Origin of the sequence: Arthrobacter sp. RT-1, assembly GCF_003367205.1 — a bacterium.
GTDB lineage: Bacteria > Actinomycetota > Actinomycetes > Actinomycetales > Micrococcaceae > Arthrobacter.
On record NZ_QRGQ01000007.1, the window covers coordinates 1 to 57,671 of the forward strand.

Here is a 57,671-nt window from a genome sequence, read left to right on the forward strand (position 1 = left end):
ACGTTCGACGAGGATGCGCCTACCGGTCGGGGTCAGACGGGCATTACGGTGGATCATGAAGACCTCTTAGTCGTTGGCTGTGTGTGGTAACCACCAACCTAAGAGGTCTTCACCTATTCACGCCTGTAACCAACGTCCTGACTCAGTACACCTAGGAAGGCGGCAAAGCCCATCGCGGCAACCAGGTACGGGCCAGCGGACGCGGTTGCCACCGCTCTAATGGCGACCGGATCCGCGTCGGCACCCGCACTGGTCGCGGATGCGACATTAACGAGCGCCATGCCGATGCCCGCGATGCCAACGAGAGCCCCCCCGAACGCCGCGTAACCTAATGTCCCGGACGAGCGAACGGTCGGCTCCGCGCTCCCCAGTGTGCTTCGAATGGTCGCCACGAAGTGCAAGAACGCGACGCCTCCAAAAAGGATGAGGCACGCACCGATGCCGCTCCTGGGCCCAACTTCGCCCGCCCAGGTCCTCCAGTCCTCGTCGGTGGCCGTGTAGTCCGGCGTGTTGCCACCGCTCAGGAACCAACCGAGGAGGAGGAGTACTGCAAACGCGAAACCGGACAGAGCGAGCAGCTGTTGCCACCGCCTGGGGAGGGCATCGGTCGACCGGGCCGACGGGCGGCGTGGACCCGGTGTGGGCTCGGGAGTCATGGCTCGCGGGCAAGGATCGGACTATCCCGCCTGAACCCCCGGAAAGCGCAGTAGAAGCCGACGAATAGCTCCCAGATGGCCTCCGGCACGACAAGAACGCGCGCCACGCTTCCTGCCTCCCACAAGTCGAAGAGCACGCCAAGCTGCCCAATCAGGAGCAGTGGCCCTCCGATGAGACCGAACCAGGCCATGCGCCGCGGGACGAGGCCGGAGCGGTACATCAGGTAGCCGAGTATCAGGCCGTTCCCGATGGGGACGACAAGTCCTGGGCCGAATAAGAAGGACAAGTCCTTCAGCGCTGCTAATGAGACAGCGACGTCGGCTGCCGCGGGAGCCTCGTGGCGCAGGGCGACGATCGCGAGCACGAACATGATCCCAGATGCAATGAAAACACTCTCCATGATTCGAGCGGCGACAAAGGATATCGCGAGCGTCTGGTAGCGGCGCCTCACGATCGGGTAGAGCACGACGGCTGTTCCGACGTTTGAGATGATCAGCAGAAACTCCAGAAAGGCGGCCAGATAGATCTGCGTGTCACTCCCGCCACCCGCGAGGTAGCCAGCAGGGTCTTCGAGAACCGGCACAAACAGAAGCGCCGCAGGAATCGAGGTGAGGAACGTGATGATGAACAGCACTCCGAAGATCCGCGCGGTCCTCTGGTCGTCAGTCATTCCGCCCTCCGCTGCCATCCCTGTCAGTGGAGTCTAGGGAAACATTCGCCCACAGGCAACGGACACGGAGCCTTCTCTCTGATCGGGCGCCGGTGCCTCCTGAGCCCGACTTCGCACGTAAGCCGCGCGACGCGCGGGTCCCCTCGCAGGGTGTGCCGGTCGGCCGGGTTTAACGCGGCGGCATGCACTCCAACCAGCAAGCCCACGGGGACGTCCCTGACCTTCCCCCGGCTTTCCACGCTGCGGCCACGGGCTCGAGGCCAGGCTCGGACGAGTGAGGGGGCGTCGAGGACTCCCAGAGACCTCCTCATCATGCGGTAGCGATGCGAAGGGTGGCCCGCCTATCCAGCCTTGCCTGCGGTCAGGTATTCGCTCCATCGCGTCAACACGGTTTTGATCTCGGGCTGCATGAGTCGGTGGTGTTCCGCGAACCGGTTCGCGGGACCGGTTGGGTACCTCTGTGGTGAGAGGAAGCTCAACGTCTCAGGGTCTGCTTTGCTGATGGCGCGGGGTAGCAGCTTCACGATGCTTATCGGGATGCGGAGACGTGGGGGTTTCACCCCATGGTGCCGGGCAATCAGGTGCAGCAGTTCCGGTAGTGCGGGGGTGTTGTCGTCCAGGATCCAGTAGGACTTCCCATGAGTTTCGTCCTGCGGGGGAAGCAGCACCATGAACCGGGCCAGGTAGTCCACGGTGACAACCGGCACGAAAGTACGGGAATTGCCGGGCAGGGCGGGCAGTTTGCCTCGAGGACAGTTGTGCCAAGGCCTAGGGTCTGGTCGGACTCGCCCGTGTTGGAGTGCCCGATAACGGAGGCCGGGTTGGCGATCGTCAGCGACACGCCAAGTTCCCCTGCTCTGGATTTCACTACGGCGTCACTTTCGACTTTTGATGCCTCGTAGGCGCCCAAGCGCTTGTACTGTTGCTTGCGCTTCTGTTCGGACCAGGGGACGGATGCGGGGTCTTGTCCCCCGACCCGGTATCCGGATAGGTGGATGAGCCGCACGTTGGGCATTGTGGCGGCGAATTCAACGACGCGTCGTGATGTCTCAACGTTTGCGGCGTGGGCGGTGTCCGGGCTCATCCCAAAGGCGTAGGCGCCGGCGACGTTGTATATTTCGCTGACATGGCTGAAGTCGAGGCCGGTCAGCCCTATGTCTTTGGATGCCAGATCGGCGTGTTCAACGTCCAGCAAGTCAACGTTGGTGCTCCGGTCGGTCAGCCACTCGCGAAGTGACGGGAGGCGGTTGATGTTGCGGAGTGCGGCGGTTGTGGGAATGCCCTGGTCGAGCAACTCCTTGGTGAGCCATCTGCCGATGAAGCCGGTTGCACCGAAGACGAGAGCGTGGCGGTTGGTCTTCATAGTTGGCTCCTCGTGGTTCTCGTCCGGCTCTCGATCAGCTCGCATTAGCGTCTGCCACTGGATTTCGTTCGGCAGCTTCACTTTCCGTTTCCTTGGGAATGTTCCGAAGCATCCATATGGTGAGCCAGGAGATGGCTGCGGCCAGCGCGATCAGCCCGATTTGAAGGACAGTTTCGGGGAACAATGCACGCAAGGCGATGGGTATGGTGCCGGCGGTGTAGAGGAGAATTGCGCCTCTTGGCGCGGTTGAGGTTCGCCAGAGCGTGAGCATGAAGATCACCGTGCCGACCAGGAAAAGTAGTGAGACTGCGGTTAGGGCTATTGCAAGCGGGCCCTGTCGCAGCACGGCAATGATGTCTTGGTCAAGGTAGGGAAAGACAAGATTGAGGACAAATTCTACGCCGACGAGGCCTGCGAGGGCGGCGACGGACAGTGTGGCCCCGACAATTCCAAGAATGTCGGCCTTCGGTGAAATGACGAGATAGATTCCGATGACCAGGCCAATGGCGGCAAGTTGGGCGACCGGTGCCGCCAGCTGGGTGAAGGGTGTTGTGGGAATGATCCCGGAACGCTTGGCTGCGTTCAATACAAGGATGGTCGCGGAGAGGAAACCGGCAACTGCGAAGACCTTGATCAGTGCTGCTGGTAGCAGCACCTGGAAATTCGAGGACATTTGAGGCTCTTGTCTGTTGGCTATCAACAACAACGAGTCTTAGGAGAATCGTTGTGCCCCAATGGTGTCGGGACGCTTTGAAGCTACCGAGTGGCTTGGTGACGGGCCATCACCACATGTGATGACTCACATGGTGAATCTGGCCGTTGTTGGGGTCCTTGACATGCCCATGCATGACTCAGGGGCACCGATGCGGCGCGGGGTTGATGCTTCGCATCGGAAGTGAGAGCACCCCGCACTTTCCTACCCTTGCTCCGGTGTCAGCCCGGCGCGGACAGGCAGGGCGGTGAGTGCAACCCTTCCGGCCAATCCGCTGTACGTGGAGGTAGCGAAGCCTCCGTCTCATTCCCGAGTGACCCCGTCCAAAATCTTGTGTAGTCCCCAGGTGTATTGCCGGGTCGAGACGTACTCGGCCATGATTCCTGCTGCTCCGGCGGAGAGAGGATAACTGCTGACAGGTATCGCCGAGAACCCCGCCAGGCGGGAGGCAATCCTTTCGTCCTCCGGCGTTTCCCTGGGCCTATCACCCTGTTCGGCCGTCTCAAGGGCTATTGCGCCGAAGACGTAGACGATCAGCAGGTAGGACGCCTTCGCAGCCTCGCCGGCGTCGAGCCCGGAATCCCGAAGAGTTTCCATCAGGTGCTCGTTCAGGGCAAGAGCCCGCGGGCCGTCCATAGGTCCCCCGATCATCAGGTTCACCGCTCCCGGGTGGGCGGTCAGCCGATCCCGCAGTTCCAGCGCAAGGGATTCAATGCGCTGGCGCCACGGAACGTTGCGGTTCGAGAATACTGCCAGGTCCACCTGGCCCAGCAGGTGCTCAACAATGGCCTTCACCACGGCCGCCTTGTCGGGGAAGTACGTATAGACGGCGTTCGGGGCGACGCCAACCCGGGCAGCGATCCCCCGCACCGAAGCTGCACTAACACCCCCTTCGTCAAGGAGATCAAGGGCCGCTTCCATGATGGCGCCCTCTGTCAGGGTTCTGCGTGGCCCCGGTTTAGATGTGCGTGCCTGCGTCATTAATTCCTCTCTTGACTTCCTTCTGTACAGCGTACACTATTTGTACAGCGTCCAATTTGTACGCCGTACAGAATAGGCAGGGAGACCGCCATGAAGACCAGCGCCAGCACACAACTCCGTATCGCTACCGGCGGGCTTTTTGCCCTCAGTGCCCTGGCGTTCGCGGCAGCGGCGACAGCCCTGTCGATGATGTTCGACTGGCCGGACGTTCTCCGGGAGCCGGCGGAGGTGGTGCTGCCTGCCTTTACCGCCGGCGGCCCCGCCCTCATCTGGGCCTGGTTCGCCGCGGCCTGGACCTACGGGCTCCTTGCCATACCGGTCCTGCTCCTGCCGGCAGCACTCGGCCTGCAAGGGAACCCGGCGTTGAAGGTGGCCACCTATGCCGGAGCTGCCTCTGTGCTCCTGTCCCTCATTGGGTTCCTGCGCTGGGTGTTCGTCGTCCCGGCACTGGCAAGCACCTACCCGACAGGTGACGGGCAAACACGGGCGGCGGTGTCCGCTGCCTGGACGGCGCAGCACCAGTTTGGCGGGGCGCTGCTGGGTGAGCACCTGGGCCAACTGCTGATGATCGGCTGGTCGGTCGTTGTCAGCATCATGATCCTGCGCAGCGGCATTCTTCCCCGGTGGATCGGCGCCGCCGGCCTGGCCACCAGCAGCATCTATCTGCTTAACCAGGGCGACATCCTTGCCACCGCCGTGCCCGGATTTCCCGTTTGGGACCTCGCCGGCCTGCTCGGCAGCACCGGCTGGGGCCTCTGGATCGCCGCCCTGGGCATCACCATCTTGATCAAGCGATCAGCGGCGGGAAGCCCCGCTACCGCCGCGCGGTCTTCCCGGCCCTTCACGGCGTTGCCTAAGGAACTGACACCATGACCCGCATGAAGACTCCACGGGCAATCGCTGTCCGGGCCTGGCTGTTATGGACGACGAGCTTCCTGGCACTGCCGGTGGGAGGCTACGCCGGCACCCTCATCACCGGCCGCATCGATGACCCGCTCTCCGCGGTCATCGGCGGGGCCATCGCCGGACTCATCATCGGCTCGGGGCAGGCACTGACCAGCAGCCACAGGGTCCGGCCAGTCAGCTGGATCACGGCGAGCGTCCTGGGCATGAGTGCGGGGCTGGCCCTGGGCTCCGCGACAATCGGCTACCGCACCGCCCTTCCTGACCTTGCCCTGATGGGAGCGCTCAACGGCCTCATCCTGGGTGTCGCCCAGGCACTTGCCCTGCCCCGGCAACTGGGTCAGCGCCGTTGGCTCTGGGCAGCGGCCATGCCTGCCCTGTGGAGCCTCGGATGGACCGTCACCACCCTGGCCAAAATCGCCGTCGATCAGCAGTTCATCGTGTTCGGCGCCAGCGGCGCCGTCCTCGTCACCGCCATCACCGGCCTCCTCCTGAACCGCCTGCTGCCCGTCGCAGCGTCCAGGCAGCCCAGCATTACCCCAACCACGGCAAAGGTTCACTCATGACTCCCGGTCTGCATGTCATCTTCGGCACGGGCGCCATTGGACTGGCCACCTTGGACTCCCTCCGGCGCCGGGGCAGCACCGTCCGGATGGTCAACCGCTCCGGCACAGCGCAGGTACCCAACGACGTCGAAGTTGTCGCCGGAGACGCCGCCGACCCCGTCTTCGCCGCCCACGCAGCCCGGGGTGCCGCCGTCGTCTATCAGACGATGAACCCGCCCTACCATCAGTGGGGCGCGCGTTTTCCCGCGTTGCAGGCGGGCGTGCTGGCGGCCGCTGAAGCCACGGGCGCCCGGCTGGTCAGCATGGAGAACGTCTACATGTACGGGCGTCCCGCAGGACGTCCACTGACCGAAGACCGACCCAACAATGCCCACACGGGCAAGGGCCGGCTTCGCGTCGACATGGCGGATGAACTCCTGCGCGCCCACCAGGCTGGCCGCCTCGAGGTTGCCATCGGCCGCGCCTCGGATTACTTCGGACCCCGCGGCGGAGCGCAGTCCAACCTTGGCGACCGCGTCTTCCCCGCAGCCCTGGCCGGGAAAACCAGCTCAGTTCTGGGCGACCGGCACCAGCCGCACACCTATACGTACATCCCTGACATTGGTGAAGGCCTCGCAGTCCTGGGCGAACACCCGGACGGGCCCGGCGACATCTGGCACCTGCCCAACGACCCCCAAACCCGCAGCACCCAGGCACTGGTTGACACCATCTACCGCAAGGCCGGACAGCCCAGCACCAGGATCCGGACTGTCCCACCATTTATCCTGCGCGCCATGGCCCTCACCAGCGCGGTCGTTCGTGAACTGCTCGAAATGCAGTACCAGTTCGAAGAACCCTTCATCGTTGACAGCAGCAAAATCACCACAAGGCTGGGCGTCACCGCCACTCCCCTGGACCAGGCCATCGCAGAAACACTCCTGAGCTACACCAGCCCCAGTCAGCCCCGCCCGGAACGAGCACAATCATGAAGCAGCGTCGAAGCCGCGCAATGCACGGCAAAACAGTGGTCGTCACCGGCGCCACCGGAGGGATCGGCAGGGCGACCGCCCATGGCCTGGCCCTGATGGGAGCGCACGTCATCATCGTTGGGCGCGACCCGGAACGCACCGAAGAAGCCGCCGAAACGATCCGCGAAGCAGCCGGCGGAAATGTAGACGCCGTCGTTGCCGACCTGTCCTCCCAAGCCCGCGTACGTCGGCTCGCAAATGAACTACTGACCGCCCTCCCCCGCATCGATGTCCTGATCAACAACGCCGGAGGGTACTGGAACACCCGCCACACGACAGCAGACGGAATCGAGCACACCCTTGCCCTGAATCATCTCGCACCGTTCCTCCTCACCAACCTGCTCTTGGAGCGGCTGCACCTCAGTGGGAAAGCACGGGTGATCACCGTGTCCTCCAATGCGGAGGCCATGGGGCGCATCAACTTTGATGACCTTCAGGGCGCGCACTCCTATTCCGGGGCCACGGCTTACAACCAGTCCAAACTCGCGAACCTCCTGTTCACCTACGAACTGGCCAGAAGGCTGCAAGGCACCCCAGTAACAGCCAATGCCCTCCACCCGGGATTGGTGAGCACAGGGTTCGGCGCGGAGGACCCCGGACGTGCCCAGCGGCTGCTCGTCCCGCTACTGCGGCCCTTCATGCTCACAGCAGACCAAGGCGCTAGAACCACAATCCATCTGGCCTCCGCTCCTGGCTTCACGGACGTCAGCGGGCGGTTCTTCGCCCGGCGCGGGCCCCGCCGCTCCTCCAACGCCAGCTACGACCAGGCAACGGCAGCACAGCTATGGAATATCAGCGCCGAAATGACCGGCATGCCTAAGACCAATTGGTCTCCGTAAGGCGACAACCTCCCCCTCGAAGCTTCAGCCGCCCAAATCTCCCGGCCCGGTGAAACCACATGCCCGCTGGGGGCGGCATAGCGTCTTCCCATCGTTTTGACGGCTCTATCGGGACTGGAGAGCATCCAGCGCGACTGCCATCGCCGCCGCAACCCGCCCATCGAGTCGTGCGCCTGGAAGGGTGACGAGGTAGCGGTCGCGCAGGGACCGCCCCCGTTCTGATGTCATAAGCACTTCTCCGTTCGGGTCGACAAAGTCGAAGTGGAAACGGAAGGGCGAAGGGATCGCATCACCAATCGGCGTCGCTTCCCATATGCGCCGGACGATGGCGACCCCGAGGCTGCGTTCACGCCCGGTGACTTTGAGCCCGGACGCTTCCAGGTGCCACGTCGACCGCAGCAGCGACTTGCCAAAGTCTTTCCGGAAGCTGCCAAGCAATTGTCCATTGGCGTCCAGCACGTCGTACGTCGCCCCGAGGTCAAGTCGTTGACGGGCCTTGAAGGAGAAAAGCGGCAAGGTCCTTGACTCGTCCTGGTAAAACGTCACCTGCTCCTTGAAAGCGGCCCGCTTCTGCTGAGCGACGGCAAGCAAGTGCCCGGGTTGTCCGTCTCCGGTCACGGAACGTATGTCATACCGGTTCACCATCAGGGTGAGCTTCTGAGTCACGGTGAACTGCGCGATTCCCGCTGCAAGTTGTGTCATGTGCGTCCTCGGTGCTTAGGGCGGTCCCGAACAGTGTGGGGTCCGCGTGTTGCCATGTACTCTGCCTTGCTTGACTGGCTCCTGGCCGTGCGAGCCCAGTATAGGTTCACGGCACTTTGAGGGCTGCCAGGATGGAAAGCCGTCACCTGCTTTCGCCCGTCGGCTGGTGCGTGGACGGAACAGCGATCCGCACGACGACGTTGCCTCTTTTCCGGCCTGTGCTCACGTACCGATGTGCCTGCGCGATGTCCGTGAAGTCGAACGCGCGGTCGATGACGGGGCGGAACTGTCCTGTCTCTGCCAGCTGTGCGATTCGGGCGAGGTCAGCGGCGGTGAACGGGACGTTGCCGGCGGTGATGTGCGTGCCGGTCCGGCGTGAGCGCAGACCCGCGGCCAGAAGTCCGGTGAGGTCGGCTATGACGGACAGCAGGGCTCCCCCGGGTTTGATCAGTGGCTGCAATTGCCGGAACGGGACGTTGCCGACACAGTCCACGATGACGTCGTAGGCAGCCGCTGCCTGGGTGAAGTCTTCCCTGGTGTAGTCGATCACCGTCCCTGCGCCGAGGGAACGGGCCAGGTCGGCGTTGGCGCCGCTGCACACCGCCGTTACGTGGGCACCTGCGAGGTTGGCGAGCTGCACGACCGCGGTCCCGACGGCGCCCGAGGCCCCGTTGACAAGCACCGCCGTTCCCGGACCCAGGCTGGTCCTGCCGAGGAACGCCTGGGCGGTGATCCCGCCGAAGACCAGCGCCGCGGCTTCCTCGAACGTCAGGTTCGCCGGCTTTGCTGTGACGGCCCCGTCCTGGGGGATGGTGACGTATTCGGCGTGGCCGCCGAACGTCCCGCCCAGCATCGCGATCACCTCGTCACCGGGATTGAAGCGGGTGACGTCGGGACCGACTGATTCTACGATGCCGGCGATGTCCATGCCCAGCACCGGGATGCGCGGGGTGATAAACCCGAGGGTGAGCGAGCTGAGAAGCTTCAGCCCTTTCGGAACGTGTTTGGTCCGGGCCCGGTAGTCACCGGCGCTGACAGTGGTTGCCTGGACCTTGACCAGCAGCTCGCCGCGCCCGGGTGTGGGTTTGGGCTGTTCCTCGAGCCGGACCACGTCCGGGCCGCCGAAACGGCGGTACACGGCAGCTTTCATCGCACCGTCCCCCCTCCCGTGCTGGTACCTTTTGCGGTGAGCATGGTGACGGCGTCGGGGTTGAATCCCTTGGCGACCAGCCAGATGCCCATTCCGAATTCCCAGATGGCCAGGAACAGGGCACCGAATCCGGTCAGCGGCGATACCGGACCCCAGAGGCCAAAGAGCACGCCGACGGCCCCGGCGATGAGCAGCGGCGCCCCGATGAACCCGAAGACCGGAAGTATCCTGGGCAGCAGACGGGACTTGTACATGAGTGAGCCGAGCAGCAGTGCGTTGAACGCAGGGATCAAACCTTGTCCCAGCAGCGTGGTCCAGGCGTGCTGGGCCAGCAGCGCCTGACCGGTGATCAGCGCGTCCTCTCCGGCGCCTGCCTGGCGGAGGGTGACGATCGACATGAGCGCCACGACCCCGGCGAAAATGGCCCCTGCCTCCAGGATCCGCGTCCCGACGAACCCGAGCGCGACCCCTTGGTTCTGTTGCTTCACCACCGGGTACAGCACGACGCCGGTTCCGATGCAGGCCAGGGCAACAATGACCTCCAACAGCCCGCCGACGACGACAGAAGTGTCAGGGCCAGGACCAGTGATGTAAGCCGGGTCTGTTTTCACACGGTCATAAAGGAAGAGCGTAGGAATGGACACAAATGTGAGGAGGTACAGCACACCGGCGGCCAGCGAGGTCGACCGGTGGGACACCAACGGTGCCTTCGCGGTCCCGGGATCAACGGTAATCATGGTGAAATTTCTCCTGGTGAAAAGAGGCGGGTTCGGGTGTCAGCGGGGCTGGGGCAGCCAGCGGTCACCGGGTCCGGTCACGTAGCGGCGGACCAGGTACGGCCAGGGAAGGATGATCAGGACGATCACGACAAGGGAGCAATTGGCCGCGACAGTGGCGGTGGCGCCGTTGAGCTCACCGGCGAGCCACAGCGGCAGCGCCACTGTGCTGAGCCAGATCACCTTCCAGGTCATTTCGAACAGCAGGATCGGGATCATTCTCACCGGGTAACGGACACCGAGGAAGAACAGCAGGGACTGCGCGACGAGCATGCACACCACCACCCCGTCCATCAGCGGCCAGGACGCATCATGCCCAATCAGCAGTGGCCATCGCGTGATCACCAGGCCGAGCGCCATCAACAGGTAACCGGCGCGCAACAGATACAGACGCAGCAGGGACAGCTCCTCCGCCGCTTCCGACACGGTCTTTGGGACGGGCTTGGACGTTGCGGGTGATGGCATTTTCAGGCTCCTTGTTCATTTGTCCCGAAAACTGGGGGACGTTCATTCCTGAGGGTGCGCCGCTGTGCGGCGGCGGCAAAGTTTTGTTGCCAAAACTGGTACACGGCGGCTGTTAGCGATCACCGGCTGAGGCGGTGATCATTCGTACGGAGATGAGGACCAGGCCCAGGTCACGGACCTTGGTGAGGAGACTGTGCAGTGCGGCCTGGTCCGCTACCGGACCGCGGAGGGATGTCGTGCCGTCAGTTGCCCGGGTGAGTTCGAGGTGCTCGAACCATTCCACCCAGTGATCATCGAGGTGCCCTTCGACCCGGAGCTCATAGTGGCCGGTTTCCTGCCCCGCGGCCGTGTAGCCGGTCATGGTACGCGGACCTGCGTTGATTCACGGGCAGCCGGGTCCCGCGGCCTTTGTCGGCGGATAGCCCATTCGGCCACGGCAAGATTAATCACCCAGCCGGCCCCGTTGAGAAGCGCCACGTTGAGCGCGGTTTTCCCAAGGATCGCCTCACCGAAGCCCAGGGTGAATACCTGGGTGCCAGCCCCCAGCCCCAAGGCGTAGGCCCGGATCATCCACTGCCGGTGCCGCGGGATGTCCCGGCGGCGGACTGCGGCGAAACCAATGACGATGCAGAACGCCATACCCAGACCGGCCAGCCAACGGAACACGTACAGCAGTTCCCCCGACCCGGCAGGGAAGGAAACGAACTGGTTCAGCCAAAGACCCGACAGGGCCACCAGCATCCCCACCACGACCAGAACCCGCCCGGCTATCCGATGCCAGACCGGCTTGCGACGCCGGAAACCCGGCGAGAACTGGAACGACCCGAGAATCACAAAAATGGTCGCGGTAAGGACGTGCACGGCCACCGGGAGAGGCACATCAGGGCTTCCGTTATCGGTGAACCCCTCGACCGTGCCCAGGGAAAGCGCGATGCGCCGTAGCGTGTTCGCCAGGATGGGAACGAGACCCAGGGCGATCAGGCAAGTGATGAGGAGCCCGGCACGTACTGTTGGACGTTGTTCCGGCCTGCGCCCTGGTACAGGGGTTGCCCCTGCCCTTTGCTTGCCGTCCATCACATATCCCGTTTCTGATTCTCACTTGGCTACAGCGCGGCCATGACCCGGGACGGGCGTCCCGGTAGCCGGCTCAGAAGCTGCTTGGCGGGTGCTGATCAGTGAGTACCCGAGCCAGGCCACGGCTATACCTACGGGGAGGGCGGCGAAGCGTCCGAGCGCGTGGGGAAACAGCGGAAGCAAGGCGGTAGACACTGATCCAACGGCAAGCAGGATCCCCGCCCAGCGGGCGAGGATCCGGGCGCGGAAGACGGCGATGCCAAAGGTCACCCCGCCGAGGAAGTAAACCGCGAAGGCGAAGGTGCTGATCCCCTCCAGAGGGCCCAGGCTCCCGTCCGCTGCGGCGCCGCTGAAAATACCGAGGATGTCCGTTGCAACGTGCGGAGCCTGCTCGGCCAGGGGCGGCAGGACGAACGCTTCCAAATAGGTGTGCGCTGTGGTGGCCAGGTAGAACAGGGCGAGCAGGAGGAAGCCGGACAGCCCAAGCAGGCCTGTTTCCTTCACCTGCCGAAGGTATATTCCGGTGATTCCTGCCAGGCCGAGGACGCCCATCGCCACCGTCAGGTAATGCACGATGGCCCAGGTGCTGCCGGTGACGTTCGCGACTTCCTCCGCCGGGTGGACGAACTGTATCGATCCGTACAGCAGCCCGGCGGCTATGGCGGCGACGCCGGCAGCTCCGCTGAGTTTGGACGGGGTGATGGTCATTTCCGCGCTCCCTTCTGCTGGGTGGTCCGAGGCAGGTGCCGTGTACGGTTCCAAAGCTACGGACGCGTGTGGTGTCACAGCATCACTACATGTGGTGACCGGGGTGGTGATTTTCGACGGGGATTGGTTCGTTTTAGAGGAGCCCGTGCTCGCGGGCGCGGCGGACCGCCTCGGCCCGGTTGCTCACCTGGAGCTTTTCGAAGATGTGCCGGGTATGGGTCCTAAGTGTGTTGAGCGAGACATACAGCTGCCGGGCAACTTCCGGACCGGACAGGGACGAGTCGAGCAGACGGAGCACCTGGACTTCCCGCTCACTAAGCGGGACGCTGCGGGCATCCGTCCCGGGGGTGGTGGGACCGGAAGTTTCCCCGGGGTTAATGTGGAGCAGTTGGCTGACATATCCGGGACAGATACGCTCGACGGCGGCCCTGTGCAGCAGGGCGATCATGGGTGCGCCTTCATCCAGGAACAACCGAACGTGACCTTCGGCTTGGGTGCGCTTCAGTGCCAGTTCCAGGGCCTCGAGCGCGGAATCCATACGGCCTTCTGCCTGGTAAGCCCTTGCCTTCAGGACGAGGATCTCGTTGACGCTGCCACCACGCCCGGCCGTTTGGGCGGCTTGGAGCAACCGCTCCAGTAGGTTGAAGGCGTCATCGAGGGAGCCGTTGGGCGGGTCTGCTTCGTGTTGGGCGATGAGCAAACGGGTGAGGGTGAGGTGCTCGAATTCCCTCAGGTAGCTCAGCTCATCATCGGCGGTGAGGTCCCGTGCCCGGACCCAGTCGGCGGCTTCCCGCAGCGCCCCTTGCCCGATCAAGATCCGCGCCTTCATCGCAGATATCGGCCAGACGTCGGGAAAGAACCCCCGCAGGTAACGCCGCTCGGCCTCCTCGAGCAGCCCGATGGCACGGCCGGGATCTCCGGACAGGTGCTCAAGACGTGCCATCACCACGAATCGGCGGTACAGGTTCTCCGGCAGCGACGCCGCCTTGCCGAGCGCGATCCCCGCCTCCAAATGTTCCTTTGCAGCAGCCACCGCCCCGGACTCACAGTGCAGGGCGCTGATTCCCACGTGGAGGTCGGCCGTCGGCGGACCAGAAGCTATTCCTGCTGTGTCAGCGGCTGTAAGGGCTTGTTCCAGAAGTCGCCGGGGCTGGTGCAGGCTGCCCCTTGCCATCCACATGTCCGCCAGGACCATGGTGCTGGCGAGCTCGTCGGCGATGTTTCCTGCAGCATGCAGGTTCGGGCCCACGTCGGCGAAGGTCGGCACTGCCGTGTCGAGATCACCGTGGGCCCACGCGGCCAACCCGAGGAACCCTGCCGCCGCTGCCCGCGACAGATGATCACCCGGCCCGCATAGCTCCAGCGCGCGCCGGGCATGGGCGGCGGTCCCTGCCACATCCCCCACTGCCTGCGCCAGCGCTGCCCGATACACGGCAATGGTCACCGGCAGGGCACGGAACTCCTCGCTCCCGGCATTCAGCCCGGTGGCTCGATCACGCGTCGGTTCCCCATCGCGGGAAGCCTCCGCGAGTCCCCGTTCAGCGTCCTGGAGACGTTGTTCGACGGCGCCCAGGTCACCGGCTGTGAGCATCATCCACGCAAAAAACACGCTCAACACAGGGTTCGCCCGCACGACATGGTCGGGAAGCGCGGTCAACCAGCCGCGCAGGGTTGCATCATGCCGGCTCCTTCGGATGGCCGGCAGCGCCGCCTCCAACAGAGCCCCCGCCCGTTCGAAGTCCCCAGCCGCCAGCGCATGCTTCAGGGCATCCTCCAGCAGGTCATGGTGCTGATACCACTCACTGGCGCGCCGGTGCAGCGACTGCTGAAGCTCAGGTTCCTCGTGCACGGCACTGGCCCGGAGCACTTCGGCAAAGAGGTGGTGGTAGCGATACCACTGCCTCCGGTCATCCAGGGGGACAACAAACAGATTTGCCCTCTCCAGCTGCTCCAACACAGCACTGCTGCCGCCCTGCCCCGTGACCGTGTCACACAGTGGACCCGAGAGGCGGTCGAGGATGGCCGTGTGCATCAGGAAGCTTCGCACATGGTCAGGCTGGCGCTGAAGTACCTCCTCAACTAGGTAATCCAGGATGAAGCGGTTGCTGCCGGCGAAGGCGTTGATGAAGCCTGGCGCGTCGTCGTGCCCGCGCAGGGACAACGCGGCGAGCTGCAGGCCGGCCGCCCAGCCTTCCGTCCGGGCCTGGAGGGCGGAGATGTCCTCGGCGGAAAGGCGCAGCCCCATGCACTCGTTGAGAAATGCCGCCGTTTCCTTGGTCGAAAAGCGGAGGTCGGCCGCGCGCAGTTCAGTGATCTGATCCCGAGCCCTTAAGCGGGACAGGGGAAGCGGAGGGTCGGAGCGGCTTGTGATGGCCAGGTGCAGTTGGGGCGGGGAATGATTGAGAAGGAACGTTACCGCGTCATGAACAGCGTGCGCTTCGATCGCGTGGTAGTCATCGAGGACGAGGATGAAGGACGTTTCCGCCCGAGAAAGGTCGTTGATGAGTGTAACCAGGACCGGTTCCACCGCCGCGGCCGGGGTAGCGTCGAGCAGCGCTTGAGCACCTGACCCGAGTCCTGCATCCGCGCCATGCATTCCGGCAATGAGATGGGTTAGGAAACGGGCAGGGTCGTTGTCGCCCGCGTCCAGTGACAACCAGGCAACCCGCACCCCGGGCTCCGCTGCCCGGACTTGCAGTACCCACTGGCTCAGCAAAGTCGTTTTGCCGAAGCCGGCGGGGGCGCAAACCAACGTGAGCTTCCGACCCTCATGCGAGTCCGAAAACAGAGGCTCGACAAGCCTCGGGCGGGCGACGGCTCGGCGCCGCGGGGCCGGGACATGGAACTTCGTGGCAAGCATGCTCATCGCCATTGGGTGAACTATACGGCGGCCAACTGGTGCTGTGTAGGGCAAAATCCCCCTGTTCCGCTTACCCTGCCCCCTCCGCGGGTGCTCGTTCCAGGACGCCGAGCACCAGGTCCAGGCCGAAGCTGAATTCGTCGGCGTAGTTGTACCCGGGCTGCAGCATATGCTTAGCCATCAGCTCGTAAAGGTAGGGGTATTCGCTGGCAGGATTGTGCGAGCATGACGTTGGCGATGACGGCGGCCCGTTCCCCGGTGCCAAGGGGCGTGTGCCGTCATCGCCAAGGCGAGCAACTCCTGACCGGGACTGGGACCATCACCTCCGCTCAGATGCGTTGCTGCTCACGCTGAAACACATCGGGTGGTTCGTCCCCGTGTGCGAACAACGCGCCGATCACCAAGCCAACAAGATTCCGCCGAGGACGGCCTGCGCTATCGCGACCCGGAAAAGAGAACGGAAGCAATCCCCCGGGCAGCCTGCCGCGGATCTGCCGACAGTCCCTCAGGCAGACTGCCGCTGAGCCAAAGGGTAGAAAACCCGTGGACCAGGGACCAGGCGGCCAGCGCCGCGTCCTGCGACACCGTGCCTGATTCCGAGGATGTGAACGGCGCAACCCCCCGGTAGAGAGACTCGCCCGCCCGGGCCTTCGCCGCGACCAGTTCCGGATCATTTGTCCGGTACAGCTCCGGCCGGAACATCACGGCAAAATGGGCTGGGTGCTCGACGGCGAAGCCGACATAAGCCACCCCCACCTCCAAGAAGTCACCGGTTTGCCGCCGCGCCTCCACCAGCGCGTCCGCCAGGAGACAGAAGCCCTGCACCGCGACGGCGGTCAGGAGGCCTGCCTTGTCCCCGAAGTGATGGGCGGGCGCGGCATGGGAGACCCCGGCCTGTCTGGCAAGATCCCGCAAACTCAGTGCTGACGGGCCCGACTCCGCAATGACATCGAGAGCGGCGCTGATGATGGTGTCCGGAAGGTTCTTGTGATGGTACGCCGATGTGCTCATGCCCTAAAGACTACCCACAATCTAGTCATTGACAAGTTACTGCTGCCGAGTAATCTAGGCAGTGACAAGATATGTCGATGTGCTTGAAAGGAACCCGCCATGGCACCCCTTATTACACTCGTGGCCTTAACCCTCCTGCTCCGTGCCGCCGGGGCTATGGGCATCAAACCGCTCCGGTCCTGGCACACCAGCTTGCGCGGTGGCTTGGCGGGCATGTTCATCCTCACCGGGTTGGCCCACTTCAACAGCATGCGCGGGGAACTCGTGGCACTGGTGCCGCCGGCTCTTCCCAATGCCGAACTGCTGGTCACAATTACAGGCGTGCTGGAACTGCTTGGGGCCGGCGGCATCGTCCACCGCCGGACGGCGCCCTGGGCGGCCGGCGGGCTCGCCTTGCTGCTGGTGGCCATATTCCCGGCTAACGTCTACGTGGCGCAGGCCGGACTCATTGTCAACGGCGCTCTCGCCACGGACCTCCTGCCTCGGACGCTGATACAGCTGGTATTTATTGCTGCCACAATCGCCGTAGTGCTTCCCTATGCCAGGACTCTAATTCACCGCCGCTTGACGCCTCCCCGTTCAGCTCTGCCTACCAGGAGTCTGTAAAGCTCCACGAGGTAAGGAATCGAAGATGACCGCCAGTCCCGTACGAAACTCTCCGAGGGTGCAGCTGCCACGGTACTGAGCGCCGTAGCGACATTACGCCTGCCATGGGACGTTCTGCGGGCGGGGAGGGCTCCTGCGTTTCTCGGACCAATGAGCATCGGAAGCAACGTGGCTGGCGGCCGGCTGGTGCTGTGCAGGGCACATTCCCCTGTTTCGCTTACCCTGCCCCTTCCGCGTCACGTGCCCGTTCCAGGGCGTCGAGCACCAGGTCCAGGCCGTAGCTGAATTCGTCGGCGTAGTTGTACCCGGGCGGGAGCACATGTTTAGCCATCAGCTCATGGAGGTAGGGGTATTCGCTGGCGGGCAGTTGTGCGAGCATGACGTGGGCCATGGCGGCGGCCTGTTCCCCGTCATCAAAGGGCAGGGCCTTTTCCTGCTTGGCGTAACCGTAAACGTAGCTGTCCAGCGCCGAGAAGGCGTGTGCCGTCATCGCCAGCGAGAAGCCCCCGTTCCTGAAGGTTCCGAGCACCCGGTCGTGATGCCTGAGCGTCCCGGGACCGGGGCTGGTTGCTGAATCCATCAGCCCGTTGGCCCACGGATGGCGCAGCAGAACCTGCCGGACTGAGACGGATCTTTTGCGCAGGGCAGTCTTCCAGTCATCATCATGTGAGGGCAGTTCGATTTCGCCATACAGGGTGTCGATCATCCCGTTGAGCAGGTCTTCCTTGTTGGAGACATGGTTGTAGAGCGACATCGCTTCCACCCCCAGCCCCTCCCCCAGCCGCCGCATGGAGAGCTTTTCGTCTCCGGCCTCGGCCTGCTGGCCATGGTGGTCCTGATGACGGTCGGCTACTTCGGCGCCGTCGTGCCCCTCATCACCCCAGGTGACGCAGCCAAGACAGCCGCCGACATCTCACAGTCCGGCATCGTGTATCTGGCCGGCGTTCTTGCCATTTTCCTGGTCACGCTCATCGACGTCCTGGCCGCAGTTGCCTGGTTCGCACTCTTCAAGAACGTGAACCGGAAAGTGTCAGCCGTTGCCGCGTGGATGCGTGTCGCCTTCGCAGGGTTGTTTGCCGTGGCAACCAGCCAGCTGGCCTACGCCTACACCGTTCTCGATCAGCCCGAACTGGCTCTGCACGCCATCGAATCGTTCCGGACGATCTGGCTCATCAGCCTCGGCCTTTTCGGCCTGTACCTCATCCTGATCGGCTACCTGGAATTCCGCTCAACCTTCGTACCCAAGGTCTTCGGCGTACTTCTGTTCATCTCCGGCACCGGGTACATCATCGACGCCATCGGCGTCGCGTTTGTCGACGGATTCACCCCGATGTACGGACTGTTCGCCATCATCGGCGAAACGGCGGCGATCTTCTGGCTCCTGATCAAAGGCCGCAAGCTCACCATCCGCTAAACCCACAACCCCCGCTAGAAGCCTCACGGCCGACCCGTCTCAGACGGGCCGGCCCTGCTGGTCGTTCCGCTGCTTGTTCGCCTTCGCGCGGACGTGCATCCTCTCGCCCTGGCCGCCAAAGACACTGAGCACTTCTGCCTGCTGATCCCCGGTGCTCCCGAACCAGTGCGGAACGTGGGTATCGAACTCGGCCACCTCCCCCGGCCCGAGGACCAGGTCATGATCACCGAGCACAAGGCGCATCCGCCCCGAAAGGACATACAGCCACTCATAGCCCTCGTGAGTCTTCAGGACCGGCTCGATCTTGGACGCCGGAATGACGATCTTCCAGGCCTGCATAAGCCTTGACACCGACACCGGAGAGTCGCCGTGACTCTGGCGGCGTAGCTGTTCGGCCCGCCGATGCCGGTTTCGTTGTCCCGGGTCAGCCGCCGCGACACCGCACGCGGGGACCCGATCAGCTCCCACATCCCGGCCAGCAGGTCCCCGGTCATCCTCGGCGGATCATCCGGCCCAAGAGAACCGTGAATGCGGAGGTACTGGCCCCAGCGGGGGGCGGAGTGAAGCGCCCTGCAGTTAGTGTGTCCACTCCATAGGAACTTTTGCCATCATTAACGGTTCGTCGTTTGCGCTGTAATCGTCCCCGGCATGCCGTGCATGAAGGCTGCCGCTGAGGATGGTCACGTCCCTTGTTCGGGCAGCTTCAAGCCACGGGGCAATATCGGGGTCCTCGGGGTCGAATTGCCGCGACCACACCAGGTTGTCGTCGACCAGCAACAGGATCAGTCCCTCAGTAGAGGCGTGGCACCGGACGCTGCCGTCGCCCAACTGTGCTTTGAGCACGATATCTTCAAGGTCTGTAGTGCGGGCAGGTTTGAAACCGCGTCCCAGAAGTTCAAGCGGCGCCAGCAGGCACTGCTGGGCGTCCGCATTCCCCGCGGCTGCGATGTCCAATGGATTGAGTGCCACCACCGCGTAGTGCAGTGTACCGAAAGAGCCTTCTATCCCGACAGTAAACCGGCTTCCGAAGCTCTTTACTCTGGGTGATGCTGTGTACATTGCCAGTGCCCCCGCCCCTGTGAAACAAGGGCACGATCCGCCCCCGGGAAAAACGATAGTGCGCACTGGCCCGGCAAAAAATAGAATTACTCCATCAATACGACAAATTGTGTGAATCTTGAGACAAAGGCCGCGGCCCTCGACCGGCTAGTTCCCCGTTGGCTCGTTCGTGGTCGCCAGAGCTTCAAGATCTCTGATAAGTCGTCGCACCTCGTGCTCACGACCCCGGCCTGGCATTGTTAGCTCTTTTTTGAGCCTGCCGACCGAGCCCGACGCTGCGGGAGCCGAGTGAAACTTGCGGACGTGGTGAGCATTTTGCCTGCGTGAAGAACCCGCCCCGCCCCCTGGGTCCGGAAATGTCCCCTCCCGGCAGTCGTACTCGTGAGTAAACGATTTCTCCGGTACGGTTGATCTGTCGGGCGGCTGGGGGGCCGGAGCGCAGAGAAGCGCTTTCATCAGGTGACGCAAACCCGGGGCCCCGCGCTTTGGGCAGCATAAGGGGAATCCATGACCGGATCATTCGAGCTTTATAACGTCGATCGCACCTATTACGGGTTCAGGCTCAAGGCCGCCGACGGCTCCGTTATTGCCGTGTCTGGTCGCTACCCGGACAAGGAATCCGCAGTCCAGGGAATCCGGACAGTGCGCGAGTGCGCGGCGACCGGGCTTATCAGTGACCACTGCACCCTTGGCGCCTAAGTGTACTGAGCCAGGACACCTGCCGCACTTGCGCGACATCATTTCGAAGACCATTGCCTTGACGAGAGGCCAGTTCCGCGCTGGCTGTCGAAGCCTATCTATCAGGCCTCGCCGCCGGGAGAATTAGTGGAGCATTAACTTAACGGCTATGCCGAGCATAACGACGCCTGTGACTGCTTCTATTACCTGCCACGAACGCGGACTGCTGAGGACTGCAGATAGCGCTTGTGCTCCATAGCCTAAAGCTGGGAACCAGGCAGCGCTTGCTGCGACAGCCCCTGTGACGAACACCCATCGAGCCTCTAAGCCGTGCTGGTTGGCCAGTCCGCCCAGCAACACGACCGTATCAAGGTAAACGTGCGGGTTGAGGTATGTCACCGCCAGTGTGGTGCTTACGACTGAACCTCGGGAGCGGGCAGCGTAGCCGGCTAATGTTGAGGGTGTAACGGAGGCCGCGAAAGACCGTGCCGCCCAACAAAGCAGGTATATCGCGCCGGCCCATTTCAGGACAATCAATGCAGCGGGAGCCTGGGTAACTACAACCCCGACACCCAAGGTCCCTGCGGTGATCAGCATCCCGTCGCTGACTGTACAAAGTGCTACCACGACACCTACGTGTTCACGACGAATGCCTTGGTGCAACACAAATGCGTTCTGTGCTCCGATGGCGACAATCAGCGCCAGGCCGGTAATCAACCCCGCAACCCAAATGCTTAGCACAAGCTACACACCGGGCCAGGGGCGGCATGATGATTCGTGATGCCTATGAGCAGGGCACCACGCCGAAGCAGATCGGTAAGCACCCTGGGCGCTGGCGGAACAACCCCCTCCCCTGAGCTTGAGGCGAAAGCGCGTGATGCACCAGGAGAACCGTCGTCTGTGTCGCCTGTCATTGTTGCTCCGCTCTGCCGTTGTACTGCCACTTTGAGCACCTTGCCTTGACGGGCATTACTACAGCGTTATGGCCAGCGGGGTGATAGGTGCCAAGACCGCGCGCACCCGTAATCAGAATCGCGATAGTGGGCGGATTACTCCGAATCACGAGATTTTTACGCGTCTTCTAGACAGACTTGTCTGTCTTCAGATAAGTCTTTGTCTACACATCGCGGCAGCGGGCAATGGCCCAAGCCGGGATCACCGCTGGTAGTGAAGCGACACGTTGAACGGAACAGGGGAGCTCCGATGGATGACGATGACGACATCTTGGCAGTGGCAAAGGCAGCTGCGGGGCGCCCGCCGCTCAGTATCGAACCGGACGGCCCGCCGGCGGAGCTGCAGCTGGCGATCGCCACTGCAGTCATGCACGGCAAGCCCGTTGGACAAGTCGCCGCCGTCGCGCATATGACGGCGCTGGAAGTCGTGGACGCGGCCGAGGCCGTCACCTACCACGCCTCCCCGACGTCGGCCTAACGCCTAAAGCGCCTCATTCCGTCCTCGACAAGAGGATCCTCGTGTCGGGAGCCCGACTTCCTTTTGAGTTGCGGACGCCCTCGATAGGTTTGGGGACTTATCCAATCAAAGGGTGAGCAAGGCAGTGGCTAACGCACCCAGCCGTCAGGGAATTGGTATTCCTTCGCCCACCAACGGCGGAAGTCTCTACTCCCGGTAATCGGCAATCAGTGCCCGGGCCATTCGCTGTGCCCGCCGGGCCGCCAGCTTGTCACCTTCGGCGGCAGCGACGATCGAGCCCTTCATAAGAATGTGCCACGAAAGCGCGAACGCTTCAGGATCCTCAAGACCGGCCTCCCTGGCCAGGATCTGGACCTGTTCGCGGATCCTACCCAGGTATTCAATACTCGCCCGCCCCAGAGGGTGGTCCGCCCCCATCTCCAGCAGTACCTTCACAAAGGAACACGCTTCGAAATCATCGTCACGGAACCACTGGTCGTAGACATCGAAAATGGCCAGGAGCTGATCTTCGGGGTTCGTCGCCCTGCCTCTGGCCTCCGGGACGACGGACCCCATCATCCATAACTCGTCGCGGCGCTTCAAAAATGCCAGCGCCACATCATTCTCGGACGGAAAATGCCGATAGAACGTCGCCTTGGCGACCCCTGATTCCCTGATCAGTTCATCAACTCCGACATCGCGGATTCCACGCTGGGAAAACAATGCGTAGGCAGCCACGACAATACGGGTACGGACATCATCAGGAGCTTCAAGTTCGTCTGCGATGGTCCTCATGCCTGAGAATTCTACATACCAAATACCAGATTCCCGCCGCTCACGTATTCGGCTGCTGGCCCGGATATACCCGATCACGCGCCAGCAGCGTGACACCCCAGCCACTGGGCCCTGGCTAGCAACGGAGTCTTGCCAATCAAGCTTGTATCCCTCTGGACCGCTGATGGGACCCTGCAGGAAGCGGCTTAGTGTTGAGGAGTCCGCCTCTTGAGGATTCGGTCACTGAGGTCGTCACGGAGAACACAGAACTGGCCACCGTTACCATTGACCGTTCCGTCGAGCACGCAAAAACCTCGTGCGGCGCCCGGGCCTCCGGCCGCCCGGTCAAGGGCATCCAGAAGGTGTCGCCCCAGATGACCCTTCGGCCCAATCGACTCCATCTCATTGAGTTCCTCGGCCGTAAGCCCTGCCAACACTGCATCGATATCAGCCATAGAGCACCCTCCCCAATAGTCCAGGCCTGCATTGGCCTGGACCCACACGCTAGAGCATCCCTGTCACCGCGCCAAGGAGAAGTCGCACCACGGCCAATTCATCCCACCGGGTAGGCGCGTGAACCGCTCCGACGTCCTCCATGAACACTTCTTAGCCCCAATACTTGGTCAAGACTGTCCACGAGGAGCACAGCAATAGAGCTAGCCCCACAGCACCCGTTCACAACTGAGGATGGACCGGTGACTGGCCGTGCCGGAAGCCTAGGAGTTAGCTAAATCGCTTACAGAGGGCTCGCCCGCCAGAAACACCAGGTGCGTGCCGGACGGAGACGTCATTCAACAGCCCGACACGCACCCTCGTAGTCTGTCATTCCACCCGGCACCCTGTCATGAGCACCTCGCCAGGAACCAAGCATGCCGCTGCGGGCAAAAGGCCGGACGACCTTGTCCACCCCGCCAGACGCTAAGCGGGGCTGACTCCAGACGTGCTGAGACCGGGAGCCAGCCCCACCCCCAATGGCAAGCACGCCCGGGCGAAGACACAAGGACCTCCCCCAACAAGGACAGAGAACACTCACCGCTGCACATCATCCGCCAAAACACATGCTTCCAACAACAAATTTCGACCATCCCACCAGGAGCAGGTGGCCCCCGGACCAACTCTCGACGGACATACTGATGCAGCTCACGGGAACTGTGGGCGTCGCGTTACTCTGAGGGTAATGATCCGCCGTCTCCGGCGCCGCACCGGGGGTCAGGGAGATCATCCTCAAAAATGAACCAGACCCAGGCCGGGCGCCCCGGTATCACGCCGGATGAGCGTGCGCAGGAGCGTCCCGCCACCGGTTGAAACTGAAGCGCCGGGGCTGGACCCTGCCAGCGTCTCCGCCGTTCAAGAATGCTTCGCTAAGCTCAAGAACGGCAAGCCCGAGAAGGACAACATCGTCCGCAGGACAATGAAGCCCTCCGGTTTTGGCTGACAAAAGAAACGTGGAACAGGTCGCTGATAGGCCAGTCTGGGCATCAAGACGAGAACACGTTTGCCGCGAACGGGCCCATTCTGCCCGTCGATCGGCGTGGCTTACGGGCAGAGCCGGTCCAGGGTCTCTTGGAGGGCGGAGACCATTTGGTCATCCCACAGGTTGAGTTTGTCTGCCGTCTCTGGATCCTCGAGGGGTGTGGGCATCGGAGGTGGTATCAGGGTCATGGTGGCCTGGTACTGGCCATCGGTGCTTGCGACTGCCGCGGTGCGGTAGGTCCAGAACCCGCCAGTACCGCCGAACCGGTGGTTATCGTCGCAGTCTTGATTCCACTTCCAGAGCCCGAGGCCGTACAGGGGGAAGGCCTCGGTCCTGGTCATTTCCCGGGTGAGTCCTTGGACACCAGGTCCCCGCGGAACAATGCGGCGTAGAAGTCGTTGATATCGGACATGGTGGAAATTGCTCCGTAAGCAGGTGACCCAAGACCCCCCGGCGCTTCGGTGATATCGAGGCGTTCCCCGCGGTAGGTGATGTAGCCCCGGATGACTCGGGGTTCAGCGGCTGCCGCCTGACCAAGGGACGTGTCCTCCAGCTTCAACGGATCAATAACGTCCTGGCGCAGCACCTCGGTAAACGGGCGGCCCCGCAGCTTCTCCACGAGCTGGCCCAAGGCCATGTAAGCGGAATCGGAATAGCGGAAAGAGCCCACGTCCCGGGCCTCCCACGGCAGCTGAGCCGTCAGTTCCAGAGCCCGCTGGGTCGTAATGTCTTCCGTGATAACGCGTGGGACGTCGTCGGCGGTTTTCTCGGTGACCTCCTGGAAGGAGCGCATCCCCGAGGTGTGTCCCAGAAGCTGCCGGACCGTAATAGGGCCGGGTGGTTTGAGGACAGTGGTGAAACTGTCCAGGATGCCGTTCACCGAATCGTCCAGACCGATGAGGCCGTCTTCCACCAGCTTCATGACCGAGACGGCTGTCATGGACTTGGTGATACTCGCGATAAAAACTTGGTCGTCCGGCGTTGCCGCTTCCTTCGACTCCAGGTTCCGGACGCCATAAGCCCGGGACCACGTTCCTCCCGGCCACCTGACTTCCGCCACCACGGCAACGGAGCCCTGGTCCACAAAAGCGCGCATGGTGTTATCGATTGATCTGGTGGGCGGTGGCGCGGTGCCAAAGGAAGCAGGCCCGGGTGCGGGTTCAGAGTAACTGCACGCACCCAGTGCCAGCACCATTGCGGCCACTGCGCTAAGAAAAGGAATAGAGGACGTTTTCATGACGCCGCCAGATAATCAAAAGGGCTGAAGGGGCGGGCCGCGCACTACGCCGCCCCCGGTCAAGGGCTCCCCGGCGCATTAGTTCCAGCGACTTCAAGTTTAAGTATCGGGCCCTTGCCCGGTCGAGGTCCCGTCCTGGGCTGTCTTCAAAGGAAGGCGAAGGCGGCAGGCTTACCACCACCGAGTCAGCGCCCAGCCATTGATGGCGCCGTCTCCGCCGCTGCCATCCTTACCGCAGCGCAGGCAACGCGTATACAAGCCTCCGTCCTCGGCATGTTCAACGTGCCAATGATGCCGGAGATTCAGCTTGCACAGCAGAGCCTGGATCATGGCCAACTCCGATCCGAATCGCAGCCCTCTAGAGTTCAATACTGGCCTTCAGGCCGCCGCAATAGAAGACGGAAATTAGTGGGCCAAGCTAACGGGTAACCCACTGAACGTCGCCTGCCCAGAAACCGCCGAAGAACCTCGTTGGGTCGTCGGAGCCCACGGCACCTTTCAAGGATCTTCTGCCAGCTCAACACAAAATACTCCACGGACCCGAGCGTGACCTCGGCCAACTCTCAACCATAAGTGAACAGGAAGAACCTTACGAGCACATGGCCGCCCCGCCCCACCGCCGGGGGCCAACCAAGCAGGCTGAACTGGCACATAAAACTGTCTCCCGGCTGAATGCGGTCTCCCCGCAACGGCGTACTCCGGGTACCGGCCGACGGCGAAAGCTCCACTGATTGCCCCCATCTCTTTGGATGGCCAGCCGCCGCAGGGCGCCCAGCAGTAGGCTGGGCGTAAGTCTTGTGCGCGGAGAACTGAACGGCAGCTTCGAGACCGGAGGTGACGGGGTGCTCTTGGTAGATGGGACCGCGGCGCAACGAAGACGACTGTTGCCTGCTCCTGGCTGACCGTCTGGAAGTGGACTGCGGCATACCAGGTGATGGCATCCACTCAGCAAGTATCTCGGTACGCTCCCCCACGTGGGCCGTCACCGCGCAGTCCCCGCTCCTCCATGCCCGTTGTATGTGCTAACCAGCCGGGAGCGACGGCCGCTTTCTCACCTGGCTGGCTCGCAGAGTCGGTCAAGGGTCTCGTTGAGGGTCGACTCGATCTGGCCGTCCAGGAGCTCACGCCTGTCCTCGCTGGACTCGTCTTCTAACTCGGTGGGCATCGGCGGCGTGGTGACGGTCATCGCGGCCTGGTAGCGCCCGTCGTCGCTGCTGACGGCAACCGTCTGGTAGTCCCAGAAGGAGCCCCGGGCCTCGTGCCGCGACTTGATCGAGCATCCGTCCGCATGCTCCCAAATGCCCAGCCCGTATGGGGCGAAGCCGGGGGTAGTCTTCATCTCCCGCAGCGACGCCGCAGAGAGCGCGCGTCCCTGGAAGAGACCAGCCATAAAGAGGTTCATGTCTTCCACGGTCGACACCGCGCCCCCTCCCGGAGATCCGGCCATGAAGGTGTTGTCTGTGGTGTCGATGCGTTCACCGCGGAGGGTAACGTAGCCGTGCAAGAGGCCGGTTTCATGCGGGCCGATTCGGTCCAGGCTGGTGTTCTTCAGGCCGAGCGGTTCGAAAACCTCCTCATTCATGACCTGGGCGAAGGGCTTGTGCCGCAGCGTTTGGATCAGGAGGCCAAGCGCGAGGTAGTTCGTGTTCGAATACGCGAAGGACCCGACGCTGGACGCGGTCCAGGGGAGGGTTCCTGCTAACTGGATGCCCCGCTCCATCGTCAGAGGCCGGGACAGCACGGGGCGGAAGTCGACATCGCGTGGGAGAGCATCGTTGACTTCGGGCATCCCGGAAGTATGGCTGAGCAGCTGCCTCACTGAAATCGGACCCGGAGGCTTGAGTGCGGCCGTAAACTCGGGGATGACGTCATTGACGGGATCATCGAGTCCGATAAGGTTGTCGTCGACGAGCTTGAGCACCGCGACGGCCGTCATCGTTTTGGTGACGCTGGCGATTTGTACTCGATCTGTCGGTTGGGCCGGCGTCTTGGTGTCGAGGTCGCGCACGCCGTAGGCTCTGGACCACTCGCCGTCCGGCCACCGGATTTGTACAACGGCGGCCACCGCTCCTTGATCCATGAACATCTGGATCTGTCGCTGCAAGGGAGCCAAGGCTTCGAGTGAGCTTGGTGATGGTGTGGTTTCGTCTGTGGAGTACGTACACCCAGATACAGCGAGGACTAAGGCGAACGCCGCTCGCCTCCAAGTGCTATCCTTCGAGCTCATCTGAGCCATCCGTTCGGAACGAGAGGACAGGTGCTTGGCCGCAAGTGGCGCCATGCCCGGCCAGACCCGCTACGGTGCCATCGCCCCAGCACATCAATGGTAGGGCGGGTCCTCGCAATGGGGAAGCAGTGGCCCGGTAATTCAGCAGGTTTAGCGACCGGTCTGGGTCTCCCTGAGGAGGATAATTGCCTATCGAACCCCGAATGGGGGGCAAGTTGCGGCTGACGCTGCAACACTTCTTGGGATCTGAGGCGTCCCATTGGTCGAAGTACAAGTTGCCAGGTGGGGCCCTGTGTTTACGAAGTGACGCGTAGAAATGAGGGACTTAGACCTGGCCCACTGAGAGGCTCGGTCGCACGGCCGCCCACCACCGGGAACAATTCCTATGGGTTATCCACCCCTATCGCTGCAAGGGGAGCTACCCCAACGGCTCCTGACTTTCCAGCCGTGGATAACCCGAATTGATCCCAACGGTGGACGGAATGGAGTCACCCCCGCCAGCTTGTCCGAGCCTTTTCAGGTTGACGGAATATCAATTATCGGCGAACTGGAATAGCTGGGAAGCACCCGAGGTCAATCCCGGCAGCCAACTATGAACCTGGATGCAAGCAGCAGACGTAGAACCCGGCGCCGGCTCCGTCTTTCGGATGCGTGTTGCGGTTCCGCATGCCGGCGCCGGGAAGATGGGTCGTCCCCCGGCCCCTAGGAGTACGTCTGCAGGACCATCTTCTGGGCGCGATCTGAGCCTGCAGGAAAGGCCAAAACAGGTCCGTAGCCACGTCTGATCTGACTACGGACCTGACCGGTTGGGTTTTGGCTATCGGCCGATGCCCGTGACACCGACCATGATCGGGACGATGCTGATGATGAGGATCGCACCGAGAATATCGAAGGTGAATCCGGTGCGGACCATCCGGGTGATGGGAACGGCGCCCGAGCCGTAGACGATGGCGTTCTGCGGTGTGGAGACCGGCAGCATGAACCCGAAGGATGCGGCGAACGTTGCTGCGAGGGCGGGAACGAGGGGGTCGACTCCCATGGCGACGCACAACGGGATGACGATGGGGACAACGACGGCCGCGGATGCAGTGTTGCTGGTTGTTTCCGAGATGAGGATTGCCAGGATTGCCGCGAATGCGGTGATCGCTACGATGTTGGTGACGCCAAGGTTCTGAGCGGCAGCGTTCCCGATCGTTTGGGCGAGGCCGGTGGCCGAAAGGAGGGCGCCGAAGATGATGCCCGTACCGAAAAGGATGATGGTTCCCCAGTCGATTTTCGCGGCGTCGGACCAGGTCATGGTCGCGCGGCGTTCCTTCCAGTTGGTCGGAAGGATAAAGAGCAGGGATGCGCCGATCACAGCAACGATGCCTTCGTCCAGCCGGTCGTCAAGGAACGCATAGAGATCGGAGTCCGGACCGGTGATGAGGCTTGCGATTGCCGGGAGGAGCCACAGCGTGACGGTCAGGCCGAAAGCGATGAGGGTGTTGATTTCGGCCCGGGACATCTTTCCCTGCTCGGCCTTTTGCTCGCGGATGAATTTGTCCACGCCGTCGATGCGGCGGATTTCCGGCTTGTTCAAAAGGAACATGATGAGCGCCAGCACGACGAACATTGCTACGCAGACTGGGGCCACTGTGGCTGTCCATTGAACGAAGGAAATTTTGGTTCCGGTTGCTTCCTCGATGAGGCCGCGGCCGATGAGGTTCGGGGGTGCTCCTACCGGTGTCAGGAGGCCACCGACGCTGGCGCCGTAGGCGAGCATCAGCATCAGGGCTGCGCCGACGCGGAGGCGGAGCGGGTCGAAGTCTGCCTTGACGACGCCGCGGTCCTGCATCAGTTTTGCGATCACGGCCAGGATGCCCAGGGCGGTGGGCATCAGCATTGCGACCGTGGCTGTGTTTGAAACGAACGCGGACAGGACGCAGGTGATTACGCCGAAGGCGATGATGACGCGGTAGGTGGATTTCGCGACACCGGGAATGGACAGAACGGCGAATGCCAGCCGCTGGGCTATGCCGTGTTTGAGCATGGCCGCCGCGAGTATGAAGGCGCCGATGAAGGTGAAGATGGTTGTCGAGCCAAAGGGTCGCAGCACCTCATTGGCTGGTGCCACGCCGAGCAGGACGACAGCAGCAACACCGATGAGCCCACCCACCGGGATGGGTACCGGTTCGCAAATCCACAGAATAATGACACCCAGCAGAACAGCTGCGAGCAGCTGCTGCGTATGATCCATCCCGGTCGGGAGAAGCGCGAAAATAACCGATACCGCCGGCGCCAGAAAGAATCCCAGTGTCTGCCGGGCCCGCTCGAACTTCTCCTCCCGCGGAGTCAGCTTCTGCTCGCTCAGGCTCTTGAACGTCTTGCCGCCCAGTAGGGCGGCCCGAACGTCCGTCCGCTGGGGTGGTGAGGTGGCCGCTGAAGACTCAGTCAAATTGCTGGACATCGTCGTCCTTTCGTCATAGGGGTTGGACCTACTGTGCATCCGTGACCCGAATCACGTCCAAGACCAATTCCCTACTTATCCAATAGGTAAAACCGATCTCATCTCCTTTGCGAGTCTGCTGGGCCTATCGAAGTATGGGCAGCCACGCATTCCGGTGCCTCCTGCACGCCACTTTGGTGCGAACTGTTCCAACCCATGAACGGATCTCTAGTGAGGTCTGTGGAGATAAAGCCGAGGGATTCTGCATGGGACCGGTCCAGACAACAAGGCTGAACCTAGCGGTCAGGGGCGTGCGGCCCCGGCCGCTGCTTGGACTGAATTCAACACACACCGGACAAACCATCGTGGGACGTGGACGGCAACCACGCCAAAACAATGAATGGTGCGGGGCATCCTGAAAAAGTTTGCAATACTTCAGAAAGTGTTGCAATGTTATTTCAGGAATTTTCAAACCGCGACGAGGACCAATGATGGCCCTGAAGAACAGAGGTGTTCGTGTCAGCAGCAATACCGCCGGGCCAAACCCCAGATCCATGTCTCGGCCGCGTTACCCCGCATGAGTCTCCCGACCCAACGCGCCAGGTGAGGAGTAAAACAACGCACTCTCCTGTCACTCATCTTGTGCTGATGGGCGTGGCCGGTTCAGGAAAATCGACCGTCGCTTCCGCCCTATCCCGCACTCTGGGGTGGCCCCTGGCCGAGGCGGACGAATTCCATCCCCAGGAGAACATCGACAAAATGGCCAGCGGCATTCCGCTCGAGGACGAGGATCGTTGGCCTTGGCTGGCATTGATCCGCGATTGGATGACGGAGAGAGCTGAGGAGCGCCGAAGCACCGTGATCACCTGCTCGGCCCTTAAGCAGAGCTACCCCCGGCTGCTCTCTGAGGCCGAAGGCCACGTGATATTTATTCACCTCGATGGAAACTCTGAGCTTTTCGCCGAGCGGATGCAGTGTCGCGAGGGGCACTTTATGCCCCCTGGTCTTCTGCCGAGTCAGCTCGCCGCCCTTGAACCACTTACTCCCGAAGAACTGGCCGCTGGCAGCTTACGTGTGGATATCTCCCCCCCTCCGGGCCAGCTCGTGCAACGCGTAATGGCCCACCTCAAGGATGCCTAGCCAGCGTCTGGCCGCCTTCAGACGATTTTCGCAACTCCAATAAATTTTGTTTCAAAGGAGAACACCATGACCATCGAAGGATGGACTCAAACCCTCGGGGCGGGCCCACTTCTGCTCATAGCAGCAGCAGCCATCGCCGTCCTGCTCGTGCTGATCATCCGCTTCCGGATGCATGCCCTGATCGCTTTGATAGTGGTCAGCCTATTGACTGCTTTCGCCACAGGCATTCCAACGGACAAGGTTGTTTCGGTGCTGCTCAGCGGCTTCGGGACCACCCTTGGCACGGTGGCACTTCTCGTCGGTCTGGGCGCCATGCTCGGACGCATCGTGGAAACCAGCGGCGGCGCAAAGGTGTTGGCCGACTACCTTGTCAACCTCTTCGGTGAGAAACGGGCACCCTTCGCCCTGGGCCTCGCTTCGCTGATCTTCGGCTTCCCAATCTTCTTCGATGCCGGCCTCGTCGTAATGCTCCCGGTGGTCTTTGCCGTTGCACACCGCCTCGGAGGGGGCATGCTTCGCTACGGTCTTCCGGCAGCCGGCGCCTTCTCCGTCATGCACATTTTCCTGCCACCACACCCGGGACCGGTCTCAGCCTCGGCCCTGCTCGACGCAAATATCGGACTTGTGGTGATTGCCGGCCTGGTCGCCGCCATCCCGACCTGGTACCTTGCCGCCTACCTTTACGGACTCTGGGTCGGCAAGCGCCTCGTGCTGCCCGTGCCAGCGATCCTCGGCACCGCGACCGCAGAGGCCGAAACCCACCCGCCGAGGTTCCGCACCGTGGTAGGCGTATTGCTACTGCCGCTGGTTCTCATCTTTCTCAACACTGGCCTCAATACCCTCGCCACCTCGGGGGTCCTGGAGGAATCTGTTAGGCAGCAGTTCTGGTTCCAGATCCTGCGGACGCTGGGTGAAACCCCGGTCGCTTTGCTCATTTCCGTCCTCGTTGCCGCGCTTGTACTCGGCATGCGCCGTGGCCTCCACGGCAGCGCTCTGGAGAAGCTACTTGAGTCCTCCTTGGGACCTGTTTGCTCAGTCATCCTGATCACGGGCGCCGGGGGCATGTTCGGCGGGGTGCTGCGAACCTCAGGTATCGGTGACGCCCTTGCGGATGTGCTCGGCGACTTAGGCGTCCCACTCATCGTCGCCGGCTTCCTGATTTCCGCCATCCTGCGCGTCGCCCAGGGTTCAGCCACTGTGGCCCTGACCACCGCTGCGGGTCTTATTGCTCCGGCCGTCGCTGCTGCTGACCTGAACGGAATGCAGATAGCCGCGATCGTCATCGCCGTCGCGGCCGGCTCCGTAGTCGCCTCTCACGTCAACGACTCCGGTTTTTGGCTAGTGAGCCGGTTCTTTGGCATGGACGTCAAGACGACTTTGAGCACGTGGACAGTGATGCAAACGATTATGGGAATCATGGGATTCGCCATCGCCGCCGGCGTATACGGGCTTGCATCTCTTGCGGGCAGCTAACGGCCGGCTTTCCACTACAGCTTCCGTTCGACCCACAGAAGGAACACACATGGCTTCCGAAGCATTCGATCTCACAGGCCGTACAGCCCTTATAACCGGCTCAAGCCGGGGCATCGGCAAAGCCCTCGCCATCGGGCTCGCCGAGGCCGGCGCAACGGTAGTGCTCAACGGCGTTGACCGCAACCGGCTCGAGATAACCCGTGCAGAGCTCGCCGGTAGATTCGGGGAGGATCGCGTCCGGGCTGTCGCCTTCGACGTCACTGACGAGGACGAAGTCCTGCGCGGCACTGCAGAAGCCGGTCACGTCGATATTTTGGTAAACAACGCCGGTGTCCAGCACCGCGAGCCCCTCGTTGACGTTTCCCTGGAGAACTGGGAACGGGTGCTGCGCACAGACCTCACGAGCGCCTTCCTGGTAGGCCGGACTGTTGCCCGCGGCATGCTGGAACGCGGCTACGGCAAGATCGTGAACATCTGCTCCGTGCAGACCGACCTGGCACGCCCCACAATCGCGGCCTACACCGCAGCCAAGGGCGGGCTACGGAACCTGACCCGAGCCATGACGGCCGAATGGGCAGGAGCGGGCATCACCATCAACGGGGTCGCCCCCGGCTATATCCATACCGAAATGACCCAGAACCTCGTCGATAACGAAACCTTTAACTCCTGGATCCTGGGGAGAACCCCTGCAGGGCGCTGGGGACTGGTTGAGGACCTGATCGGGCCGACGGTGTGGCTGTGCTCGGACGCATCCGCGTACGTCAACGGCCAAGTTATTTTCGTCGACGGCGGCATGACCGTCGTCGTGTAAGCACAAGTCTTAGAAACTGAAGGAGCAGATTATGCAGCAAAACCTGGGCATCGTAGCCCACGGCAAGGGCGACGTTCGCCTCCAGGAACTGGCCGAGCCGACTCCCTCACCGCACGAGGCGGTCGTCGCAGTCGCGTACGGAGGCGTATGCGGCTCCGACCTGCACTACTGGCAGCACGGCGCCGCGGGGGAATCCATCCTCCGTGCACCCATGCTGCTGGGACATGAAGTAGTCGGGACCGTCGCGGTGGCCGCAGCTGACGGCAGCGGCCCGAAGGCCGGAACCCCCGTTGCAGTTCATCCGGCAAACCCCGCCCCGGGCGCGGAGCGCTACCCGGCGGATCGGCCCAACCTCTCGCCGGGGTGCACCTACCTGGGTTCAGCGGCCAGGTTCCCCCACACTGACGGCGCCTTCGCACGCAACGTCGCACTGTCGACAAGCATGCTCCGTCCGCTCCCAGCCGGCCTGCCACTGGAACGCGCGGCAGTGGCCGAGCCGGCCGCTGTCGCCTGGCACGCCGTTGCTCGCGCCGGAGAAGTGCGCGGCAAACGCGCCCTCGTGGTCGGCAGCGGACCCATCGGCGCCCTCGCTGTCGCCGTGCTCCGGCGAGCTGGCGCCGCGGAAATCATTGCCGTCGACATTCACGACAAGCCGCTGGGAATCGCCGCGGCACTGGGGGCCACGAAAACTGTCAAGGCACCTTCAGCTGAGGAGGCGGCGCTATTCGACGCCGACGTTGTCATCGAGTCCTCCGGCTCGCACCACGGCCTTGCTACCGCTGTGCTCGGGGCCACCAGGGGTGGCCGCGTCGTGATGGTTGGCCTCCTGCCCACCGGCCCGCAGCCTGCCCTGATTTCCCGGGCCATCGTCCGCGAACTCGAGTTGGTGGGCTCCTTCCGCTTCAACGACGAGATTGACGAGGTACTCAAAGCTCTCGCCGACGGCTCACTGGCTGTGGAACCAGCGGTGACCCATATCCTGCCCGTCGAGAAGGCGCTGGAAGCGTTCGAGACAGCTCGGGACGCCTCAATCTCCGGCAAGGTGCTACTCGCCTTCTAGATACCCGCGGCACGTCGTTGCACGCCCCACACATGAAGGACCTCCCGGTGCTAACGGCTCCTGCCGAGAGCCCACACCAGGAGGTCCTTTCGTGTCTCAACGAGACCCGAGGGCCATGTTTCAGGTTCAGCCGCTCGGCCGATTACGAAGGGCAACCAAAAGTGAACAGCTCCAAACCTGGGACTGGGCTGTCCTGCGGGAGTTCTAAGCGGACAGGAGGTTTGGACTTTTATGAAAAATATTGCAAGTATTTTCAGTACCGAATAAAGGCACGACAACGGGGGCTGGATGGCTGCGACACTTTCTGACGTTGCAACGCGGGCGGGGGTCTCCCTTGCCACGGCTTCCCGCGCTTTCAAAGACCCTGCAATGTTGGCGTCCGGCACACGCCAACGGGTGATGGCTGCTGCCGCCGAAGTAGGTTATGGCGCGCCGCTCTACAACGGGAGCCGGACTCTGGGAGTGGTGGTTCCGGATATGTCGAACGCCGTTTTGTCTGCGCAAATAAAGTCCATGCAAGAACAGGTTTGGCACGGACGACACCGAATGGTCCTTGCCGACACCAGCGAGGACACCGTCCGTGAGAGGGAAATCCTGGAACGAATGTCCAGCGAACTCGACGGAATTGTCCTGGTCTCTCCCCGGTTGCCCGCACTGGACATCGAAGCCGCTGTCGGTGCTGCGCCCCTCGTGATCGTCAACGCCGAGGCAGGAACTGCCCCGCGCATCCTGATGGACGAAGCTCAAGGCCTTCGAGAAGCGGTAGAGCATCTCTACGCATTGGGGCACAGAAAAATTGTTTATGTTCCCGGCCCCGCGTCTTCAGCGGCGAACACACGTCGGAAAGCTGCCTTGGTCCGGTTCTGTCAGGAACGGGATATCGATTTGGTCTTCGCCGGGAATCAGGCAGCTACTGTGCTCGGAGGTAGGTCCGCTGCAGCATCTGTTATTGCGAGTGGCGCTACGGCCGTGGTCGCATACAACGATCTGGTCGCCCTGGGCGTTATGTCCGGGGCCAGGGATCTGGGAAGACAATGTCCCGGTGACCTAAGCATCGTTGGTATCGATGACATAGAAATGGCATCGGTATTCGACCCAGGGCTAACAACAGTCAGGCTGCCCATCGAACGAAGCGGCGCGCTAGGCATGGAGATGCTCCTTGACCTGATAGCAGGGCGGTCCCTGTCCAGAACGGAAGTGCGCCTGGAGTCACAGCTAATCGTCCGCTACTCGACGTCCACTGCGCCCTCGGGCACATGATCACCCTTCATATCCCCTGTCCGACTGTTGCTCTGGGCGACACTCCGAACCTGGACTACGTCCGGTACATCCGCTTGCCAAGGAAGAACGAGAGGAAGACGTCACCCGCTTCCTGGATAGGAGTATCTCGAAAATATCCACGGATGAAAGCTTTTGCTCCGCGGAGGGGTCGTCCAAACCGTAGCGCAAGCCTCCCGAACGTTATGACGGAGCCGAAACGCGTAGCAGATTACTTCCGTTTGGCTAGACCCTGGCGTCCAGGAGTGTCGTGTACCCCTCCGCCTTGTGGAACAGGCGGCGTCCGGCGCCGCTGTCTTGGAGCAGCCACAAGTATCGGCCATCGTCGGAGATGGCGTCCACACGTCCCGTGATCCGCGGGTTTCGCTTATCTGATGTCAGCAGCACGACGGTGTCACCCGGGGTCAGCTCGCGCCAGCTGGATACCTCCTTTCGGAGGTGGCTGGAGAGCATGGGGTGGGGGGTGCTGGGATTCGAGATGTACATGCCGTGCCCTTCGCTTTATCAGGGTCGTTAGTCAGTTGGCCAGCGACAGTGCTCGATGTGCCGATTCCTTGGCGGGGAAGGACGGCGGGTTCACACCGGCCATTTCCTCCATAACGCGGACCACCTGGCAGCTGTAACCGAACTCGTTGTCGTACCAGACGTAGAGCACCAGGTTCTTCTCATTGGAGATGGTGGCGAGGCCGTCAACGATGCCCGCACGACGGGAACCAACGAAGTCGGTGGAGACCACCTCGGGCGAGTCGATGTAGTCGATCTGCTTGCGCAGGTCCGAGTGCAGCGACATCTCGCGCAGGTAGTTGTTGACCTCGTCCTTGGTGGTCCCGTTTTCCAGGCTCAGGTTCAGGATGGCCAGCGAAACGTCCGGAGTGGGGACGCGGATGGAGCTGCCGGTGAGCTTACCCAGCAGTTCCGGCAGGGCCTTTGCCACGGCCTTGGCGGCCCCGGTCTCGGTGATCACCATGTTCAGCGCGGCCGAACGGCCACGGCGGTCGCCCTTGTGGAAGTTGTCGATCAGGTTCTGGTCGTTCGTGAACGAGTGGACCGTCTCGACGTGGCCGTGGACAACGCCGAACTTATCGTTGATGGCCTTGAGCACTGGAGTGATGGCGTTGGTGGTACAGGAGGCGGCGGACACGATCTGGTCGGTGCCCCTCGATGCCGCGGTGGTTGATGCCGTGGACGATGTTCTTCAGTTCGCCCTTGCCCGGGGCGGTCAGCAGCACCCGTGCAACCCCCTTGCTCTGCAGGTGCTGGGACAGGCCTTCAGCGTCACGCCAGCGGCCTGTGTTGTCCACCACCAGGGCGTCGTTGATGCCATAGACGGTGTAGTCGATGGTGGCGGGGTCGTTCGAGTAGATGACCTGCACCTGGACGCCGTTGGCCGTGATGGTGTTGGCTTCCTCGTCCACGCGGATGGTGCCCTCGAACGAACCGTGCACCGAGTCGCGGCGCAGCAGGCTGGCGCGCTTTGAAAGGTCGTTGTCCGAGCCCCTGCGCACCACGATGGCACGCAGCCGCAGGCCGTGGCCGCCACCGGCCTTTTCGATCAGGAGGCGGGCCAGGAGCCGGCCGATGCGGCCAAAGCCGTAGAGCACGACGTCGGTGCTGGTGCGGTCGTCGCCGCCGTGCTTGCCCACCACATCTGCCAGTTCGGCGCGAAGGAACTCCTCCAGGGTGGCGTCGCCGCCCTCTTCCTTGAACTTCTGGTTCAGCCGGGCGATGTCGATCGCTGCCGCACCGAGCTCCAGTCCCGCCAGGGTGTTCAGGAGCGGAGCAGTTTCCTCCAGCAGCAGTTCGTCCTTGCTCATCCGGCGCGCAAAGCGGTGCGCCTTGAGGATGTTCATGGTGGATTTGTTGATCAGGCTCCGGCCATGGATGCTGGTCACCACGTTGTTCTCGCGGTACAGCCGGCCGATCACCGGAATCATGGCCTCGGCGAGGGCCTCCCGGCCCATCCACGTATCAAGACAAGAATCTGACGTCTGGCTCACAGAAATACCTTCCTCGGTTCAGCCGCATACGTCCTCGTACACGAATGTCGGCCACCTGATGATGTCCAGGGCGGCCATCGACCAAACCTTCGGGCACTGCGGCTCCTGAAAGTGGCTGCTATATCGTTCCATTAGAGCCACTGCTAGGGGGATGCGTCCAAGACCTAGAAGCACTCCGGCTGATAGGCCTAGGCTATCTGGGCTGATGGGGTGCGTGTCCAAGGCCTCTGACAGAAACCCGAGGTTCGAAAACCATTAAGGAGTTGCGTGGATACGCGAAAGTTGAAGTATTTTTTGGCCGTGGTTGACCACGACGGATTCAACCGGGCGGCAGAGCATTTGCTGATCGCGCAGCCTTCCCTATCGCAGACGATTGCGAGCCTGGAGAAGGACCTGGGCGTGCCGCTGTTTCATCGCATCGGGCGCCGCGCTGTCCTGAGCGAAGCGGGTAAGGAACTGGTCGGGCCGGCCCGGCTGGTGATGCGTGATCTCGATGCTGCGGCCTCGGCGGTCCAGGCTCTTCGCGGGATCCGAAGCGGGCGGCTGGATATCATTTCGATGCCCTCCCCCGGCATTGAGCCGCTGACGTCCATGATCGCCGGCTTCACTCGGCTGCACCCATCTGTCCGGCTGAATGTCAGCGCTGCCTTCACACCGGAAGAAGTTATTGACTCTGTCCGGTCAGGCAGCACGGAGATTGGCCTCGCCGGCTCCCCTACCCCCATCCGGGTACCCGGCGTCCAGGTCCTTGAGCTGGAACGCCAGCCACTGATTCTCATCGTCAACCCGCAGGCAGACACCTTCAACCCTGGCGAGTCGATACAACGGGAAGACCTGGGCGGACACCGGTTGATTGCGAGCCAGCGCGGATCCCTGATGCGCTGGCTGGTGGACGACGCGCTGGCCCACGGCGTCGACACCGAAATCGTTGTCGAAGTCGCCCACCGGACCTCGATCCTGCCGCTCGTGCTCGCGGGCGTGGGCCACGCGGTGATGCCTTCATCCTGGGCGCCGCTGGCCCAGAAATCAGGATTGAGAACCCTGCTGATTGAACCCGTCTCCCACTTGGACGTTGCGGTGCTCAGCCGGAAGGAGGACCTCACGCCCGCCGCCCGGGCCTTCCTGGCTGTGGCGGAACTCCACGCCTCCCCCGCACCCTGAGCTGCCGCTGCCAGCATCGATAGGCACAACCTATTTAACGGATCGAATCTTGGTCTTGGACGCCGTATGGGAGAAGGCCGTCTACTTGAAGAGGAAGAACAGTGTGACCCCGCTAACAGGCTCACTGCTAAATACTCAACGAGGAGGTAGGCACATGAGCGCCACCCAGAATTTCCGCATCGCATCCATCCCCGCCGACGGCGTCGGCAAGGAAGTCGTCTCCGCAGGCCGCCGCGTCCTGGACGCCCTGGCAGCAAACTCCAACGGCAAGTTCGCCTTCGACTGGACCGAGTTCCCCTGGGGCTGCGGCTACTACGCAGAAACCGGCAAGATGATGGCCGACGATGGCCTGGAAACGCTGAAGGACTTTGACGCGATCTACTTCGGCGCCGTCGGCTGGGAAAACGTCCCGGACCACATCAGCCTCTGGGGCCTGCGCCTGAACATCACCCAGAACTTCGACCAGTGGGCCAACATCCGCCCCGTGAAGTTCCTCCCCGGCGTCCAGTCCCCGCTGCGCAAGGCCGACAACACCGAACTCGACTGGGTCGTGGTCCGCGAAAACAGCGAAGGCGAATACGCCGGCCTGGGCGGCCGCAACCTCAGCGGCCGCGGCCCCGGCAACGAAGTCGCCCTGCAGACCGCCCTGTTCACCGAAAAAGGCTGTGAGCGCATCATGCGCTTCGCGTTCGACCTCGCCCGAACCCGCACCGTGAAGAAGGTCTCCTCGGTCACCAAGTCCAACGCCCAGCAGTACGGCATGGTCCTCTGGGACGAAGTCTTCAACCGCGTCGCCCTGGACTACCCTGACGTACAGACCGAAAGCGTCCTCGTGGATGCCATGAGCGCCAAGTTCATCCTCAAGCCCGAAGACCTCTCCGTCGTGGTGGCGTCCAACCTGAACGCCGACATCCTCTCCGACCTCGGCTCCGCGCTTGCCGGCAGCCTGGGCCTGGCCGCCAGCGCCAACCTCAACCCGGAGCGCCGCTTCCCCTCCATGTTCGAACCGGTCCACGGCTCCGCCCCGGACATCGCCGGACAGGGCATCAGCAACCCCATCGGCGCCATCGCCTCCGCTGCCCTCATGCTGGACCACTTCGGCCTGCACGAGGAAGCACGCAAGGTTGAAGCCGCCATCGAAGCGGCCACCGGCTCAGGCCACCTGACCCGCGACGTCGGCGGGAACGCCAACACCGACGACGTCACCGAGGCCATCATCAAAGCCCTGACCAACACCCTGGCCGCCGTCTAGCCAGAAAACCCTGCCGGGTTCGATCCCGGCGGTCAGTACATAGCCCGGAGTGGACGGCGGCAGAACACCGCCGCCGTCCACTCCGTCATGCCCACCTTCATCGAGCACCCTCCAGCTACATTCCACAACGAGGTAGGAATCATGGACCACATCACTACCGCCGGTACAGCTTCGGCGGCCCGCAAAACACCTTTGTACCGCCAACTGTATTTCTGGGTACTGACCGCCATCGTCGTCGGTATCCTTGTCGGCTGGCTCGCGCCCAGTGTCGGCATCGCCATGGAACCCATCGGAACCACCTTCGTTGATGCAATGAAGATGCTCATCGGCCCCATCGTGTTCCTGACCATCGTTGGCGGCATCGCCAGCGTCGCTGACCTCAAAAAGGTGGGCATGACGGGCCTGAAAGCCCTCACCTACTTCCAGGTCGGCACCATCCTGGCCATGATCTTCGGCCTCGTAGCCATCAACATTTTCCGGCTGGGCGACGGCGTCAACGCAGATGCTGGCAGCATCGAGACCTCCGAGTCCGCCGCAAAGCTGATCGACGCCGGAGCGAACCAGGAATGGTGGCAGTTCCTCACCCACATCATCCCGGAAAGCATGGTCTCCCCCTTCGTTGAGGGCAACATCCTGCAGATCATCTTCATCGCCGTCATCTTCGGTATCGCCCTGAACGCCATGGGCAAGGTCGGTGCCCCCGTCCTGGACGGTGTACAGCGCCTCACCGGGGTCATGTTCAAGATCCTCAGCTTCATCATGAAGGCCGCCCCCATTGGTGCCTTCGGCGCCATGGCCTACGCCGTCGGCAAGTTCGGCGTCTCATCCCTGACCAGCATGGGCGGACTCATTGCCCTGTTCTACATCACCTCCATCCTCTTCGTGGTGATCGTGCTCGGCTCCATCATGCTTTTCCTGAAGCTGAACATCTTCACGATGATCCGCCACCTCAAAGAGGAATACATGCTCATCCTCGGCACCTCCACCGCCGAACCGGCACTGCCGGGCCTGATGCGCAAGCTCGAGCACGCCGGCGTCAAGAAGGAAACCGTAGGCCTGGTCGTCCCCACCGGCTACAGCTTCAACCTCGACGGCGCCGCCATCTACCTCTCCCTCGCCGCCCTCTACATCGCCCAGGCCACCAACACTGACCTGACCATCGGTGAACAGCTGGGCCTGCTCGCCGTCATGCTCCTGACCTCCAAGGGAGCTGCAGGCGTCGCCGGCGGCGGCTTCATCGCCCTCACCGCCACTTTGACCACTCTGGGCACCATCCCGGCTGCGGGCATCATGCTCATCTTCGGCATCGACAAGTTCATGTCCGAATGCCGCGCCCTGGTCAACTTCACCGGCAACGCCGTCGCCACCCTCTTCATCGCCTGGTGGGACCGCACCCTGGACGCCGACCGCGCCCGCCGCGTCTTCAACGGTGAAAACGTGGAGCCCATGCCCTCCGAGGACCCGATCCATCTGGACGAGGTCGTTGACATCGATGATGACCTCACCGAGTACGGACACCACGGGCCCCAGGAAACTGTTGCCAAGCACGCGGGCCCGGTTGCCGAGCTTGCCCCGGCGGGCTCCCGTCCCATCCACTCGGAGACTTTCTAACTAACATGAGCACAACAACTGCCCCCAAGACCGTGCGGACCCTTATCGCCCCCGACAAGTTCAAGGGCAGCCTCACAGCCAGCGAAGTAGCCCAGGCCCTGGCAACAGGGCTTCGCTCCGCCGCTGACGTCCCAGGCACGGCCGGAACAGTTCAGTGCGAACTGCTTCCCCTGGCGGACGGAGGTGACGGCAGCGTCGACGCCGCCGTCACCTCCGGCTTCACCCGCCACAGCTACACCGTTGCCGGCCCCACCGGTCAACCCGTACAGGCCAGCATCGCGTTCGACGGCACCACCGCCGTCGTCGAAGTCGCCAACACCTGCGGACTCGGACTGCTGCCCGAAGGCAAACTGGAGGCACTGAACTCCTCCAGCCGCGGATTCGGCGTAGCTATCCTGTTCGCACTCAGCCTCAACCCTGCAAGGATCGTCCTGGCACTGGGCGGCAGCGCCAGCACCGACGGCGGAATGGGAATGCTCACCGCCCTCGGCTACAGCTTCCACGACTCCCAAGGGCGCCAGCTCTACGGCAGCGGAAGAGCGTTGGCACAGGTCCGGTCCGTGCACCGCACCGCCCTCCCGGAACTGCAAGAGACCGAACTTGTCGTCGCGAGCGACGTCCACAACCCCCTCCGCGGCCCCAACGGCGCACCGGCAGTCTTCGCCCCACAAAAAGGTGCCACAGCGGAGGACGTCGCATTCCTCGACGACAGCCTGGGGCACTTCGTGAACAAAATGGCAGAAGCCGGATTCGCCGACGCGGAATCACTGGCAGCACACGAAGGCGCCGGAAGCGCCGGCGGCATCGGATACGCCTGCCTGCTGCTCGGCGCCAAACAGGTATCCGGAGCCGACTACTTCCTGGACCTGCTGGACTTCAACACCCGCAAAGACAGCTGCGATGTCGTGATCACCGGCGAAGGCAGCATCGACGAGCAGACCCTGGCAGGGAAACTGCCCGCCGCTGTTGCGCGAAGGTCAGGCACCCGCCCCATCATCGCCGTCGCCGGCCGCTCACTGCTTCCCAAGGAGCGATGGTCTGAAATGGCCCTCACCAAGGTTTACACCCTGGCCGAGTACACCGACCTGGACTCCTCCAAAGACCCTCACCTCTCCGCCACGCTGCTCCGACAGATCGGCAAAGAAATCGGAACAAACCTCTTGTAGCTGAACTCGACACAGCGCGGGAAACAGAAACACCCGCCCGGGATTAAACACGGGCGGGCGTTTCTGTATCGGAAATCCACACAACAGAATACAAGGGCAGGTATATGAGACGCGCGAAAATTGTGGCTACGTTCGGCCCGGCAATTGCCAGCTACGAAAACACCCTCGCTGTGCTCGAAGCCGGTGTTGACGTCGCCCGGATGAACATGAGCCACGGCGATTACACCGTGCATGACAACACCTATGAGAACGTCCGCAAGGCAGCCGCTGAGCTAACCAGGGCTGTGGCCATCATGGCGGACCTGCAGGGTCCGAAGATCCGCCTGGGCCGGTTCGTTGACGGCCCGCACGCCCTCGCGGAGGGTGACACCTTCACCATCACCACCGAGGACGTTCCCGGCACCAAGGACATCTGCTCCACCACGCTGAAGAGCCTCACCGAGGACGTCAACGTGGGAGATGCCCTGCTGATCGACGACGGCAAGGTGGCCCTGCGTGCCACGGCCGTCGACGACGTCAAGGTGGTCGCCGAAGTGACCGTGGGCGGCATGGTGTCCAACAACAAGGGCATCAACCTGCCGGGTGTGGCTGTCAACGTCCCTGCGCTGAGCGAAAAGGACGAGGACGATCTGCGCTGGGCCATGCGCCGCGGTGTTGACCTGGTTGCCCTGTCCTTCGTGCGTGACGCCACGGACATCCGGCGCGTGCACGAGATCATGGACGAAGAAGGCCGCCGTGTGCCGGTGATCGCGAAGATCGAAAAGCCGCAGGCCGTGGAGCAGCTGCCTGAGATCATTGACGCGTTTGACGCGATCATGGTGGCCCGTGGCGACCTTGGTGTGGAGCTTCCGCTGGAGGAAGTGCCGATCGTGCAAAAGCGCGCCATCGAGCTGGCCCGCCGCTGGGCGAAGCCGGTCATCGTGGCCACGCAGGTGCTGGAGTCCATGATCGACAACCCGCGTCCCACCCGTGCAGAGGCTTCCGACTGCGCCAACGCTGTGCTTGATGGTGCCGACGCGGTCATGCTCTCGGGCGAGACCAGCGTGGGCAAGTACCCGATCGAGACCGTCAAGGTCATGGCCCGGATCATCGAGTCCACTGAGGTCCACGGCCTGGAGCGCGTCCCTCCGCTGGGGACCAAGCCCAAGACGCGTGGCGGCGCCATCACGCGTGCCGCCGTCGAAATTGCCGACCAGCTGGACGCGAAGTACATCTGTGCGTTCACGCAGTCCGGTGACTCCGCACGCCGCCTGTCCCGCCTGCGGCCTATCAAGCCGGTCTTCGCCTTCACTCCGGTGGAGCAGGTCTGGAACCAGCTGGCCCTTACCTGGGGCATCCAGCCGGTGCTGGTGCAGATGGTGGACCACACCGATGAGATGACCGCGCAGCTTGACCGCAGCCTGATGGAGATGGGCCTCGTGGACGACGGTGACCTGGTGGTCATCGCCGCCGGTTCGCCTCCCGGAAAGGCCGGTTCGACGAACTCGCTGAAGGTGCACAAGGTGGGCGACCTCGCCGACTCCACGCGTGTTGGTGAAGCCGGCAGCAACAAGGAAAAATTTTGTCCCCCAAGTGTTAGAGCCCGGGGCCCAGGCTGGGTCAGGCAGCGGAACTTCATCGCCTCGATGCCCCTGTCTCAGGGCGTACCATGCTCATCCAAATTACGAGCTAGGATGCCCCAACAGGGCAACAACAACAGGTACGGCCAGGGGCAAAACCGCACAGCGGAGTGTCACAGGTTGCCGGTCGAGCTGTCACCGGCGCCCCTCTTTCGACGCTTATGAACCCCAGCAGCCGCTGTTCGTCATTCCCACCACCTTGTGCGCGGCGCCGCTCTCACGACCCTAAGGACGGCACGTGACGCATGCTTGGGGTTGAAGGCTTCGACGATCCTTCCCCATCACAGCGATTCCAATAAAGCAGACGTAAGTGTGGACAATGTCCACACCCCCTTTGGCAGGACAAAGGCTGCAATCGCAGCTCCTACGACGTCTAAGAGGAGCGCTAAATGAAGAACCTCGTACCAAAGCCGGGCGACGTCATGTTGTGTTCGCCACCAAGGACCATGAATAGGTGTTGGACAACCAGGCCCAACCCGACACAACGGAAAAAAGGAATCGCATATCCCCATCACAGCAGGCGGAAGGCCCCCCAGCCAGGGACTTGAACCCGCCACCTCACATATCTGAATAGGCCCCCGCGGCGGCCAGACCACAGCCCGCGCACCTAGCGTCAGAGGGACGCCACCACAAGCCATGTCAACACGATAAAGCAAAAACCCCTCTGACGAGGGGATATGCTGTGCCCGAGGTGGGACTCGAACTGCATTCCAGCCCTTACAAACGCTGGGTATCCGCGGAAATATGCGAAATCCGGCCCTATCCAATCCAGATACGACCCGTTCCGAAGCCCCAAGTGTGGACATTGTCCACACGCTCTCTTCACACATCACACGAGGTTCTTGGCCGTCGCACGCGTGACCAGGCCAAAGTGATGCATTTCTTCGACCGCGAGCAGTCAACTACCCGCGGCTGGATGATGCTCCCGGGGTGAGCAGGCATGCCGTGGTGACATCGTCTGGTGGTCGTACGATTCATGTTGACGCGGCATCGCGTAACGGGAGCTGGGTCAACGGACGGCGCGTCAATTCGCCCATGTGGACATAGTTCCTTCGGGCAACCATTAGCTGATCGCTGACGCACCCTTCATCACTGGCGGGCCTGCCTTCGCCACCAAGTGGTAACGGACCCCGCCAGTAGCAACGGAGTCCGCACGTGGCGTGAACGCCAGCCTGCCCGATTTTTAATTGGGCACTGTCAGGCTGGTAAGTGACTCAGTCTTTCGAGGTCGCTCCGCCCGAGGGGCGCCGTGCAGAGGACTTCTGATATTCCGCGCAGACGCCTTCTGAAACTGACATTTTCGGAGGCTTGCCATAAGCGGGTTAGAAACGGTCGTTATTGACCTGCTCGGATCCGTCTTTATGCAGCTGAAGAACTGCGGTCCGGCCGGCCTCCGACATGAACAAAGCGGAGTATCCGTTACGCATCCAGCTTCTAGGCACGTCACTTGGTATAAGTTCCCTTAGGCTTGCCGCCGGCACCCATACCCCTCGTTAACCCGTCCGGTGGTCGACCCGATCCTGACTAGCCCCACCGGCGGTTCACCCGTACGGCGAGGATCCGCCACTCTTACGCGTCGCCGTGCGCCGGGGAGACGAATGCGGGCGGCTGGAGCGATCCGCCATCCCCTCCGGACCATGCTCACGGGAGCGGTGCGCCCAACGCGCAGCAGTTGTCACCGAGACCTGAAACCGGTCCGCGGCCCGGCGCAGGCTCCAGACCTGGGCAAAGAGACGCTGCGCGAGCTGTAAGCCGGCAACGAGGCGTCAGAAGAGCTTTGGGGTGGGACATGAAGACCTGCGTGCGTGGAATTGGACTCTAGACAAGCCCCACTCCACCCGGAGGTCTTCCTCATGTCATCAAACCACGCCGAGCGTCACTAACGTCCGTGGTCAATACATCTAGCCTTCCGACGCGCTCAGCGGCATGATGAGGAAGTCTCAACGATGCGGGCGGCCGGATCAGCACCACCCAGCAACCGGACTAACCAAGGAGTGCGCGTGAATGCCCGGACCGTTCTCAAGCTTACGTGGCCTTACGTGGCGCGTCTGTTCCGAGCCCGATACCTGTCTGTTGCGTCCCTTGTCGCGCTGGGCCTCGTGGGCGGTCTGGTGGCGACTATGAAGTCGCTCCTCGAGTCGGCCGTGATCGATCAAGCCGCGTCCGCCCTTAATGCGAGGGACGCCGCTGTCTTCTGGCAAGGAACGTTCAACGGCTGGCCTAGAGCGGCCGACGCGACTGATTGGGGCGAGCAAATCCTTGCACTCCTCAATGGCGTCACACTCACCATCACGACCGTAGGAGCGTTATACGTGATCGTAATGGTCGCCAGCATCACCTTGTCCGTGCTGGCGGTTCGCATCCGCGAAACGATAAACGTCGAACTCTTTCGCCACATGTTCGGGGATGGGCTACGAGCCTACATGGAGACCGGCGGCGTGGAACGCGGCCCCAACGAGCCAGGCGGAGTTACCGGCGCGGTGCAGCAGGGGGCGTCCGCCATCTCAGGGGCGTGGGCCGTCGCTGTCACCTCCTTGCAGCAACTGGCAACGCTCATTTCCGTTGTGGCCCTCGTGGGAAGCGTGCATCCCTTATTCGCAAGCACATTCGTCATCGTTGCGCTCGCGTTGGCTGGCGTGAGCCAGTTGCAAGCCTCACGCCTGGCCCGACAGCGCCAGTTGTTCGACGAACAGCGCAAGGACCTGCTCGCTCGCACGGATGACGTTCTCAGCTACCGTGACGTACTGCTCGCCCATGAGAGAGATGGAGACTACGTGAGGCGCCTCGCCTTCGCCTCGGAAGGGCTCGCCTCCCTCGATCGCAAGCTCAGCATTCGCGAGTCGGTCTTCCAGTCTTTCCAAGGCGTCATTTTCGACGTTGGCAGGCTGGTAGCCGTCGGGCTGGTGGTCGTCGCTGTCGCTGCAGGTACCGACTTGGGCGCGGTCGGAGACATCTACTTCTTCATCTCCATCTACTCCCGGCTTCTTGGGCCGGTGATGGCTCTCCTGGCAGGATACGACAGCGTGCGACGATCCACTTCCATGTCCGACTACCTGCTGCGACTGCTCCGACAGTGGACCACTACGCGAAGCGACGCCCGCCCTCCTGAGCCACCCCAAAGCGGGCACGATCCGGTTATCCGCATGTCAGAGGTCACGTACAGGTACCCCGATCAGGAGTCCGGTCCTGTACTAAGCAGGTGCTCGTTCGAGGTTCCGCGCGGAGGAACTACGCTCCTGATCGGTCGTTCCGGTGCCGGCAAGACGACCTTGGCCCGCATCGCCCTGGGCTTCCTGGTGCCCGACCAAGGAATCGTGGAGATTTTCGGTGCCGAGAGCCATGGACTGGACCGCGCCGTGCTGGGTCGGATGAGCTATCTTGCCCAGACGCGGCATTTCGTCGAGGGCACAGTGCAGGACAACCTGTTCGCCGCCGACGCGGTGAGCGTTGCTGAGCAAGCCGCGATTATCCAGCAGGTTGGGCTTGCTCAAACGCAGGATGGCGCAATCGCGCTGCTTGCGGAGGAGGCCCGTGGCCTCTCGGAGGGGCAGAAGCAGAGGCTGGCCCTTGCACGAATTCTCGTGGATCGGTCGGAGCTTGCCATTCTCGATGAACCGCTTTCAGGTGTCGACGCCCTCACCCTCAGCGAAATCGAAGGCCCCATGCAGGCTTGGTTGGCCAATCCGGCGCGCACCGTGCTCGTGATCAGCCACCGGCTGGAGTTCGCGCTGTTCGCCGGACATGTGGTGATCCTCGACGGCGGCTCGGTGATCGAGGAGGGGGACCCGCAACTTCTGCGATCGGACCCCCGGAGCATGTTTCGGCGGATGTGGGACGCGGATCGTCGGTTCGAGTGAATCTGCCCAAATCCCACAAAGGAGCTGAGCCCCTCTTCGAGTTGATTGGAGCGGCTGGGTGTCAAGGCGTAGGCTCAGAACACACGGCGGCGCCCCGTGAACTGGCGGATTCGCTTCAGCAGTAGTCCTCCGATCTGATCCAGCGCGAAATATGGGTACGGTGCGAGGTAAAGCTGTCTCAAGGTGGCCTCCGCAAACATGATGAACGAGCGCCGGTTGCCGTCAAGCTCGTGGGAACCATGTACGGCAAAGGATGTAATTCTTCACGGCCGCACCGGCAGCTTCGGCCGTCGTGGCGCAGGTCGTTCGCCAGGTGGCGTCTGTTTGTTCAGAGACCCAGGGAAAGTTCTCAAGTGGTTTTCGCTCCTTGGTGGCAGGTTCTGGCGATGGAGTAAAGGGCTTCGATGCTGGTCCATAGCTGGGCAAGGTAGGTGTCTGTACCAAGGAGGCCGGGCAGGGTGGCGACGTCCTTCCGAGCGTGCTCGAGCCCTAGTCCGACGAGAGACCCGCCCCCCCCCCATCTCCCCTGCCTGTTTTACAAATTCCTTCACGCCCTCAGCCGCAGTAGGTGCTAGGTCAGCTGCAGGCCAATCGCTCCCGCAGCCGCGGCACCCACCACCGGAGGGATGAGGGTGCCCATTATGTTCAGCAGCTGGGACCTGGCGGCCGCCATCACAGGTACGGAGTGACGAGGAGCAAAGCGGGGATCGAGCTTTCCAGGTTTTATCCAGAAAAAAGCGGAGATAGTAATGCGTTCCCTACAGAAAGATCCCCGTAGGCTCTGGCCAAGCTGTAAGCATCATCGGTCATTGGACCTCTGATGGAATGCTCATGGCTGGCGTTTCGTTGCGGCCAGTACACCCCAGAACTGCCGGAAAATCATACAGAATTCGTCCCCCGGCTTGCGCCTGCACAATTTGATCTAAGTAGACAGCGTCGCGCGTTATCCATGCGTTACTGCACCGGAGACCGTATCAACACCCGCCTCTGCTCCGAGCCATCTTTGAAAAACAACGCTCATGAATCCGGCAACGGAGGAACGGGTCGCCGACTTGGGCACATGCACGCTTAAAGGTGCCGACATGCGGGCCCCAGAAAGAATCGGGACCTCGGTCGATTATTTAGGGTCTGCCCCTCTGGCCGCGGCTCCAAAAGTTTTGACCGCCATCTATGCCCATCCTTACTGAGCTTCAATCTGCGCGGCACTAATAAGCATTTGAATGAGCCCTGCCTCCGATGCCTGGCAGAAGTCATGCCGCTTGGTTCCTTGGCATCGCTGGACAGGCAGAAGTTTCATCGCTGCTTGTCATACTGATATGCCCCCATAATCGCTGGGCGGACCTCCGCGCAACCAAGGCGCTACGGCGCCGACCCCGAACCGAAAATTTCTGCAATAGAAGACCGAAGCATTGCCTGCGGATGAAGTTTTCGTCCCGGCGCCGGTCCCCCAAGTTGCACTCCGGCCCCTCAGCCCAGCGGGCGGTCCCCTACCAGAACGACGCCCACAACCAACAACCGCAGAAAACGCAGTGATTGGCACCGTCGCCGCGCTCACCGGGGTCCTCGCCGAACAACGCGCGCTCCGGCAAGGCCGGAAGCTATGGTTGAACATGCTCTACGCCGACACTGTCCCAGCGATGACGACTGCCAGGCCCTCGTTGCCCACGTGCAATTTCCGGCTATCCGGGACCGGCTCATCGCGGACATCACAGGAGTCGACGATCCCATGCCAGCAGATCCTGTTCGCCCAAACCGAAGCCGCGCCAAAGTGGTCACACATCGAATGGGCACAACAAGTCCTATTGCACGCCTACACCCTCACCGGCGCAGAACATGCAGCCCCAGCCCTTACGGCTATCGGCTACATCAACTGGTGGGAAGGCAGAGGCAGCAAAGCACACCAATTCCTCCAACTCGCCCTCGACACCGACCCGCCTACCGACTCGCCCGACTCAGCGACCAAATGATCGGCTCAGGCCTCGTCGCCGGCTGGAACATGAACAATGCGCATGTCGTGGATGGCTGCTCGCCCTCAACGCGTCGCTGGCCGGGCACACTCGATCAGAGTCCTTCTCCGTCCGCCGCGCCCCCGAGGCACGGCCTGGACTGGTGTGCTGGGCCCGGCGAGGATGATCTCGACGCCATCCTCGCTGCCGCCGCAAGGAAATCATCCTCGAATGAAACAATCTGGAGCCGCCGGAACCGGAAGAACCTGTACCACCGCAGCTGGAAGACATTCGCCGAACGTGACTTGCTCGGATTACGGGAAAAATTGCGTTCACGGGCCGGGGGGGTACACAGTTCCGAAGTCGTAACGCTGGAATAACGAGGGTCCTGCTTTACTGGGCACGTTCTATTTGCGGCAGTTTGACGAATTGATCGTTGAATGTCTATAGGGGGTCGCGATGGATGCCTGGGTGCCCTTGTTTCAAACCGCTCTGTGGATCGCATTTCTGTTGTCGCTTGGGCGAATCTTCCGACCTGAAATTTCGGATCTGCGCACCGCGATTCGCGACCGCCTGCGAAAGGGCGCACCTGTGAAATTTGGGGAATGGCTGGAGTTAGGTGGGATTCAGCAGGAAGTTCGTGATCTTCGTGGCCAGATCGATGACTTGTCACAGCGGGTTGCCGTGCTCTTCCTCTCAACCATGTCACCGACGATGTATACAAACCTTCGAAAACTGGAGTCCGGCCACTTTGATCTTTCGAGTCCACCGACGGACTTATCCGCGAGCTTCAGCATCTCCGCGACGTTGGGTATATCGAGATCTGGAGCCCTGGCCTGAGACATTTGCCGCAGTCCGGCTCCAAACTCAGCGAATTTGCGACAATAACTCCAACAGGACGAGATTTCGTCAATCTCCGGAAATCCCTGCCAAGCACGCAGGCTTGACAAACCTTTGACATCCAATTCGCCATGAACACGGAACGCGCCCTGCCGACGTAGCGCCTCCTCGGTCCAGCCGACCTTTGGCCAGAACTTTGCCCACGGTCGAGCCGGCCAAAGGCAGGTGGGCGCAATCCGGCGTGGTCCCCACGTTGGGTGAACCCCAACGCGATGAGCCGCCGCTCCGTACGCAAGCAGTCGGGTTTGGATTTTGCGCGGCGAGGACGACGCATTAGTCATGCCGTCCTCGCAAAAGACTCGGTACGGTCCGTCCATTTCTTCGCCTTGGCGGGCGAGAACTGGAACCGCCTCGCGGCCAGGACGCAGCGTCCAGCCCTGATCGATAACCAGCGCCTATCGAATCATGCCCTTGAGCACTAATATAATGAGTCGCCTAACTATCCATCTCGGGATCCAGTTGAGCTTGTAGTAGGTGAGACCGCCGGAGCCGTCTCTACCCCATGTCTGACTGGCACTGTCGATGAACTGAGCGTAGACATGCCTAGATTCGCCCCCCCTGTGGGAAGGCCAGTCGTCCGCCTGGCTCAACTACGTCAGCTTCAGAATCGGCCTCATTTTCGTCGAACTTAGCGACGAGCCTCACCGAGCAGATCGGTAACTCGCTCCCGTTACTAATGAAGCACTCGTAAGCCGTTCCGGTCTCAGAAGCCCGCCGCGAGCCCACGGTTACAGCAGGGGCCTGTTGCCGGATTTGGTCTTTTACCTGTTGGCGGAGAGTTATGGCTCCCAGCCACAGCGCTCCCACAGTTCCGATCGCTGCGGCTACATTCGCGCCAGCGCTGATCCTGTCGGTTACTTCAGCAGCCATAGATTGCCTACGCGGACGCGCGTTCGGTTGGGCTTTGAGGGTGTGTCGAGCGACAAATCCTGCTCCTGGGTTGGCTCCGAGTTGGTTCAGGAAGCTCTAACTAGCTGACCCTTGCCTCGCAGAGCTACCTTTGGATGCAGAATACAGGGGAGCCGAATGTATTTCCTGATGCTTCAACAGCAGTTTGATGTTCCAGCTAATTGATTGAGCGGACGGGTACTCAGACCAGGTCAGCAAGGACAACTTAGACGATATTCCGTTCTTATGACGCCCATAGTCTCGCACCTTTTCAAGAAGAGGCAACACAAATCAATTCGACGTCGACATGTTAAACGCGTGACATGCTGATAACGCTGTTGGTAATGGTCGAAAAGTGAGCCATTCTGACGCTTGGCGTCCAGCCGTCGTTGCAACACCTGAGGGATTTAGGAGTTGCAATTTGCAGAGATGAAAAGGCGGAGGAAGTCCCGAGGAGCACCTCCGAAGCACGCTGCGCGTGCTCATCATGATCAGCTGATGAACCAGGGAATGGGGAATTCCGAAGCCTGCCGGATCGTGGGAATCAGCCGTAGTTCGGGTACCCGACGGCGGCACGGCCACTCTGTCGTGCTGAAGTCCGGAGACATCAAGAAGTAACGCTCCCATCTTGCTCCGGAGGCCAGCGGTCATCTCCGCCCGGTTCCTCTCGGAGTCGGAACGGATCACGATCGTAGACCTGTTGCATAGCGGCCGGAGCATCTGTGCCTTTGCCAGGGAGCTCGGACGGAGTCCATCGACGGTAAGCAGGGAGATTCGCCCGGAACACTTATGTGGCCTCGGGTAGTTACCGTCCGCGGACGGCTCAGCGGAGTGCCGAGCGCAGACGGAGCCGGCAGCGCACCGGGAAAATCGCCGGCAACCCGGTCCTGCGCGCGTTTGTTAAGGGACATCTTGGCTGTTTCCTGCCATCATTCGTGACGTTTTCCCCAGACTCCGAGGGGGCAAAACAAGGCGCCCTGTTCACGGCTGCAATGTCCAGGCTACCCTTGCTGGATTAGACGGGTGGAGGGTCGCCAAATTATCTACAGACGACCGTCAGATTGCCCTGTCCTTTCAGGATTCGGCAGCCATCCTCGCAGCCTCTGCTTCCGTAAGAAGAAGAAGGCGCGGTGATCGGAAAATCTGAGGATCGAGCCCCTCGTCACTCCCCGAGGTCGAAGACGTCCGCTTGGATACCGTGCCGACCACTTTTGCGTTTAATGGCTGGAGTGTCGTACACCACCAGGATCGATTTGCCGTCCTCGAGCACGGTGATTCCCTCAGCCCGGTCCTCACCCTTTCCGAAGGGTACGTCGAGTTCGCATTTGAGCTCGTCTTTGTTCACGACGGCCTCGACTTCTGATGTCAGTGCGTCCCGCCAGCGGAACAGGGCAGTGCGGCCGTCGAGCTCCATAGTCGGTCCTGCCAGGACGAGTAGGTCCTCTCCGTGGCGGCACAGATCCCGTATCCCTAGGCCGCCCAGGTCGAGGAAATGCTTACCGTAGTGGCGGCCCTCAGGCCCTGGTGCGTCACCGGCCTTGAATTCGATAACAACTGCCCATCCGCGCAGAACCGGCCCGCGTAGGCCGAGAAACACGCGGTCCCCCGACACCGCGAGGCCTTCGCAGTCGATCCCGTTGTCCTTGCCGGGGATTGGGTGTTGCCGTAGGAAGCCTCCAAGGTGCGGGTCATCGGCCAGTAAATCCAACAGGCCGATGCCGCTGCCTCCACGAGGACCGAGCACAGGGACGTGATTCTGCTCGGAGTTCTGGCTTCCGCCCGGGTCAAGGAGTGCTCTGATAGAGAGCCGAGCCAGTACCTGTCGGCGCAGACTGGCTTCGACTGTCGCCAAGGCTTTCCGGGCCTGGTCAGGGTCGTGTTTGTCCTTAACGCGTTTGCGGACCGCGCTGTGCGACCCCAGCAGCCACAGTGTGTCACCCTCGACATCGAGGCCTTCGATGTCGATTTCCCCCTCACCGGGAAGCTGTAGGAGACGGGTTAGGTCGAAGCTGCGGTGGGCGCGGGCCAAGTCACCTTCAATTGTGAGCCGCTCCAAACTGGTCGTCTCATCGTTGGCCACCCAAAGGTGGTCGCCCTGGCGAATGATCGCGGACAACCCATCGCGGAGGTCGTCGTTCGGACTAAGGGTGCTGGGCTGGTCGAGGACGAGTGTGATTTTTCCGGACGGTTTATCCGCCTGGGGCCAGCCGGTCATAGCGGATCACTCCATTCCCTGGGAGGCTCCCAGTCCGCCTGCGAGGGTCCCGTCAGCGGCGGTCGATCCCACATGTCACTCCTATCTTTGACGGATTTTGGAACACGGGCAGAGGGCGGCCGGGCGCCCCTGATTCTTTCGCACTATCAATGGATAACCCCCGAACGCGCATGGTAAGAGTCCTGAAGCTCAAACACTTACGGCGGAAATCTGCATTAATCCTGCATCGTCCCGGGCAACTGACGGACATCGTAATCCTGCAGGGAATCCGGGCCTGAGTCCATTGCTTTGGTTCGGTCAGTGACAATGATGGCCGCCCCGGTGATCGGGCCTTCGTCGAGCCTTCGCAGCCGCGCGGGAACCAGCACGGACAACCGGATGGCGCTACGGTTCCTTGTACTTGCAAGGAGAACTCCCGTGAGCATGGTCCCAAGGTCGGACGTTGATATCGCCAGATCCTCCCCGAAGAACTCCCGATTATTGCCCGGCAGGCCGTTGCCCTGCACGGACAGCACACCGGGTTCGGCGCTGTACTGCACGTCGATGCCTTCACCGGCGAGCGTGAAACTCTTCATCTTCATTTTCCCCTCTGAACTACAACAAGCGCTCCCTCTACAATTGGCTGGTTTTGTCCCCTGTTACAGGGAAGCGTGTCCCAATCAATCGGCCGGAACAGACAGGCGGCGGTATCCGTGTTGTCCCCCGATCATTGTCGGTGCAGGCCGTGATGAGCTCACCTACGGCTCGGCCCAGTGAACCTGTCAGCCGGAGCCAAGCTCGCCCAATTCGACGTACAGCTCCCGGCCCACCTCGACCTGGACACGGAACCCGTGGAAGCCTTTTGGCCCGCTGGTCTCGAAGAAGGTCCCCTCGGCAGTCTCTTTGGGAACCAGCCGGGTCTGCGGAGTGTTGCCGCGGCCCGGGAATGCGACCGGACTGCCTGGTTGGATTCCCGGGTCACGTCCTGTCCCACAGGCCGTCCGGCCTGATCAGTCACCGTGCCGGGAACCAGTCGTGCGGTGAGAACCTGGTCAAAGTCAGGACTGGCCGTAATCCGATGCGCGAGGTGCAGTTGCCCGGTACGTCCGAAGCAAAGGTAGGTTAGCTCTTGGTTTTCCGCATGATTGACCGTGAGGTCCAACTCCTCGAAATGAACGACACTGCGGACCTCTGCAACCGCGCGGGCAATCGCCCGGCCCCCGCGCTCGAAGTGACCCTGGAAAATCACGCCCTTCAGTGGTGATCGCACCGGGCCCCCTCCTGTAGGGTCAAGATCGGCGATGTGGAACTCCGCGGGTTCGAACGTGTGCCGGCCATCAGCGTTGGTTAGGGGGTCGGCGCGAAGCACCTCGCGCGCAGCGTCATCCAGTCGGACCTCGAGGATTACCTGAAAATTGTGCGGGCTTTGAAACATCGGCAGGTGTGACAGGTACAACGTTTCCTCGCCAAACAGCAACATGCCGTGGACGCCCATCGTGCCGTCCCCACCATGGCCGCCGTGCTCGTGCTGCTGAGACATTGCATACCTCCTCCGACTCGGCACATCCCCCCACCTGCGAATGACGTCACGATCTGCTCCTAAGGGACAGATCCAACGCGGCCGCGCCGCGATGCAACGACGAATCTGATTTAGCCGGCAGACACCGGCCCTACCGGAATGGCTGAATGTGAAGGGCCCCTTATGTCGCACATATCTACATGTGCTCACACCCGCCGTTACTACCGCGTTACTGCTGCATGGGCGAACAACGTAGTGTCGGCGACTGCGGGGTCGGAGGACGGCGCCCTTTGATTGCAGGGGCTCTCGAGGAAGATCAAGCCCGCAGTTTCACCTTATTACTTCGCTGCTTACCTGGGAAGGCAGGCCCGATAGATCTGCTCGTACTCGGCAACCATGTGGCGGGCGTCGAAACGCCGTTCCGCCCGAGCCCGGCAAACCGAACCCGGGAGCCGGAAGGCTCGATTGATGGCCCCGGGCAGCTCGTCGGGCCTATCACACAGCACACCGGTTACTCCTTCCTCAAGCAATTCGGGCAGCGCGCCCATGCGCAGCGCGACGACCGGTACACCGGCGGTCGTCGCCTCGGCGACGACTAGGCCGAACGGTTCGTGCCAGCGCGGAGGCAGAATAAGGCATCCGGCCTCGGCCAGCAGATCGCACTTGCGGGCGTCATCAATCTCACCGACCCACTCAACGCCCTGACAGAGCAGTGGAGCAAAGGTGCGAGCGATGTAGTCATTCTCCGTCTTCGTCGTGGCGTCGCCGGCGATGACGAGCCGACGCTTGGCGGCGCGCGCGGCCGCGATCGCCAAATCGACTCCTTTAGTGGCGCTGATGCGGCCCAGATAAAGGACGTGGTGGGCCTTCCGCTCGATCCCCTTGTGCGGCTTGAGCGGAATTCCATTGTGGACCCGCCCAATCCAGTTGAGGTCCGGTGCGTCGCGAAGTTGGGAGTCCGACAAAGCGACCAGCCCAACCGCGGGACTGATGGACTGGTAAATCTCCGCGAAGGAATCAGGCCCAGCCAGGGCGACATGGACAGTTGCTACGGTGGGACAGGGATGGTCGGCGGCTGATAGCAAGCCGCTGATCGTGTGATCGTGGACGATGTCTGGACGCAGGTCGCGGATCACTCGGGCCGCGACGAGTGCGTGTCGGACTTCAAGGGTTACCGGATCGTCCGCCATCTCTGTTGGGGCTACGGGCAGTGTCGGCACGTAGTGGGCCTTGGTGTGACGCGGACCAACGCCGACGAGCGTGACCTCGTGACCCCTGTCGACCAACCCTTCAACGAGGGCAAAACAGACACGCTCAACACCGCCGTACCCGCGCGGTGGGACTTCGTAGTAAGGAGGCGAGACGACTAGGATCCGGAGCGGGAATTGGGCCTGTTTGCGCATAGCCTCGCCTACTATAGCAGTGTGTCGGAAGTCATTCGACCGATCGAGGAATCGGAGTTCCCTGAATTCGTCCGGGTGCTGGAGAACGCAGCCGGACGGCACGTGACGCCGCAGTCCGTTGAAGATGCACGAATTTCCTATCCTCTCGACCGCGCGCTGGCGCTCTGCTCGGACGGCGTCATTGTGGGGGGCACGGCCTCGGACGCCCTCGAACTCACCGTATGCGGTCCTGCCGTTGTGCCGGCGGCACGCGCGACCTTGACAGGGGTGCTTCCCACCCACCGTGGGCGCGGTTTGGCTACCGCGCTGCTGACCCGCCAGGTGCAAGACCTGCGGCAGGCCGGTGAGGTGCTTGTCGTGGCGACTACATCAGTGCCGGGACTGGTCACTGCTGCGGATTACGCGCCGGTGTCGCGGGCGGCTGCCGTCGAGTTGCACCCGCGGAGCCTGCGCCTGGCCGCACCCGAACGAACTGGTACGGTCCGAATGCTCGAGGCCGACGAGTTACCGACGCAGCTCCCCGGCATATTCGACCGCCACCGTCGCCGACAACCCGGACAGGTCCATCGGCGCACTGATTTCTGGCGGACGTGGTTCCTCGACCGCCCGCTCTATAGGATCGGAGACGGACCACGCTTTGTAGCGCTC

49 protein-coding genes and 2 pseudogenes (1 of these 51 running past the window's edge) are annotated in these 57,671 nt (G+C 62.2%); 23 read left to right on the top strand and 28 right to left on the bottom strand.

Going from position 1 to position 57,671, the window contains the following annotated elements:
* Positions 1-652 precede the first annotated feature (652 nt).
* The 4 genes from DXK94_RS07595 to DXK94_RS07610 form a co-directional block, all read right to left on the bottom strand.
* Positions 653-1,327, bottom strand: a complete 675-nt coding sequence (locus DXK94_RS07595) for a DUF4386 domain-containing protein (protein ID WP_181884764.1) — start codon at positions 1,325-1,327, stop codon at positions 653-655.
* A gap of 577 nt (positions 1,328-1,904) precedes the next feature.
* Entirely contained in the window at positions 1,905-2,690 is a 786-nt protein-coding gene (locus DXK94_RS07600) for an SDR family oxidoreductase (RefSeq protein WP_258868477.1), read from the bottom strand.
* A 34-nt stretch (positions 2,691-2,724) separates the two neighbouring features.
* Positions 2,725-3,363: a hypothetical protein gene (locus DXK94_RS07605; RefSeq protein ID WP_115524505.1), complete on the bottom strand. Its 639-nt coding sequence runs from the start codon at positions 3,361-3,363 to the stop codon at positions 2,725-2,727.
* Between the two features lie 342 nt (positions 3,364-3,705).
* Entirely contained in the window at positions 3,706-4,323 is a 618-nt protein-coding gene (locus DXK94_RS07610) for a TetR/AcrR family transcriptional regulator (RefSeq protein ID WP_220272960.1), read from the bottom strand.
* A gap of 150 nt (positions 4,324-4,473) precedes the next feature.
* On the opposite strand from DXK94_RS07610, the gene DXK94_RS07615 reads away from it, so the two are divergent.
* From DXK94_RS07615 to DXK94_RS07625, 4 genes are read left to right on the top strand one after another with little or no spacing between them, the layout of a single operon-like run.
* A complete protein-coding gene (locus DXK94_RS07615) occupies positions 4,474-5,256 on the top strand; it encodes a DUF4386 domain-containing protein (RefSeq protein WP_115524507.1) in 783 nt (260 codons plus the stop codon).
* Positions 5,253-5,852, top strand: a complete 600-nt coding sequence (locus tag DXK94_RS21375) for a hypothetical protein (protein ID WP_181884765.1) — start codon at positions 5,253-5,255, stop codon at positions 5,850-5,852. Before DXK94_RS07615 ends, DXK94_RS21375 begins: the two co-directional genes overlap by 4 nt.
* Positions 5,849-6,820: an NAD-dependent epimerase/dehydratase family protein gene (locus tag DXK94_RS07620; RefSeq protein ID WP_181884766.1), complete on the top strand. Its 972-nt coding sequence runs from the start codon at positions 5,849-5,851 to the stop codon at positions 6,818-6,820. The genes DXK94_RS21375 and DXK94_RS07620 overlap by 4 nt, the downstream gene beginning before the upstream one ends.
* Positions 6,821-6,840: 20 nt before the next feature.
* Entirely contained in the window at positions 6,841-7,698 is an 858-nt protein-coding gene (locus DXK94_RS07625) for an SDR family oxidoreductase (protein ID WP_258868478.1), read from the top strand.
* Between the two features lie 105 nt (positions 7,699-7,803).
* On the opposite strand, the gene DXK94_RS07630 is transcribed toward DXK94_RS07625, so the two are convergent.
* The 9 genes from DXK94_RS07630 to DXK94_RS07675 form a co-directional block, all read right to left on the bottom strand.
* Positions 7,804-8,400 carry a hypothetical protein gene (locus DXK94_RS07630; RefSeq protein WP_115524510.1) on the bottom strand — a complete coding sequence of 199 codons (597 nt, stop codon included), beginning with the start codon at positions 8,398-8,400 and terminating at the stop codon, positions 7,804-7,806.
* 142 nt (positions 8,401-8,542) lie between these two features.
* Entirely contained in the window at positions 8,543-9,550 is a 1,008-nt protein-coding gene (locus tag DXK94_RS07635) for an NAD(P)-dependent alcohol dehydrogenase (protein WP_115524511.1), read from the bottom strand.
* On the bottom strand, positions 9,547-10,287 hold the full coding sequence (locus DXK94_RS07640) for a DUF4386 domain-containing protein (RefSeq protein WP_115524512.1): 741 nt from the start codon (positions 10,285-10,287) through the stop codon (positions 9,547-9,549). Before DXK94_RS07640 ends, DXK94_RS07635 begins: the two co-directional genes overlap by 4 nt.
* A gap of 39 nt (positions 10,288-10,326) precedes the next feature.
* On the bottom strand, positions 10,327-10,791 hold the full coding sequence (locus DXK94_RS07645; protein ID WP_115524513.1) for a hypothetical protein: 465 nt from the start codon (positions 10,789-10,791) through the stop codon (positions 10,327-10,329).
* Positions 10,792-10,903: 112 nt separating this feature from the next.
* On the bottom strand, positions 10,904-11,152 hold the full coding sequence (locus DXK94_RS07650; RefSeq protein WP_115524514.1) for a hypothetical protein: 249 nt from the start codon (positions 11,150-11,152) through the stop codon (positions 10,904-10,906).
* On the bottom strand, positions 11,149-11,865 hold the full coding sequence (locus DXK94_RS07655; RefSeq protein WP_115524515.1) for a DUF2306 domain-containing protein: 717 nt from the start codon (positions 11,863-11,865) through the stop codon (positions 11,149-11,151). The genes DXK94_RS07650 and DXK94_RS07655 overlap by 4 nt, the downstream gene beginning before the upstream one ends.
* A 21-nt stretch (positions 11,866-11,886) precedes the next feature.
* Complete coding sequence (locus DXK94_RS07660; protein WP_115524516.1) at positions 11,887-12,573, bottom strand: hypothetical protein; 687 nt, start codon at positions 12,571-12,573, stop codon at positions 11,887-11,889.
* Positions 12,574-12,706: 133 nt separating this feature from the next.
* Positions 12,707-15,169 (bottom strand): LuxR C-terminal-related transcriptional regulator, encoded by a 2,463-nt coding sequence (locus DXK94_RS07665; RefSeq protein ID WP_220272961.1) that lies wholly within the window; start codon positions 15,167-15,169, stop codon positions 12,707-12,709.
* 699 nt (positions 15,170-15,868) lie between these two features.
* Positions 15,869-16,444 (bottom strand): TetR/AcrR family transcriptional regulator, encoded by a 576-nt coding sequence (locus DXK94_RS07675; protein WP_115524518.1) that lies wholly within the window; start codon positions 16,442-16,444, stop codon positions 15,869-15,871.
* 99 nt (positions 16,445-16,543) lie between these two features.
* On the opposite strand from DXK94_RS07675, the gene DXK94_RS07680 reads away from it, so the two are divergent.
* Entirely contained in the window at positions 16,544-17,050 is a 507-nt protein-coding gene (locus tag DXK94_RS07680) for a hypothetical protein (RefSeq protein ID WP_115524519.1), read from the top strand.
* 217 nt (positions 17,051-17,267) lie between these two features.
* Here the strand turns inward: DXK94_RS07680 and DXK94_RS07685 are convergent, their stop codons facing one another.
* Positions 17,268-17,804 (bottom strand): TetR/AcrR family transcriptional regulator C-terminal domain-containing protein, encoded by a 537-nt coding sequence (locus DXK94_RS07685; protein WP_258868487.1) that lies wholly within the window; start codon positions 17,802-17,804, stop codon positions 17,268-17,270.
* Here DXK94_RS07685 and DXK94_RS07690 point away from each other — a divergent pair.
* Positions 17,787-18,464 carry a DUF4386 domain-containing protein gene (locus tag DXK94_RS07690; protein WP_115524520.1) on the top strand — a complete coding sequence of 226 codons (678 nt, stop codon included), beginning with the start codon at positions 17,787-17,789 and terminating at the stop codon, positions 18,462-18,464. The genes DXK94_RS07685 and DXK94_RS07690 overlap by 18 nt on opposite strands.
* Positions 18,465-18,503: 39 nt before the next feature.
* Here DXK94_RS07690 and DXK94_RS07695 read toward each other — a convergent pair whose 3' ends face one another.
* Complete coding sequence (locus DXK94_RS07695) at positions 18,504-18,803, bottom strand: cupin domain-containing protein (RefSeq protein WP_115524521.1); 300 nt, start codon at positions 18,801-18,803, stop codon at positions 18,504-18,506.
* Between the two features lie 237 nt (positions 18,804-19,040).
* Positions 19,041-19,436, bottom strand: coding sequence for a hypothetical protein (locus DXK94_RS07700; protein ID WP_115524522.1), 396 nt, complete (start codon positions 19,434-19,436; stop codon positions 19,041-19,043).
* Between the two features lie 594 nt (positions 19,437-20,030).
* Between DXK94_RS07700 and DXK94_RS07705 the strand changes: the two genes are divergently transcribed.
* A complete protein-coding gene (locus tag DXK94_RS07705) occupies positions 20,031-20,222 on the top strand; it encodes a YegP family protein (protein ID WP_115524523.1) in 192 nt (63 codons plus the stop codon).
* 123 nt (positions 20,223-20,345) lie between these two features.
* Here DXK94_RS07705 and DXK94_RS07710 read toward each other — a convergent pair whose 3' ends face one another.
* Positions 20,346-20,918 carry a LysE/ArgO family amino acid transporter gene (locus tag DXK94_RS07710; RefSeq protein WP_115524694.1) on the bottom strand — a complete coding sequence of 191 codons (573 nt, stop codon included), beginning with the start codon at positions 20,916-20,918 and terminating at the stop codon, positions 20,346-20,348.
* Positions 20,919-21,404: 486 nt separating this feature from the next.
* On the opposite strand from DXK94_RS07710, the gene DXK94_RS07715 reads away from it, so the two are divergent.
* Complete coding sequence (locus DXK94_RS07715; protein ID WP_115524524.1) at positions 21,405-21,632, top strand: hypothetical protein; 228 nt, start codon at positions 21,405-21,407, stop codon at positions 21,630-21,632.
* Positions 21,633-21,818: 186 nt separating this feature from the next.
* On the opposite strand, the gene DXK94_RS07720 is transcribed toward DXK94_RS07715, so the two are convergent.
* From DXK94_RS07720 to DXK94_RS07740, 5 genes are all read right to left on the bottom strand, one after another.
* Positions 21,819-22,406, bottom strand: a complete 588-nt coding sequence (locus DXK94_RS07720) for a TetR/AcrR family transcriptional regulator (protein WP_115524525.1) — start codon at positions 22,404-22,406, stop codon at positions 21,819-21,821.
* Between the two features lie 1,515 nt (positions 22,407-23,921).
* Positions 23,922-24,200: a hypothetical protein gene (locus DXK94_RS21620; protein WP_258868479.1), complete on the bottom strand. Its 279-nt coding sequence runs from the start codon at positions 24,198-24,200 to the stop codon at positions 23,922-23,924.
* Positions 24,197-24,955 carry a serine hydrolase gene (locus DXK94_RS21625; protein ID WP_258868480.1) on the bottom strand — a complete coding sequence of 253 codons (759 nt, stop codon included), beginning with the start codon at positions 24,953-24,955 and terminating at the stop codon, positions 24,197-24,199. The genes DXK94_RS21620 and DXK94_RS21625 overlap by 4 nt, the downstream gene beginning before the upstream one ends.
* Before the next feature lie 1,192 nt (positions 24,956-26,147).
* The gene (locus DXK94_RS07735) at positions 26,148-27,200 is read right to left on the bottom strand and encodes a serine hydrolase (RefSeq protein ID WP_258868481.1); all 1,053 of its coding nucleotides are present in this window, start codon (positions 27,198-27,200) and stop codon (positions 26,148-26,150) included.
* A 940-nt stretch (positions 27,201-28,140) separates the two neighbouring features.
* Entirely contained in the window at positions 28,141-29,769 is a 1,629-nt protein-coding gene (locus tag DXK94_RS07740) for a DASS family sodium-coupled anion symporter (protein ID WP_115524527.1), read from the bottom strand.
* A gap of 627 nt (positions 29,770-30,396) precedes the next feature.
* Between DXK94_RS07740 and DXK94_RS07745 the strand changes: the two genes are divergently transcribed.
* The 5 genes from DXK94_RS07745 to DXK94_RS07765 all read left to right on the top strand — a co-directional run bounded on the left by DXK94_RS07745 (position 30,397) and on the right by DXK94_RS07765 (position 35,492).
* Positions 30,397-30,888 carry a gluconokinase gene (locus DXK94_RS07745; protein WP_115524696.1) on the top strand — a complete coding sequence of 164 codons (492 nt, stop codon included), beginning with the start codon at positions 30,397-30,399 and terminating at the stop codon, positions 30,886-30,888.
* A gap of 66 nt (positions 30,889-30,954) precedes the next feature.
* Positions 30,955-32,361 carry a GntP family permease gene (locus DXK94_RS07750; RefSeq protein WP_115524528.1) on the top strand — a complete coding sequence of 469 codons (1,407 nt, stop codon included), beginning with the start codon at positions 30,955-30,957 and terminating at the stop codon, positions 32,359-32,361.
* A gap of 49 nt (positions 32,362-32,410) precedes the next feature.
* On the top strand, positions 32,411-33,172 hold the full coding sequence (locus tag DXK94_RS07755) for an SDR family oxidoreductase (RefSeq protein ID WP_115524529.1): 762 nt from the start codon (positions 32,411-32,413) through the stop codon (positions 33,170-33,172).
* Positions 33,173-33,203: 31 nt separating this feature from the next.
* Positions 33,204-34,232: an L-idonate 5-dehydrogenase gene (locus DXK94_RS07760; protein WP_115524530.1), complete on the top strand. Its 1,029-nt coding sequence runs from the start codon at positions 33,204-33,206 to the stop codon at positions 34,230-34,232.
* 288 nt (positions 34,233-34,520) lie between these two features.
* Complete coding sequence (locus DXK94_RS07765) at positions 34,521-35,492, top strand: LacI family DNA-binding transcriptional regulator (RefSeq protein WP_115524531.1); 972 nt, start codon at positions 34,521-34,523, stop codon at positions 35,490-35,492.
* Positions 35,493-35,735: 243 nt separating this feature from the next.
* Here DXK94_RS07765 and DXK94_RS07770 read toward each other — a convergent pair whose 3' ends face one another.
* Together DXK94_RS07770 and DXK94_RS07775 are read right to left on the bottom strand one after the other, a co-directional pair.
* Entirely contained in the window at positions 35,736-35,996 is a 261-nt protein-coding gene (locus tag DXK94_RS07770; protein WP_115524532.1) for a hypothetical protein, read from the bottom strand.
* A gap of 31 nt (positions 35,997-36,027) precedes the next feature.
* A pseudogene (locus DXK94_RS07775) lies at positions 36,028-37,471 on the bottom strand (glyceraldehyde-3-phosphate dehydrogenase).
* Between the two features lie 303 nt (positions 37,472-37,774).
* Here DXK94_RS07775 and DXK94_RS07780 point away from each other — a divergent pair.
* The 6 genes from DXK94_RS07780 to DXK94_RS21905 all read left to right on the top strand — a co-directional run bounded on the left by DXK94_RS07780 (position 37,775) and on the right by DXK94_RS21905 (position 45,363).
* Positions 37,775-38,668 (top strand): LysR family transcriptional regulator, encoded by an 894-nt coding sequence (locus tag DXK94_RS07780; protein ID WP_115524533.1) that lies wholly within the window; start codon positions 37,775-37,777, stop codon positions 38,666-38,668.
* Positions 38,669-38,822: 154 nt separating this feature from the next.
* Positions 38,823-39,920 carry a tartrate dehydrogenase gene (locus DXK94_RS07785; protein ID WP_115524534.1) on the top strand — a complete coding sequence of 366 codons (1,098 nt, stop codon included), beginning with the start codon at positions 38,823-38,825 and terminating at the stop codon, positions 39,918-39,920.
* Between the two features lie 141 nt (positions 39,921-40,061).
* The gene (gene dctA, locus DXK94_RS07790; RefSeq protein WP_115524535.1) at positions 40,062-41,531 is read left to right on the top strand and encodes a C4-dicarboxylate transporter DctA; all 1,470 of its coding nucleotides are present in this window, start codon (positions 40,062-40,064) and stop codon (positions 41,529-41,531) included.
* Positions 41,532-41,536: 5 nt separating this feature from the next.
* Entirely contained in the window at positions 41,537-42,697 is a 1,161-nt protein-coding gene (locus DXK94_RS07795) for a glycerate kinase (RefSeq protein WP_115524536.1), read from the top strand.
* A gap of 104 nt (positions 42,698-42,801) precedes the next feature.
* Positions 42,802-44,481 carry a pyruvate kinase gene (gene pyk, locus DXK94_RS07800; protein WP_258868482.1) on the top strand — a complete coding sequence of 560 codons (1,680 nt, stop codon included), beginning with the start codon at positions 42,802-42,804 and terminating at the stop codon, positions 44,479-44,481.
* Between the two features lie 747 nt (positions 44,482-45,228).
* On the top strand, positions 45,229-45,363 hold the full coding sequence (locus DXK94_RS21905) for an FHA domain-containing protein (RefSeq protein ID WP_115524537.1): 135 nt from the start codon (positions 45,229-45,231) through the stop codon (positions 45,361-45,363).
* 480 nt (positions 45,364-45,843) lie between these two features.
* On the opposite strand, the pseudogene DXK94_RS07810 reads toward DXK94_RS21905, so the two are convergent.
* Positions 45,844-46,107 (bottom strand): annotated as a pseudogene (locus tag DXK94_RS07810) (leucine zipper domain-containing protein); the annotation flags it as partial.
* Between the two features lie 209 nt (positions 46,108-46,316).
* Between DXK94_RS07810 and DXK94_RS07815 the strand changes: the two are divergent.
* From DXK94_RS07815 to DXK94_RS21910, 3 genes are all read left to right on the top strand, one after another.
* Positions 46,317-48,173: an ABC transporter ATP-binding protein gene (locus DXK94_RS07815; RefSeq protein ID WP_181884769.1), complete on the top strand. Its 1,857-nt coding sequence runs from the start codon at positions 46,317-46,319 to the stop codon at positions 48,171-48,173.
* Between the two features lie 2,405 nt (positions 48,174-50,578).
* Complete coding sequence (locus tag DXK94_RS07825) at positions 50,579-50,959, top strand: hypothetical protein (protein ID WP_115524540.1); 381 nt, start codon at positions 50,579-50,581, stop codon at positions 50,957-50,959.
* 1,648 nt (positions 50,960-52,607) lie between these two features.
* Positions 52,608-52,712 carry a helix-turn-helix domain-containing protein gene (locus DXK94_RS21910; protein ID WP_395928700.1) on the top strand — a complete coding sequence of 35 codons (105 nt, stop codon included), beginning with the start codon at positions 52,608-52,610 and terminating at the stop codon, positions 52,710-52,712.
* A 357-nt stretch (positions 52,713-53,069) separates the two neighbouring features.
* On the opposite strand, the gene DXK94_RS07835 is transcribed toward DXK94_RS21910, so the two are convergent.
* The 3 genes from DXK94_RS07835 to DXK94_RS07850 form a co-directional block, all read right to left on the bottom strand.
* Positions 53,070-54,122 carry a DUF3616 domain-containing protein gene (locus DXK94_RS07835; protein WP_115524542.1) on the bottom strand — a complete coding sequence of 351 codons (1,053 nt, stop codon included), beginning with the start codon at positions 54,120-54,122 and terminating at the stop codon, positions 53,070-53,072.
* Positions 54,123-54,337: 215 nt separating this feature from the next.
* Positions 54,338-54,697 (bottom strand): hypothetical protein, encoded by a 360-nt coding sequence (locus tag DXK94_RS07840; RefSeq protein WP_115524543.1) that lies wholly within the window; start codon positions 54,695-54,697, stop codon positions 54,338-54,340.
* A gap of 1,273 nt (positions 54,698-55,970) precedes the next feature.
* Positions 55,971-57,023, bottom strand: a complete 1,053-nt coding sequence (locus tag DXK94_RS07850; protein WP_115524545.1) for a glycosyltransferase — start codon at positions 57,021-57,023, stop codon at positions 55,971-55,973.
* 21 nt (positions 57,024-57,044) lie between these two features.
* Between DXK94_RS07850 and DXK94_RS07855 the strand changes: the two genes are divergently transcribed.
* Positions 57,045-57,671: the 5' portion of a GNAT family N-acetyltransferase gene (locus DXK94_RS07855; protein ID WP_181884771.1), read on the top strand. The gene runs 600 nt beyond the window's last position; the window shows 627 of its 1,227 coding nt (coding positions 1-627); the start codon lies at positions 57,045-57,047; its stop codon lies off the right edge, out of view.

Excerpts from the sequence above, each read along its gene's own strand:
- DXK94_RS07595 (WP_181884764.1), bottom strand. The coding sequence starts at position 1,327 with ATGACTGACGACCAGAGGACCGCGCGGATCTTCGGAGTGCTGTTCATC.
- DXK94_RS07600 (WP_258868477.1), bottom strand. The coding sequence starts at position 2,690 with ATGAAGACCAACCGCCACGCTCTCGTCTTCGGTGCAACCGGCTTCATC.
- DXK94_RS07605 (WP_115524505.1), bottom strand. The coding sequence starts at position 3,363 with ATGTCCTCGAATTTCCAGGTGCTGCTACCAGCAGCACTGATCAAGGTC.
- DXK94_RS07610 (WP_220272960.1), bottom strand. The coding sequence starts at position 4,323 with ATGGAAGCGGCCCTTGATCTCCTTGACGAAGGGGGTGTTAGTGCAGCT.
- DXK94_RS07615 (WP_115524507.1), top strand. The coding sequence starts at position 4,474 with ATGAAGACCAGCGCCAGCACACAACTCCGTATCGCTACCGGCGGGCTT.
- DXK94_RS21375 (WP_181884765.1), top strand. The coding sequence starts at position 5,253 with ATGACCCGCATGAAGACTCCACGGGCAATCGCTGTCCGGGCCTGGCTG.
- DXK94_RS07620 (WP_181884766.1), top strand. The coding sequence starts at position 5,849 with ATGACTCCCGGTCTGCATGTCATCTTCGGCACGGGCGCCATTGGACTG.
- DXK94_RS07625 (WP_258868478.1), top strand. The coding sequence starts at position 6,841 with ATGCACGGCAAAACAGTGGTCGTCACCGGCGCCACCGGAGGGATCGGC.
- DXK94_RS07630 (WP_115524510.1), bottom strand. The coding sequence starts at position 8,400 with ATGACACAACTTGCAGCGGGAATCGCGCAGTTCACCGTGACTCAGAAG.
- DXK94_RS07635 (WP_115524511.1), bottom strand. The coding sequence starts at position 9,550 with ATGAAAGCTGCCGTGTACCGCCGTTTCGGCGGCCCGGACGTGGTCCGG.
- DXK94_RS07640 (WP_115524512.1), bottom strand. The coding sequence starts at position 10,287 with ATGATTACCGTTGATCCCGGGACCGCGAAGGCACCGTTGGTGTCCCAC.
- DXK94_RS07645 (WP_115524513.1), bottom strand. The coding sequence starts at position 10,791 with ATGCCATCACCCGCAACGTCCAAGCCCGTCCCAAAGACCGTGTCGGAA.
- DXK94_RS07650 (WP_115524514.1), bottom strand. The coding sequence starts at position 11,152 with ATGACCGGCTACACGGCCGCGGGGCAGGAAACCGGCCACTATGAGCTC.
- DXK94_RS07655 (WP_115524515.1), bottom strand. The coding sequence starts at position 11,865 with ATGGACGGCAAGCAAAGGGCAGGGGCAACCCCTGTACCAGGGCGCAGG.
- DXK94_RS07660 (WP_115524516.1), bottom strand. The coding sequence starts at position 12,573 with ATGACCATCACCCCGTCCAAACTCAGCGGAGCTGCCGGCGTCGCCGCC.
- DXK94_RS07665 (WP_220272961.1), bottom strand. The coding sequence starts at position 15,169 with ATGCATGGCGCGGATGCAGGACTCGGGTCAGGTGCTCAAGCGCTGCTC.
- DXK94_RS07675 (WP_115524518.1), bottom strand. The coding sequence starts at position 16,444 with ATGAGCACATCGGCGTACCATCACAAGAACCTTCCGGACACCATCATC.
- DXK94_RS07680 (WP_115524519.1), top strand. The coding sequence starts at position 16,544 with ATGGCACCCCTTATTACACTCGTGGCCTTAACCCTCCTGCTCCGTGCC.
- DXK94_RS07690 (WP_115524520.1), top strand. The coding sequence starts at position 17,787 with ATGGTTGTAGAGCGACATCGCTTCCACCCCCAGCCCCTCCCCCAGCCG.
- DXK94_RS07685 (WP_258868487.1), bottom strand. The coding sequence starts at position 17,804 with ATGTCGCTCTACAACCATGTCTCCAACAAGGAAGACCTGCTCAACGGG.
- DXK94_RS07695 (WP_115524521.1), bottom strand. The coding sequence starts at position 18,803 with ATGCAGGCCTGGAAGATCGTCATTCCGGCGTCCAAGATCGAGCCGGTC.
- DXK94_RS07705 (WP_115524523.1), top strand. The coding sequence starts at position 20,031 with ATGACCGGATCATTCGAGCTTTATAACGTCGATCGCACCTATTACGGG.
- DXK94_RS07715 (WP_115524524.1), top strand. The coding sequence starts at position 21,405 with ATGGATGACGATGACGACATCTTGGCAGTGGCAAAGGCAGCTGCGGGG.
- DXK94_RS07720 (WP_115524525.1), bottom strand. The coding sequence starts at position 22,406 with ATGAGGACCATCGCAGACGAACTTGAAGCTCCTGATGATGTCCGTACC.
- DXK94_RS21620 (WP_258868479.1), bottom strand. The coding sequence starts at position 24,200 with ATGACCAGGACCGAGGCCTTCCCCCTGTACGGCCTCGGGCTCTGGAAG.
- DXK94_RS21625 (WP_258868480.1), bottom strand. The coding sequence starts at position 24,955 with ATGCGCGCTTTTGTGGACCAGGGCTCCGTTGCCGTGGTGGCGGAAGTC.
- DXK94_RS07740 (WP_115524527.1), bottom strand. The coding sequence starts at position 29,769 with ATGTCCAGCAATTTGACTGAGTCTTCAGCGGCCACCTCACCACCCCAG.
- DXK94_RS07745 (WP_115524696.1), top strand. The coding sequence starts at position 30,397 with ATGGGCGTGGCCGGTTCAGGAAAATCGACCGTCGCTTCCGCCCTATCC.
- DXK94_RS07750 (WP_115524528.1), top strand. The coding sequence starts at position 30,955 with ATGACCATCGAAGGATGGACTCAAACCCTCGGGGCGGGCCCACTTCTG.
- DXK94_RS07755 (WP_115524529.1), top strand. The coding sequence starts at position 32,411 with ATGGCTTCCGAAGCATTCGATCTCACAGGCCGTACAGCCCTTATAACC.
- DXK94_RS07760 (WP_115524530.1), top strand. The coding sequence starts at position 33,204 with ATGCAGCAAAACCTGGGCATCGTAGCCCACGGCAAGGGCGACGTTCGC.
- DXK94_RS07765 (WP_115524531.1), top strand. The coding sequence starts at position 34,521 with ATGGCTGCGACACTTTCTGACGTTGCAACGCGGGCGGGGGTCTCCCTT.
- DXK94_RS07770 (WP_115524532.1), bottom strand. The coding sequence starts at position 35,996 with ATGTACATCTCGAATCCCAGCACCCCCCACCCCATGCTCTCCAGCCAC.
- DXK94_RS07785 (WP_115524534.1), top strand. The coding sequence starts at position 38,823 with ATGAGCGCCACCCAGAATTTCCGCATCGCATCCATCCCCGCCGACGGC.
- dctA (WP_115524535.1), top strand. The coding sequence starts at position 40,062 with ATGGACCACATCACTACCGCCGGTACAGCTTCGGCGGCCCGCAAAACA.
- DXK94_RS07795 (WP_115524536.1), top strand. The coding sequence starts at position 41,537 with ATGAGCACAACAACTGCCCCCAAGACCGTGCGGACCCTTATCGCCCCC.
- pyk (WP_258868482.1), top strand. The coding sequence starts at position 42,802 with ATGAGACGCGCGAAAATTGTGGCTACGTTCGGCCCGGCAATTGCCAGC.
- DXK94_RS07825 (WP_115524540.1), top strand. The coding sequence starts at position 50,579 with ATGGATGCCTGGGTGCCCTTGTTTCAAACCGCTCTGTGGATCGCATTT.
- DXK94_RS07835 (WP_115524542.1), bottom strand. The coding sequence starts at position 54,122 with ATGACCGGCTGGCCCCAGGCGGATAAACCGTCCGGAAAAATCACACTC.
- DXK94_RS07840 (WP_115524543.1), bottom strand. The coding sequence starts at position 54,697 with ATGAAGAGTTTCACGCTCGCCGGTGAAGGCATCGACGTGCAGTACAGC.
- DXK94_RS07850 (WP_115524545.1), bottom strand. The coding sequence starts at position 57,023 with ATGCGCAAACAGGCCCAATTCCCGCTCCGGATCCTAGTCGTCTCGCCT.